This window comes from Candidatus Izemoplasma sp., from assembly GCA_036172455.1.
Taxonomy (GTDB): domain Bacteria; phylum Bacillota_I; class Bacilli_A; order Izemoplasmatales; family Izemoplasmataceae; genus JAIPGF01.
In genome coordinates, this window is the sequence record JAXKVY010000001.1 from 403,699 (window position 1) to 461,369 (window position 57,671).

Genomic DNA, 57,671 nt, shown 5'->3' on the forward strand with positions numbered 1-57,671 from the left:
AGTAAGTCATGGTCATGTTCGCGTTGACAACAAACGCGTTGACATTCCATCTTACCGCGTTGAACCAGGTCAAATTGTAACGTTAAGTGAAAAAGCACGTAAGTTCGAAATTGTTACTGAAAGTTTAGAACATGCTGGAAACCGTTTAGAATTTGTTAGCTTTGATGAAAACAAATTTGAAGCAACTTATGTTCGTTATCCAGAACGTCAAGAGATCTTAACTGACATCAAAGAGAACCTAATTGTTGAATTCTACAACAGATAATATTAAAAAGCATCTTCGGATGCTTTTTTGTTTGTTTTCCGTTGACAAATTATAATAATAACTTATAATAGATATAGCGATGGAGGGTTAGCTCAGCCGGGAGAGCACTTGCTCGACAAGCAAGGGGTCGCTGGTTCAAGTCCAGTACTCTCCACCATCTAAGCCCGTATCCGGAGATAAAAGCAGATTGTCTTACCACTGCGATATTCTCCGGTTTTTTGTTTGCAAAAATGTTCTTTTTTATGTATTTTTTCACTCAAATTTGTACCCTTAAAACATGTTATAATAGGGAAACCCTATTGAGACTGTAAATGAGATTTTATGATCATTTTCGCGTGTGTTATTCACTCAAAATTAGGGGTAGTGGAGGTAGTGGGGGTAGTGGAAATACTAGAACAAATATACAGTTCGTTTAGAATAAACAACAACGAGCCGTATCACAAATAGATGCAACTTATGGTATGCACATCATAACAAAGCCCTTTTGGGCTTTTTCTTTTGGGGTCTTATATGACCTGTTATTTATAATAGGGTGTGATATAATATAAATAAGAAAAACTAAGGGGAAAACTATAAAGTCCTCTTTTGAGGGCAGTTTTTAAGGAGAGAAAGATATGAAAAAATTTGATTTACATATTCATACTGTTAGTGCATTTTATGAAGATGAGTTAATTTTTGATATTAGTATACTTAAGAAATATGTCGAGGAAAACCAGATTGATTGTATTGCTATTACAAATCATAATCTTTTTGACAAAACACAGTTTAACCATATTAAAGATCATTTGAGCATAGATGTTCTTCCGGGGATTGAAATTGATATAGAAAAAGGGCACATATTAGTAATAGATAATAACTCGAATGTGGATGACTTTAGTACGAAATGCCAAGCTATTAGTACTATGATAGTTGATGAGAATGATTCCATCAGCATTTCTGATTTTCACAAAGTATTTAGTAATTATTCTGAACTGTTAATTATTCCTCATTATAAAAAAGATAAATCACTAAGTTTAAGCAAAATCAACGAAATTAATCCTAACATCTCTTGTGGGGAAGTTAGCAGTGCTAACAAATGGGTAGTAACAAGAAATGCTGGCGTTCTTACACCGTTATTATTTAGTGATTCAAGAATGAACTCAGAGTTTAAAGGTTCATTTAAACAGACATTTTTGGATGTAGATTCAATAAATATAAATTCTATGAAAGTTGCAGTTAGTGATAAATCGCGAGTTTGGTTGAATTCTGATAGAGTTATTGAGGCTTTTGTTATTGATGAAGCTGGTATTTCTGTTTCGACTAGGTTAAATGTACTTATGGGAAGAAGATCAAGTGGAAAAACACACTTTTTGAATATGATAAATGATCAAGCTGGTAATAGTGTTAAATATATAAGGCAGTTTGAGTTAACTGAATCGAGTAAAGTTGAAGAATTTCAAAAGAAAATTCAAGGAGAATTTGCGGATAGTACCAATTTGTATTTATCTGAGTTCAGGACTCTTGTAAATAAAATGCTAACTATAGATATTGATTTGGACCTTGACGACATCTCTAAATATGTTAATACCCTAAAAGAAAAAGCCAATACAAAGTATAAAAAAGATATATATTCCAAAGTTGCAATTTACGATCATAATACATTTGATTTATTTGAGATAGATGAGCACAAGAAAATTATAGTTAGTCTAGATTACATACTTCAGAGCAAATTCTATAACGAAGTTCTATTCAAAGAACTTAGTAAGAAAGATTTGCAAAAGGCTATAATTTCGACCATTAAGCAATATAGAGTAAATCGAAAAAACAACTATATTATTAATAAAACTAATGAGTTCATTACATCAACAAAAGGGAAATTGAGAGTATTATCTAGAATTCCACAATTGCCTGAAATAAACTTTAAAAGTATATTGTATAACAAAGTAATGGTGAATAAGTTTAATGCGGTTGTACCAAAATATAAGAAAGATCAAATTGTTTTTGAGAAACCTTTATCTAAGTTTAAGTTGATTACATATAGTAAGTCATTCGATAATGTAACTGAGGCTAGGAAATTTTCAGGAGTTACTGAAGGTTGCAGAGAGATTTTTGAAAATCACTACGATGAACCCTATAATTATATGATAAAATTATCAGAATCTTTAACATCAAATGATCTAATTTATAAGATGTTTTTCGGTGTTTATCATGAAGTGATTAATGAATATAATGTTAAACTATCTGGAGGACAAAGGTCTGAATACAGCCTAATAAAAAAACTAGATGATTGTAGGAAGTATGATTTTGTACTTATAGACGAGCCAGAAGGATCATTCGATAATTTATTTCTAAGGGATGAAATTATTAATCTTATACATGAAATATCGAACGACTCAACTGTGTTCATTGCCACTCATAATAATACAATTGGTGTTAGTTTGATTCCCAATTACATTGTATTTACTGATGTGAAAAAAGAAGGAAATATGAAATTTAATATATATAGCGGTAAGTTTGGGGAAAAGATGCTAAAGGACAAGTATGGGAACGATGTTTTAGAGTATGATGTTTTGATTAACTCAATGGAATCGGGAGAAGAACTATACAATGAAAGGAAAGATAAATATGAAACTATTAAGAATACATAACAAAAAAGGTGAGTATTCAAAAGATGGGATAAATTACGAGCTTATAACAGAAATCGATGGTCAAAACACCTATGATTTATTGGGTCTTATTATAGATAATGAGTGCGAATTTGATGAAAATATTGAGGACATTGTAAATCCAGCAGAGAAGATTATTTATACTGAGATTTTAAGTAAATTGAAGGAAGTATTCGCTGAGAAAGCAGAGATAATTCTACAGGTGGAAAATGAGTATAAAACTGTGGAAGAAAAATATTCAAAAGAGGAATTTGAATAAAGATTTCAAATATTGGTAGAAATGATCCCTGCTACTGTGGATCTGGATTAGAATATAAGAAATGCTGTTTAAAATAAATTAGAACTAAAAATGAAATTGGAAAATTAAAGTATAAATCCATTTAATAAAGAGGGTAATACAATGTTAGATTATGTAGAAGTTACTGATTGGAGTATCTTTAACAAGCATATTGCTGAAAAAGGTTTTGGTATTGTTAGAGAAGTGGTAGAAAGTTTAAAAGTAGTAAAAGAGTCTGATTATATAATTAGTGATGAAGTCATTGGGTTTATTAGGTATGACAAATATTTGAGAGAAAAGCTCTACATGTATCTATCTGTAACTGAGGAATTTCTTCGAAACGAATTATATAAAAATCTAGAGTACAAAGGATCCAAATTGATAATGTATACAAGCGATTATAAATATCAAGATTTTAAATTTATACAGAATCCAGATTATGGATACAGCTTCTTTAAAAGGTCTAAAATGCTATTCTCTGTAATACTTGATTTATTTGAACACTTTGCTCCAAATATATTACCTGAATTTGATTTTACGATAGACGATATTAAAAATGTTGGGAAGCTAAGAAACATAGTGATGCATCACAGCCTACTAATGATTGATCAGAATTCTACAAAAACAACAAAAAAGTCTATTGAAGAAAGAGTTGATTTAATAACTAGGTATCTGACTTCATTGATAAATATAATACCAGTTGAATACAGGAAAGGATTAATAACAGATATAAATAAGGCTAATTTAGACAATGGAATATATGGATCGAAATCCAAGCATATTTATATAGATCATATTCAGGGGGGATATGATAATGGAGTATAAAAAGAAAAAAGACACAAAAGAGTTTCGCTCGTTGTTCTCAGAAGCATTTAAGTATGTTAATTCTGTAATTGATGATTATAGTTTTTACTTTAGACTCATTGGAAGTGCAAAAAGGAACTTAATACTTGATAAACCTAATAAAGGATTTGATTTCGATTATCAAATTATATTCTATCAATCATTATTAGGTGAAGGATCAAATAAGTTAATAGAAATCAAGGATAGATTCAGACATGCGTTCGATGATTTCTTTATAAAAAAAGGATATAAGAATGCTGAGGATTCGAAATCTGCAATTACTATCAAAATGCTTGAGGGAGATAAAATTCATCATTCATATGATGTTACATTGATGACTCCAAACAAAGCAGGAAGGCTTTGCATCTTCAAATATAAAGACAAGGAGAAGACTGAGATGGGATTAAATGAGATGAAGAAGTCCGCTATGTTCAAGGATAAGTATAAAAAGATCAAAGGTGCTAAAAAGTGGAACGAGTTAAGAGATGAATATAAAAAAAGACAAGAAGAATGGAATGGTGAAAAGAAATCATTCTCAATATTGATGGAAGTAGTAAATGATATGAAGTTATAAGTAGGTGTAATGTATGTTATATGACAAAATCGAAATTGGTAAAAGAATTAGAAAACTAAGAGTAGAATCAAATCTGACACAAGATGAAGCTGCAAAATTGATAGGAGTGTCAAATAAAACTTTAAGTGATTGGGAAAAAGGGAAAACTGACTTCACGATTCAGAGATTGAAAGAAATCTCTGATGGTTTCAACATAGGCATTAATTATTTAATTCCTTTTGACTATGAAGATTTTGATGTAGATGATGTCTCATTTAAATCAAATAATTTTGGTTTAAAGAAAGTTGGTTTGTTTATAAGCATAAGTCTATTTTTGACATTCTACTTAAACTTATTTGTGCCATCTTTAGTATTAAACCCTATTATTTTAATTGAGTTTATTCTATTCTTTTGTTATTTGATATTACAAGTAGTATCGAAACTGACAAGCAAAAAAATTACGAAAAAGTATACAAGAAAAAACAAGTTAGTTTATCAATCTGTGTATACAGAGTTGGAATTAAAAAGGCTATATAGAGAGACTGTAGAGCTTCTAATAATATCAATTTTTATAACAATTTTCTCTGCTTTTTGTATTATTGGTTTTTATTTTTCGAGTGTTACTAGTAGCGCTGAAGATATTAGTATAGTTCTTCTTTTTATAATGATATTTATTTGGGGAATTATATTATTAATATTTTTTATTAAGAATAAGCCAATTAAACCCATTTTAGATTATTTCAGAACTAATAAATTAGTAGTGTCTATTATTCTAAACATTTACATTATTTTGATATCTCTATTATTTATGTATGGATTGATACTGAATGTAGATTCTCAGCTTCAAGTTCCAGAATGGTTTATTGTAACCATATTTACATATCTATTATTTGACATACTATTTCTGTTATTGTCAAACTACATGATTCAAAAGTACTTTTATAAACTTGATATAATATCCATAAATCCAATTACAAATCAATTAAAAGTCCTGTATTCGATAGATGAAAAAATTCCGGAAATACCGGAATAGCTAATTATGTGTTGTTATCATCTTCTTAAAGGTGTAGTCTAACCTTGAGGAGGTGATTATATGAAGAAACTGATTCTAGCCTTGTTTGTAGTGACAATAATTATTCTAATGTTAAACTTCATGACAATTAATCAAATCGCAGTAAGTGCATTTACAGTATATTTTTGGATAGTAGAGAAACTACTTATAGTGCTTTTTGAGATTTTCAACTTTGTATTAGGTTGATCATATTTGCATATCAATAGTTGCAATTATTTATGATACGGCTCTGAACTGCACCCAAAAACTTGGACATAGGAAACTATGAAAAAGAAAGGGTGCAGTTTTTATATGGCAAAATATTCAATAGAGTTTAAGAAGGAAGTCGTTGAGAATTACAAGAAAAATGGTGCAGCAGAAACTATTCGTGTTTATAATGTAAGTAAGAGATCCGTGTATTATTGGACCAGTAAATACGAGAGTGGTGATTTGATGCGTAAAAAGAATGAGACATATTCAGGAGAAAAAAACTAGAGATTATCAAGTATTATCAAGAACACGGAGCGTTTGAAACAGAGAGAAAGTATGACCTATCAGCAAGTTCCTTTTACAAATGGGAAAGGACCTTATTGGAATATGGATTTGAAGCATTAAATGAAGATGGTCGTGGAAGACCAAAAGGTCTTAAGAAAGACGTTAACAAGAATAAGGATTTATTAGCTGAGAACCAACGACTAAGACTTGAGAATATGTATTTAAAAAAGCTGAAAGCCTTAGTCGAGAAAAGGGAAGAGCAAGAAAACAAGAACAAGTAAAAGTCATTCTCGATATCAAGGCGAATACAAACTATACACTAAAAGAAATACTCAAAACAGCAGGCATGAAGAAATCAACATTTTATGAAGTAAAGAGTAAACTAAACGATCCAGATAAAGATGAAAAAATAAAAGAGAAAATCATCATCTTAGTCGCAAAACACCACCAAAATTATGGGTATCGAAAGATTACAGGAAGACTACGTAAAGTATACGGATTAATCGTAAACCATAAGAAAGTATATCGAATCATGAAAGAATTAGATCTTTTAGCAGTAGTTAGACGAAAAAAATATAAATCGTATAAAGGAACAGTAGGTAAAGTAGCTAAAAACGTACTGAAAAGAAACTTTACAGCGAAAGCACCAAATCGCAAATGGGTAACAGATATAACGGAATTTAAAGTGTGTGGAAGAAAGGTGTATCTATCACCAATCATGGATCTTTATGATAGAAGCATCATAAGCTTTACTTATGGCTTTTCACCTAAAGTTCAACTAGTAATGGACATGATTGAGAAAGCAACTCCACACAAAAAATATAGACGTCTTATAGTCCACTCAGACCAAGGATTCCAATATCAAAATAAAAGATTTCAAAAACATCTAAACAAAAAAAGAATCAAGCAAAGCATGTCTAGAAAAGGTAATTGTCTAGATAACGCAGTGATTGAATACTTCTTTGGAGTTCTAAAAACAGAATACTTCTACAGACAGAAGTTCAAAACAATAGAGGACTTCATTAAAGGTTTAAAAGAATACATAGAATACTACAACAATGAAAGAGTTATAACAAAACTAAAAGGAATGACTCCTATTGAATTCAGAAATCATTCCCTGTGTTTAAATTAATTATTAGTACCTAGTCCAACTTTAGGGGTTCAGTACATAAAATCGTCTTTTTTATTTCGCTTTTCCTGCTAAACTGCAATCTTCATCACTCAGTTTCTTCCCTTGAATAATCCGTGCTGGCATGCCTACGGCTGTTGAATATGGTGGTACATCTTTCAAAACAACTGAGTTCGCACCAATCTTAGCCCCCATACCCACTCGGATATTGCCAAGAATCTTAGCTCCTGCAGCAATCATAACATCATCACAAATTGATGGATGTCGTTTATGCTCAGAATCATTTCCGGTTCCACCTAAAGTGACTTGATGATAAATAAGAACGTTTGAACCAATCTCGGTAGTTTCACCGATCACCACACCACTACCATGATCAATAATAAAGTTCTTACCAATCTTCGCAGCGGGATGAATCTCTACACCGGTTAAAAAGCGTGCGATATTACTTAGTATTCTTGCGATTAATTTAAGTTTTATGATCCACAGTAAATGTGCAATACGGTAAAACCACACAGCATGAAGTCCCGAATGAGATAATAAAATTTCCAATGTATGTCTTGCGGCTGGATCTTTCCGTTTTAATGTCTTAATATCACTAATCATTCCCATATATATCACCATAATTCATTTTTATTTTCGTTTTATATGCCATTTTAATATATAATAGAAAAACCGTTACAGCAACTGTTATGCTAGTGTAACGGTTTTCACTCTTTATACATCTTCACCAAGTATGACTTCATCATCTTCATACAAGAAAATACCTAAATTTTCGGCAATTTCTACATAAATGTCAATGATATTCACATACTCGTAATCAATTTTGTCAAAAACACTTTGTAGTTTTGAATTTAATAAGTCCTTGATATACAAGAAATCTTTTCTTCGTTCCATAATCATATTTTCAATGGTTGTTTCGACATAATCTAACTCATCCATATTGGGATCATATCCGTGAGATTCGAGATCCTCCTTTAAATCTGCTAGATAGATTAGGTAGTAAACCATTTCTGTGTAGTCATTAAAATCATCACAATTGGATTTAAATAAGGTTTCAAAATAGATTCTAATTACATTAAATCGTCTGTCTAAATAATTGAACCCTATTTCAAAAATGTGTTCTAAATCCTCATCAAGACCTTCTTCTGAGCAAACACTATCATAAATATGATTAATAACAGCATATACTGGTTCAAGGCGTTCATATATTAGGCTATCGTTATCCTTAAACTGTTTCAAGATATCGTGATTCTCTAACTTCCAAGACGCATAATCACGGTAAATTAATTTATTATCCAAAGGCAACATCCAATGTCATCATTACAGCAAATCCGATCATTGCTCCAATGGTGGCTATTTTTGTATTTTTCATCATTTGGCTTTCAGGGATTAATTCTTCAATGACGACATAAATCATTGCCCCTGCAGCAAAACTTAATGAAAAAGGTAATAATGTACGCATTGTGATAGCCAGCAATGCACCTAAAACCCCAGCAATAGGCTCTACCATACCACTAAATTGTCCGATAAAGAATGCCTTGCGTCGAGACATCCCTTCTCGTCTTAATGGAATGCTAACTGCGGCCCCTTCAGGAAAGTTCTGTAAACCAATACCTAATGCTAATGCAATGGCTCCACCGATTGCTACACTTGCGGCAGCACTTCCACCAGCAATTGTAGATGCATAACCAAAGGCAACGCCAACAGCTAACCCTTCAGGTATATTATGTAAGGTAATCGCTAATACAAGCAAAATACTGCGTTGCCATTTTGAAGGTAACCCCTCTTGATGTGACGACATAACGTGCACATGAGGTAAATAACGATCTACCAATAATAGAAATACGCCTCCCGAAAGAAATCCAAAACTTGCTTGAAGCCATGGAATTTGATTTAACTCTTCAGCCAATTGAATCCCTGGATTAAGCAAACTCCAAAAAGATGCGGCAATCATCACACCCGCACTAAATCCTAACATACCGTTAAATACTTTTTGGGAGACATTTTTAAAGGGGAAGACTAATGATGCTCCGAGCGCTGTTACAAAATAAGTAAATAGGGTTCCAAGTAAGGCAGCCCAAACTGGGTTTTGATAGATCCAATCAAACATTTAGGCTTTGTTACTTGACCCAAATAAAGCCATTTTTTCTTTAACCCCTGAAATGATTCTATCATATCCAGGTTTTAATAATTTTCTAGGGTCAAATCCTTTACCTACTTTATCTTTTCCAGCTTCTATATACTTACGTGTTGCTTCAGCAAACACTAACTGTAATTCTGTATTCACATTAATCTTTGATACACCTAATGAAATGGCTTCTTTAATCATGTCATTTGGAATCCCTGATCCGCCATGTAATACAAGCGGCATCTGACCAGTAATATCTTGAATTTCTTTTAATACATCAAAACGTAATCCTTGCCAGTTGTCTGGGTATTTTCCATGAATATTACCAATACCAGCTGCTAACATAGTAACACCTAAATCAGCAATTTGTTTACATTCTTGCGGGTCAGCAACTTCACCACTACCAACGACACCATCTTCTTCTCCACCGATTGCACCAACTTCTGCTTCAACGCTAATACCACGTTCATTCGCGTATTCAACAATCTCTTTTGTTTTGGCTAAATTTTCATCAATTGGATAGTGAGAACCATCAAACATTACACTACTAAATCCAGCTTCAATACACGCTTTAGCACCTTCAAATGATCCATGATCAAGATGTAAAGCAACGGGCACAGTAATGTCAAGATTTTTCAACATACCTTCTACCATACCAACAACAGTATCAAATCCTGTCATATAACGTGCTGCCCCTTCTGAAACACCTAAAATAACTGGTGATTTCGCTTCCTGAGCAGCTGTTAATATTGCTTTTGTCCATTCTAAATTATTAATATTAAACTGGCCAACTGCATAGCCTTCTTTACGTGCTGTTTCTAACATATCTTTTGCAGATACAAGTCGCATAATTCGTTCCTCCTAATATTTTATCTTCGACTAAATTATACCTTATCTACTTAATAATGTAAACTAAGACGGTATTTAAAAGCCACTAATTTTCTTTAAGCACTCTATGTTTATTGTATTTAGAGACCATTGCCCAAAGGCGCAGTATTAGATACCCCAAAAAAATAACAATATAGTAAATCTGTCTATTGTTTTGTATGAGAATGAGATGAAGTCCAAGAAGGCCATAGAATAAATAAGATAATTGGTGCAGTCGTTTCCACTGAACATAGGTCATTTTACGCCTAACAAAATGAAATGATGTGATAAAAAGGGGCACAATAATTACCATCGCTATAAGTCCAAAAATCGGTGATAAGCTGATATTTAATATGCCTATATCGTCAAGAATATACTCGAGGTAGATGAGTGCATGTGGCAGTATAGATAGTGTTCCTAATACGGCGTACTCAGCTCTTACTTGGCGTAATTTCTTGGTAATATATCCTTTTTCTAAGACGCCTGTATACATCACAATGATAAAAAACGATATCCCTGTATACCCAAGTGTCAACACATTCACTTCACTATCAATTAAGATCAAAATAAGCACAGCGGCAATAGAATAAATAATGTAGCGATACCGATGAATTTGTTTAGAAAACAAAGTAGCCAACAATACAAAAACTGTTATATGAAATATAATAAGACTCATTAATCATCATCCTCTTCTTCATCGTCTTCATCATCTGTTGCCCCGGCATAATCATCAATTGTTACATAATATGTGTCATTCGTAGCGCCTGCTAATGTATCTATCGTATCATTAATCGGCTCGTTAGATAATGCCATGATACCCAAAGTTATAAAAAGCAATAACACAATTAGTTTTCTCATTTTAAACCCTTCTTTCATGTTATCTCTATTATATACTATTTTTCGTATGGATACAAAAAAAAAGACTGTTTCAACAGTCTCTTTACGTATTTATTTACCTGATATTTGTAGTGATTTAATTTTAATTGATGGACTTCCGATAAATGAGAAATTCATCTTAGTATCATTACAGACTTGCGTGACATCATTTAGTAAGTCTAGGTAATTCCCCGCAACTGTGATAAGTGCGACAGGTCTGGTTTTTTTACCATTTTCAATTAAATAGCCTGATGCCTGTAAACTAAAGTCACCACTAACGAAGTTACAGCCTGCATGTGTTCCAGCCAACTCTGTGATTAATAATCCTTTTTCTAAAGAAGCGATGGCATCCTCTAAAGATGTATTCCCTGCATCAATATAGAAATTCGTTGGATGTATGCCATTTTTAAAGCCATTTCCAGTAGACTGAACGTCGTCTTTTTTAGCTGTTCTTAAGTCATACAAGTACCCTGTTAAGGTCCCCTTATCAATGACCTTCTTATATGTGGTTGCGACACCTTCATCATCAAAACTACCTGATTTACTTGATTTTTTCATGAATGGATCATCAATGATAGACACAAGCTCATTTGCTATTATTTGATCCTTTTTACCTTTAAGTAATGAAACACCTTTTTGCACATTTTGAGCTGAAAACATTGGAACGTGAGGTGCTAGTAAAGCAGTCGAGGCACTATTTTGTAAAATAACTTCATACGCCCCAGATTCAACTGGTTTTGCCCCTAATAAAGCACAAGCTTTTTTAGCGCCTTCTCGAGCAATTTTCTCTAAATCAAAATCATCATAGATATTGCTTTGTTGGTATTCAATCGCTGTCCGTTGATCATCACCATCACTAGCGATAACGTATGCACCAAATACACCAACATTAACTTTTTTCTCAAGTTTTAATCCCTTTGAGTTTTGAATTAATACGTTTGTTGTGCCATCCCCATAAAAGGCTTGAACCATTGTGACACGCTCATCTTCAGTTTTAACAAGTTCTTCTAACTTCAAGGTATCCTCTATTTTACGTTTAGGATCCACTTCTTCTAAGGCTTTATTGTATAAACCTTCTACTTCTTTATAGTGGTCATCACCTTCATAGATAAATACTTCATCATCGTTATCAATCGCTTTTGCAGAAGCTATGACACTGTCGACAATAAATTCGAATTGATCACTATTAATGATTTCAGTAGTAACTGTCCCCATCTTTTTATCATAGATACCTTTGACAGATAATTTGGCTGTATCTGCGATTGTATATTTTTCTAATGATCCTTTAAATACCTCAATATCAAAACTTGTCCCACCAGAATAATAGACTTGTAAATCTTCAATACCTTTCTCTTTTGCTAAGGCAAATAATGTATCAAAATTCATTAGTTAGCCCCCTTTCGTCCACCGACGGTCATTTCAGAAACACGAATCGTTGGCTGTCCAACATCTGTTGGTATGCTACCAGATGCGCTACCACACATTCCTTGAGCACGTAATAAGTTGTTCCCAACCATATCAATTTTTTGTAGTGCATCTTTTCCTGAACCTACTAGGGTTGCTCCACGTACTGGTTCTTGAATTTCACCGTTACGTACAATATAACCTTCCATTACTGCGAAGTTAAAATCTCCTGTGGCAGGTTGAACACTTCCACCACCCATTTTTTTCGCATACAGTCCATATTCTGTATTCTTTATGATGTCTTCAAACGTTGATTCTCCATTGTCAATATATGTATTTGTCATCCGTGATGTAGGTGCGTATCGATAACTTTCTCTACGCCCGGAATGCGTTCCTGGTTCATCCATACGTTTGGCATTTAAATCATCAATCATGTATGACTTTAACACACCATCTTTAATTAACACACGACGTTTTTGTTTGTTCCCTTCATCATCATATGTGGCGCTTCCCCATCCATTAGGAATGGTTCCATCATCAATCGCTGTCACTAATTCACTAGCAATTTTTTCACCTTTTTTACCCGTAAAAACACTCGCTCCTTTAGCAACAGCGGTTGCTTCTAAACTATGTCCAACTGCTTCATGGAATATGACGCCTCCAAACCCATTATCAATAATAACAGGCATTGAACCACTTGGGCATTCTTCAGCATGTAGATTCTGAATCGCAATCCGCGATGCTTCTTTAGCTGCTTCTTCTACATCAATTAAGTCTTCAAATATCTCAAATCCATAAAATCCGCCGGGACCATTAAACCCTTGTTGCTTTGTTTTTTCATTCGAAGCAACTGATCCTATAGCCAATCGTGTTCTGACACGTTGATCTTTAACATAGGTACCTTTTGAGTTAGCAATCCATACGTTTTGCACATAATCCGCATAACGTACTGAGACTTGTGTGATTTCGTCACTATATGCACGAGCTGCTTTATCTGCCCGTTTCAATATAGCTACTTTGTCTTCAATCGGAACCTCAGAAGGTAATATTTTCACCTTGTGCGCTTGTTCTGATTGTAATTCCCCTAATTCAACTTTGATGCCTCTTGACTCACCTTTAAATGATTGTGCTAAGTCAGTTGCCAGTTGTACTAAGTCGTCTTCTTTTTTACTATTTGTATATCCATAAACAACATGATAATCTCTTGCAACGCGAATACCAATACCGGATATTTTTGCATTATTTACTTTATCAATTTTACTATCTAATAGTGATGCGCTTGTTTGAAATTTGTCTTCAATAAACACTTCAGCAAAATCAGCATTTGTAGATAATGCAGCTTCTAAAACATGTGTGATAACGTGTTTTGATAACATATAAATCCTCCTTACAAGTTCGTTAGGTAAATTATATCATAACTATCCTAAATAGTGAAGTTATAGACACAATACAAAAACGGCTATTTATAGCCGTTTTATCATTTTTTGCATAAGACAATTTTAGGTAATTTGTCATAATTAACTCATTTTCTTATTTTTCCTTATTTTTTTACTGTTTTCTTTCCTTTTTAAACTTGCTTGAATAAATCCTTTAAATAATGGATGCGGTCTTAATGGGCGCGATTTAAACTCGGGATGAAATTGTGATGCGATAAAGAAAGGATGATTGCTAAGTTCTATCATTTCAACAAGACCGGTAGCTGGGTTGGTTCCGCTGAATTTAAGACCACAATCTTCTAATGTTTTCTTATATGTATTGCTAAATTCATAACGATGACGATGACGTTCTTGAATTAAATTAGACTTATAAAGTCTCTCTGCTAGAGTGTTTGATTCAATTGCACACTCGTATAAGCCCAGTCGTAATGTCCCCCCCATATCAATTCCTTCATATTGTTCTGGTAAATAATCTATGACAGGGTGTGGCGTGTCTTTATCAAACTCTGTTGAGTGTGCGCCTTCTAATTTACATACATTTCGAGCAAACTCAATCGTCGCTGCTTGCATACCTAAACATAATCCTAAATAGGGTATATTATTTTCACGCGCATATGTTACAGCATTAATTTTACCTTCAATTGCCCGTTTTCCAAATCCTCCAGGAACTAAAATACCATCAACATCAGCTAAATAACTAGACATATCATTATCTACTAGTTCGCCAGCATTTATCCATTTAATATTTACCTTTGTGTGATATGGATATCCTGCATGTTGTAACGCTTCACTAACACTTAAATAGGCATCTTGTAAAGAAACATACTTTCCAACAAGACCGATAGTAACTTCTTGATCAAGTGTTTTTACAGTGTTTACTAGTGCTTCCCACTCAGTTAAATCAACAGAATTTGTCTCTAAATTAAAATGTTTTAAGACAAGATCATCTAAATCTTGTTCTTCTAACTTTAAGACGACCTCATATAAAACTTCTTGGTCTCTTGCCTCAATGACTGCTTCTTTACGCACATCACAAAAGAGTGCGATTTTTTCACGAATAGAGTTTGTAATAGGACGTTTTGTCCGTAACACAATAATATCTGGGGCAATCCCAAGTTCTCTTAAGTTTTTAACACTGTGTTGGGTTGGCTTAGTTTTCATTTCACCAGCACTTTCTAAGTAAGGCACTAGTGTATTATGGATATAAATTGTATTATTATATCCAAAATCGCGTCGTGCTTGTCTAATAGCTTCTAAAAATGGTAGCGATTCAATATCACCAACCGTACCTCCAATTTCTGTGATGATAACATCCGCATCACTTTCATTAGCGGCTTGAATTAATTTATCTTTTATTTCATTAGTAATATGAGGGATGACTTGTATGGTAGCGCCCAAATATTCTCCCTTACGTTCTTTTTCAATGACATTGGCATAGACTCTACCAGTTGTAATATTACTGGCTTGGGAGAGATTCTCATCAATAAAACGTTCATAGTGTCCTAAGTCTAAATCTGTTTCTGCGCCATCATCGGTCACAAAAACTTCACCATGTTGGTATGGACTCATTGTACCAGGATCAATATTGATGTATGGATCAAATTTTTGCATAAAAACTTTTAATCCTCTGTTCTTTAATAAACGTCCTAGTGACGATGCGGTAATTCCTTTTCCTAAACTGGAAACTACACCTCCAGTTACAAAAATAAACTTTGTTTGCTTCATTAAAATCACTCCTCAGAAAAATTGCTATAAATATAAAAAATAGCCCTCCTAAATTAGGAGAACTATTTAACTAACGCGCCCTTTAAAATTATAGCAAACGATAGTATAAAAATCAATGTTAAATTTAATTAATCATCATACCGGTCTTCATATTTATCCATATACTCGTTATATTTTTCTTCGTCGAAATCGTCATCATAATCTTCTTCAAAGACATCTTCTTCATAATCTTCAACGACGCCTTCATCATCAAGGTTTTCATCAGCAACAACATCAACTTCTGGGACAACTTTATCCTCTTCGTCAATCACTGTTTCAGCTGGTTCAACTTGTTTAGGATCGATAACTTCTTCCTCGACAACTTCTTTTTCAGCCGATTTAGGTTTCGATTTTTTAGCCTCTTTTTTAGGCTTTTCTGCTGTTTCTTTTGGCACTTCAACCTTGGTATATTCTTTATAATGTGATCCATCTTTGTCCCAAAGTTCAATCTTTTGGTTTTCTTTAAGATCCCATTCGTTATCACCAACATAAATAAAGTGCGCTGATGTTACAAGATCAGCATAAAAATTATTGATTGTGTCATCTGTTTCTTGTGCTTTTGCGTCTGCCAGATCAACTGCTTTTTTATATAAGTCATAAACGTTTAATGGTGTTTTTTCCTTTTTTAGGACTTTAATTGCCGCCCCAACTAATGATAATTCGCTTTGCATTGTACTCCTCCTCAAATCTCACGATATTCTATGTTAATCGTCGCATCATTTACAACTGTTTTATCTTGTAATAGTTGATAATGGACAAACAACTTATCTTTCTTTTTTTCAAGCGTTAATGTTTTAATATCAAATAGAAGTTTTTTACCTAAGGTTTGGTAGGACCCTTGCGTAATAATATTTTCTTGAAACTCATATTTCATATCAACACTGCCTTGACGAATATATTTCATTTTATTTTTTTCTAAAATAATAAAATGTTTAATTTGCTCATCATCTTGAAAGGAAAGTCGGTTATTTGTTAAATCACCAGTTGCATTAATAATGATTTCATCATCGCCTGATGTCACTGTGCATTTCACATCGAGTTCTTTCATTATATCACCAAACGTTATTATATCATATTTATGCTTTCAAATAAATCAATGCGTCACTATTATATAGTAAGATATCATTTCATGCAAGTAAAATTGTTTACAATATCATATTATCTTTGAGAGGGAGACGGATAATAAAGGTTGATCCTTTATCAATTTCAGACTCTACTGTAATTGAGCCCCCATGACGTTGAATCACGTTCTTACTAATGCTTAATCCTAATCCACTGCCACCTGTTTTTCGACTACGTGTCTTATCCACACGATAAAAGCGTTTAAAAATTCGTTCAATATTATGCTCTTCAATGCCAATACCTGTATCACTGATCTTAATCACATAGTTCTCATCTTCGACAGAACCTTCGATAAAAATAGATCCTTGGTCTGTATAGTTAATCGCATTATTAATCAGATTGGTTAATACTTGTCTAATTTTGTAAGGATCAATTAACAATGATGCCGGTTGCACTGTAATACTATGAGATAGGTTTTTTTTGTCCATTAAACGGTTAAGACGTGTATAAGTCTCATTTAGGGCCTCGTGTATAGGTGTTTTTATCAGTTCTAATTCATAATCCACACGATCCATCTGAGCGATGGTCATCAAGTCCTTCAATAAGCGTTCCATCCGTAGTGACTCTTCTTGAATAAGCTCTAAAAATTCATTACGTTTGTCAACGTCAATGTCTTGGTCCCGTAATAATATTTCCGAGAATCCTTTAATGGTAGAAAGCGGTGTCTTTAACTCATGTGAGACATCGGCAGTAAATTGTTTTTGATATTTTTCGGCATTTTTTAAAATGGTTATGTCATGAATAATCACAAAACACCCTTTAAATATTTTATTTTCATAAAGGGGGGTTGCAATTAAATCATAATCCGCACCATTATATACAATTTGACGACGCAACTTTGATTCTAATATATATGAATGATGAACAAATTCATGTAGTTTTTCTATTGATTTTAATGCATCATACGACTTGTGATATAAATCGAGTCCAAAATAATCTTTTAAATCCTTATTTGCGAGTTGAATCATCCCTGTTTCATCAACCATTAAAAGACCAAAACTAAACGAATCAGATAATGACAACACTTGTTCTAAAGTTGCCTTTTTCTCTTGAATCGATTTATCTAAACGGTACTGTAAACTACGTACACTTGTATCTAGGTCTTCTTCTAGTGTTCGGTTTAAATTTTGAATTGATATAATATGATAAATCATTAAGCCAATGATAAAAATACCAAGCAAAAAATCGGATGTCAGATACATCGCATGGCCTAATCCAATAGAATAAACAATTATTATTTGAATGACACGTCTTTGCATGGTTGTCACCTCGTTATCAATCAAGTTCTAAGCGTTTAGCATTAACAAGATATACAATATTCTCAGCAATATTGGTTACATGATCTCCTGCTCGTTCAATCTGTTTTAAGACAAGAATGACACGCATTGCCTCCTCGGCTTCTTCATCTGTTTTCGCTTTTGCAACTCTAATAAATTCTTTAACATATTTTTTATATGTAGCATCAATTTCTTCATCTGACTTACTAACTTTTAATGCAGCTTCTACATTGCGTTCTTTAAATGCCTGTACAATCTCTTTCAACATTGGAATAAAGAGATTGGTTAAATTAACAACCCGTTTAACAAACTGATCATTATCATTTTTAGTTTTGACAAGGTATTTAGCAATATTGACGGCGTAATCAGCAATCCGTTCTAAGTCATTAGAAATCTTAACAGCCGAAATAATTTGTCTGAGATCGGACGCTACCGGACATTGTTTGGCAATTAGTAAATAGGCATCCACATTGATTGATTCTTCAAGACCATTGACAATTTTATCATGATCCATAATATGGTGTGCTAAATCAATATCATTGTCTTCACAAGCAATGACAAGGCGTTTATAACTTTCAAGAACTTCTTGACCCATCGCGTCAACGCGATTGTTTAATTCTTCTAGTTCATCATTAAAATGTTTTCGTGTGTTTGTCATAATAATAGTCCCTCCTATCCAAAGCGTCCAGTGATATAGTCTTCTGTTTTTTGATTTTTAGGTTGTGTAAATATTGTATCAGTAGAATCTACTTCAATCAACTCTCCCATTAAAAAGAATGCGGTTTTATCACTTATACGTGCTGCTTGCTGCATCGAGTGTGTCACAATTACAATTGTATAATCTTGTTTAAGGTCATTCATGAGTTCTTCTATTTTCAATGTCGCAATAGGATCAAGTGCACTGGTAGGTTCATCCATTAAGATTACTTCTGGTTCCATGGCTATTGCTCTTGCAATACATAGCCGTTGTTGTTGTCCCCCACTTAAGCCCATCGCACTGTCATTTAGACGATCCTTTACTTCGTCAATTAACGCGGCCTTTTCTAAACTTGTTTGCACGATTTCATCAAGACGCTTTTTATCCTTAATCCCTTGACATCTTGGTCCGTAAGCAATGTTATCATAAATGCTCATTGGAAATGGATTAGGATTTTGAAATACCATCCCTACTTTTGTGCGGAGGCCTATAACATCATAATCTCGGTCATAAATATCATTATCATGATAATCGACATCTCCCATAATTTTACATCCTTCAATTAAATCATTCATCCGATTTAAACATCTTAAAAACGTTGATTTTCCACACCCTGATGGTCCAATTAATGCGGTGACTTGGTTTTTTTCAATTTCCAAAGATATATTTTTTAATGCTTGAAACTTCCCATAGAATAGATCTAAGTTCTCTATTTTAAATACAGTTTTCATATTATCATTCCTTTATTCATAACGTTTTTTAAAACGCATTGAGATTAGTTTAACAGAGATATTTAAGACAAGTACAATCAGTAAAATTACAACAGCAATCGTACTTGCTAATTGAATGTTGGCTGGTTCATCTGACATTAAAGACCAGATATGAACAGCTAAGGTTGTTGATTTTCCAAAGATTGAAATATCATCTTTAACTGCTGTCCCGATTGCAAATATAAGCGCTGCGGACTCTCCAATAATACGTCCAATCGCAAGCAATGTAGCAGTTAAAATCCCAGGCAATGCATTCGGTAAGACGACTTTAAAAGTTGTTTGTGTATGATTCGCACCTAGTGCAAGTGAAGCATTTCGTAATGCATCTGGAACCACTTTTAACGATTCTTCTGTTGATCGAATTATGACTGGTAACAAGATAACACCAAGTGTTAGACTTCCTGAAATTAAGTTTCCACTTGTGGCGCTAGTGTATCGTACGGTTAAGGGAACAAACACTGCGAGACCCATCAATCCAAAGATAATGCTTGGGACACCTGTTAATACTTCAACCATACTTCTTAATGTATTCGTGATTCTATTTTTCGGTGCAAATTCATTGAGGTAAATGGCTGTAAAGATCCCAATTGGTAAACTAAATAGTAAACTCATACCAATCACATATAATGTTGTTATAATTGATCCTCTAATACCGCCCCCTAGAGATGTAAATACAATCTCTCTAAAATTATCTGATGCATTAAGTTCGTTAATCATGTATTCTGCCCCATAGATTGGTAAAGCGGATGCTTTATCTTCAAACTTAATGGCAGTGACAATATTACCTACTTTAATTCCAAAATTTTCTGTTGTGGGGTTGTTTTTATCATTTAAAGATTGCATTGGTGAATCTTTTGCGATATAAACGACGCGTATAACATTTTTCCCTTCGCGGTTTTCCGTATCTTCAAAGGCAATGCCCCATCGATCGGAGTAATACATATTATCTTCAAGTGTATCAGGCGCTTCGGTTGTTGAATACGTTATATCACCTTCAATATCTGCATTATAGTATTTCTCGTGATAGTCATTAACTAGTAATCCAAAGTCAAGTAAATCTGAGCCGTTACGAAACACATAAATAAATATCATTGACAAGGCTATAACAGCAATCGATGAGGCCACGTAAGTTAATGCCTGATATAAAATATCTATTTTTTTACGTCTATTTGACATCGACATTACCTACTTTCCGTTTAACAAAATTCAGTGTAATATTCGTTATTAAGATAACAATCATCAATACAATACCCACACTAAACCGTATATCATAATCAATACCAACTGTTTCTTTTAATCCTTGTAGCATCGTTGATGTCAGTGTGGATGTAATCTGGAAGAACCCAAGAGATGGACCACTTCTTGCATTCCCCGCAACTAGTGAAACCGCAGTGGCTTCTCCTAATGCACGACCAATCCCTAAAATAGCGGCGGTGAAAATACCAGACTTTGCACTGGTTAAAACAACCTTAAAATTCGTTTGCGTCTTGGTTGCCCCGAGGGCTAAAGAGCCATGAATAATATCTTTATTCACACTTCTTATCGCAACCTCACTCAAGGCTGTAATAGTGGGTAAAATCATCAGTGAGAGAACTAACACTGTTGCTAGAACACTGTTTCCTCCTTTAGATTGTACACCAAATATTTTCGCTAAGTTATAGACAAACGTTAAGATTAATCCACTTCCAAATAATCCATATACAATTGATGGGATTGCAGCGAGTAACTCTACAACAGTCCGCATCACTTCAGCCAATTTCTTTGGCGCAATACGCGCAATAAACAAGGCCGTTAACACCCCAATCGGTAATGAAATTAACAGTGATAAGAATGCAATATATAGGGTATTAATAATAATGAACCCGACACCATAGAGGTTAGACACAAATGCTCTTCCTTCAAGCCAGGTTGTCCCAGTTAAGAACCGCCATAAATTGACACGTCCAATACCATCATTATCTGTCACAAAGGGAATTACTCCTTCTGCGGTGACAAATACTATAATAATGATGATAAATGACGCACTAATAATTGTGGCAAGTAAAAAGAATGCCTTGATAATGAAGTCAATCACATCATTTTTAGTGTGTATGTGTAGTTTCGATTGTACTTTTTTTAATATATTAGTCATTGATATGCCTCCTTATATCGCAAGAAAAGCCCTAATAAATAAGGGCTGTTTCTTGATATAATTAAAATAAAAGGTTTGAAAAATTATTATTAGTCTAGGAGTTCTTCCCAAGTTGTTACTTCTCCACTATAAATATTTTTAAGATCCGCGGCTGTGACACTGTTTAATTCATTGTTTAGATTAACAATTACGACAATGGCATCCCATGCTAATTGGCCTTGTGTTCCAGCTTCGCCAGCTTCAGAATCTTTGAATGGACGTGATGCAAATCCAATATGTTTGTAGTTGTCACCATCTTTTTCACTACCTTGTGTCCGTTTGAATCCATCTGATGATCCAGTATGATCATGCTCAGGAACAAAGTTTCCACACTTTGGTGCAAATGCTGATGATAATGCTTCAGCGATTTTTTGAATAGAGTCTGATCCACCAAAGCGAATTACGACATCACTGTTGTCTTGAGCACATACAGGATGTTCTGCTGCAATATCATCCCAAGTTTCCGTGCTTTCTAATGCAACAGCACCTTCATTGGTAATAATATCTGCGCCATCTGTTGTTCCCATGAATGCTACAAATGCTAATACAATATTTTTTTCTGTTTCATTTGCATAATCATCCATCGCCCGTGTCACATAATTAAATGGACGTTTTAAGTCATAGGTGTTATTTACTACATTAGGTACCGAAGGTTCTACTCCGTTAAATGCTAAGCCTTTGACATCATCATTTAATGTTGCTAATGAGATATACCCAATACCATACTCATCGGTTGTGATCGAGTTCAAAATACCTGTATTGTCTTTAATAACAAATCCATCGACTAACACACTGTCATCTTCTTCTGCTTCATCAAATCCAATACCACCCATAAATCCGGCACGTGTACCGCTTGATGTATCTCGTGTATAAACAGTGATGTTGTTTGTTGAATCCCATCCTGCTTCGGTATTACCACATGCACTTAATGTCAGTGCAAATACAAATACTGTTACTAATACTACTAACTTTTTCATTTTTGTTTGTTTCCTCCTTAAATTAACTTACACACTAACTATAGCATGTGACTATTTAATCTCAATTTCGTTTGTGTTAATTTTTTGTTAACAAACATCATAAGCTAGTAAATAAAAAGGACGAGAAATTCTCGTCTTTCTATAATATATATACTATACAATTTTGTATCCAATGCCACGTACTGTTTTTATAAAGTTTGCGTCCGGATCAATTTTTTCTCTCAGTTTAAATATATGGACATCGACAACTCGAGAATCTCCATCATAACTGAATCCCCACAGATTGGTTAGAAGTTGATTTCGTGATAATGCTTTCCCTTTATTCTTTAAAAGATATTGTAATAATTCAAACTCTTTAAGTGTTACTTCAATCTTTTCATCGTTTCGAAATACTTCATAACTGCTGTTAACAATCGTTAAGTCATTGTAGTGTATTACGTCATCATTGTTCATCAATCCTTGACGGCGTAATCCTGCCTTAATTCGGGCTAGAAGTTCTCTTGGTGAAAAAGGTTTTTTTATATAATCATCAGCTCCGACATCAAAACCTTTAATGACATTATACTCATCATCTAATGCAGTAAGCATAATGATATATACTTCATTACCTTCATCGCGAAGCTTTTTACATATCTCCATACCATCCATATTCGGAAGCATTAAATCGAGTAATAAAATGTCAAAATGTTTTGTACTGGCTTTTTTATATCCTTCAAAGCCATCTAATGCTGAATCGACTTCATATCCCATTTGTGAAAGATCGTACTCAATCATCCGTTGAATTGCTTGTTCATCTTCAATGATTAATATCTTTGCCATAGCTAACACCTCATATATTACTATATCACAATTATTATTAAATTATAAAAAACTAACAATTAATTAACAATTCCTAACGCTTTTTAAACTTCGTAATCTAATTCTTCGTTGTAATAGTATTCCTGTGTAACGTTAATAACAATATTGTTGCAGTGATCCCCGATACGTTCAATGTTAGATAAAATATCGACATATAATCCATCCTGTGTTTCTAATGCCAACTTATTATTAATCCGCATAATATGACGTTTTCTGTTTTTGATAACTAAGCGATCAATAACATCTTCACGATCCATTACTTTTTTCGCGCTAATAGCGTCTTGTGTGTCAAATGTCTCAATCGTTAAAGCGAGGGTTTCGCTGACTACATCATATAACGTACGTAATTCATTTAATGCATCTTCGCTTAATATAATCTTGTCTTCGTAGCGGTTCTCAAAGAATTGAAGTAAGTTCGTACAATGGTCGCCAATACGCTCAAAGTCCCTTATGGTATCAACAAATGCAGCTTGATCTGAAGATGCTTGCTTATCTAAATCATTTTGCGCTATTTTAACTAAATAGTCATGCGCTTTTTTATCAATGGTATCTAACATTTCTTCAATCTGCATTCCATTTTCAAATAATTTTTTATCTTCTTTGAAAGAGTATTTCACTGTATATTCAAACATTTGTTCAGTCAAACGCCCCATATTAAGAACAACTTTTTTAGCACTCTCAAGAGCTAATGTTGGTGCTTCATCAATTAGGTCATCATTTAACGCATCAATATCAACATTTAACGCATCAATATCAACATTGATTAATCCATCTTCCCCAGGGATGATGAGCATTGATAACTTAACCAGCTGGTTAATAAACCAAAACATAATAAAGGTATTTATTATATTAAATCCCATATGTGCAAAACTTATCGTCATTGCGGCATCTTCGCCATTTAGAAAAGTATCTTGTAAATATTGAATTATTGCTGTATAAGGTCTCAAAAATGTCATAAATACAAAACTTCCTACAACGTTGAAAATAACATGTACCGCCGCTGTTCTTTTTGCTGCAATACTTCCACCTAAAGACGCTAATACAGCTGTAACAGTCGTTCCAATATTATCTCCAAACGTAATGGCTATAGCCCCAATAAGCGGCACAGCTCCCGTTGTGTACAATTCTTGTAAGATTCCAATAGTTGCACTACTTGATTGGATCGTAGCAGTTGTAGCAGTCCCAACAATAAGGCCTAAAACAGGGTGTGAAGCGACCACTTCTAACGCATTAGTAAACCAAGGTTGATAAGCAAGCTGTTTTAACGCTCCCCCCATCACATCAAGACCAAAGAACAGCATACCAAATCCAAGTAATACACCCCCAAATTGACGGTATCGTTTACGCGAACTAAAGAAGACTAAGAAGCTCCCTGCGGCCATAATTGGTAATGCGTATGCCTTAATCTTAAGGCCTAATAAAAACGATGTTACAGTCGTGCCAATATTCGCCCCTAAAATAATTCCGATTGCCTGAGGCAATGTCATTAACCCCGCACGAACAAGTCCGATCGTTTATGCCGTTGTCCCAGAAGACGATTGTATGAGTCCTGTAATAACAATCCCAACAATAATACCTTTAATAGGTGTGTTAGTTGATTTTTCTATAATTAATTTTAACTTATTCCCAGCAATAGCTTTTAAAGAGTCTCCCATAAGATTAATCCCATAAAGGAAAATCCCTAATCCTCCCAAAATTTGAAAAATGGTGATCTGCCAATCGATAGGCGTCACATCTGCTAGTAAAATCATCAGTTTCCTCCTTAAGTGAATACCATACAAAATATATCATAAAATTAACAATAATGAAACAATTAAATTGTTTTTTAATATTTATTAATATTATCTTAACAAATCACTTAGATTACATAAAAAAAGGACTTACTGTCCTTCTTTGTAAGCTTTAGCAAGTTTATCTGCATCTTCTAATAACAAGTCTGTACGATCCCAAGTTCCTAAACTAGCACCACTTGCCATCGCATGGCCACCACCATCATATTTGGCAGCTAGTTCATTAATTGCAGGCCCTTTTGAACGTAATCGACATCGTACGATTCCTTCTTCATATTCCGCAAAGAGTGCCCAGATTGGACAATCTTTAAATTTGCCTAATTCATTTACTAAACTTGTTGCTTCTTCTAAATCAACATCAAACTCTTCCAAATATTTTGGCAAGATTTTAAAATAAACAACACCGTTCTCAGTTTTTTTATAGTTTTGTAATACAAATCCTTTAAAACGCGTAAAGTTTTCTGTACGGGTATCTAAATAATCATAGACATCTCTAGCATCTAATCCGGCATCATAAAGCAGGGCTACATTCCGGAAAGTATCTCCATCGACACCGCTATATTTAAAGCGGCCTGTATCGGTTAATATACCAAAGAATAAGGCATCTGCGGCTTCTTTACTTAAAACATATTCCTCTTTAAACGCATTGTATAAATCAAGAATGATTAAAGCTGCGGCTGGTCGTGATGTATCAATATATTCCACATCACCATAGGTTTCAACCTGGATGTGATGATCCATCTTAATTGTTTTTTCACACCGTTTAAATCGTTCATCTCCCATACGCTCAATATTTGCCGTATCAACGAGTATTCCTAAGGCATTATCAAATACCGTATCATCTTTTAAAACATCGGGTACACCGATATATGAGGTGAAATCGCTCGTTTCACCAACGACGTAGACTGTTTTATTATCATAACTTGCTTCAATCATATGTTTTAATCCAAATGCTGTCCCAATCGCGTCTCCATCAGGTCTTGCATGAGGAAATACGATAATCGTCTCATACCTTGCAATTAAATCATGGATTGTTTGTAATTTTTCTTTATTCATTATTTTGACTCCTAACTATGTGCTGGTGGAGGTCTTCTAGTAACTTAGAGGCTTCATCTAACGACTTTAAGTTACACCCACACGCTAAAGCATGCCCGCCACCACCGTATTGTTTTGCAACCGCCACAATTGGCGTTGATTTACTTCTTAATTCAACCATAACTTCATCGCCATCTTCTGTGAAATTAGCCCATGCATCAATACCTTTAATACCACTCATTTGATTTACCATTGCTCGAGAAACCGTAAATGTTGAGACGTTAAACATTTCACTAACTTCTTCAGTGTTGGTCATATATGCGATATGGTCTTTAAATATTTTAAAGTTATTAATAAAATACCCTTTAAGTTTCTTAAAATTCAGTTCTTCAGTATAAAGATGCCCATAAATCCATTGTAGTTTCGCCCCTCTACGAAGTAAAAAGGCTGCGATTTCTAATGTGTCAGCTTGTGTACTCGGATATAAAAAGCGGCCACTATCGGTGACAATACCAGCGAGAAACGCTGTACTCGCCTGTTCATCAAATCGCAGTTGATAATCTGTCAAAATATCAACAATCATTTCAGCACAAGCAATTTTACTTGAATCAATATATGAAATACATTCAATATCAGGCGCGTTTAAGTGATGATCAAGTACGAGTACTTGATCAGCTAGAGTATAACGATCATCACTAATGAGTCGTTTTACACAGACATCTAGTATAATTGCTAATGCGCCTTCATAAAAACTATCCTCAATCGTATCCATCTTGCCGAGAAAGTTAAAGACATTTTCATCCCCAACCGCATACACAGATTTCTTAGGATAATTTAATTCAATAACCCTTTTTAACCCCATCTGACTTCCATAAGCATCCCCATCTGGATTGTTATGTCGATGAATGATTATTGTATCATACTCTTCAATTAATTTAATCACTTGTTCTTTCATCATTTCACCTCTAAACTAACAGTCTATTATATCACATTTTAAGTACGTAAGTAAGACATTTTACAGATTAATTGCTAGTCTAGTTCCAACGATTATAGTCGGGTTGATCATTTTCATAATCCCAGTAATAATCAAGCAAATTACCCCATTGTCCGCGTTCATTTAAAATAGCGTCATCTTCAGCAATATGCATCCATTCATTATAAGTATACTCTCCGTAACTCAATGTTTCGCCTGCGCCGAACTCATACTTCACTTGTGCCAGACCTTGTCTAACAAGCATGTAATTTAATAAAAAGTAGTCCTCTTCTCCAGGTAGTTGAATCCAAATCCATCCAAGTAAACGTCCATGCGTATCAAGCAATCCATCTCCAGGATCTGTTTGAATAGCGATTTTCTCTGCACTCTCTAATAAACTACAGGTGTATACACTAGCTGGTTTCCCCCACTCTTCTTCTCCACCAGGATAAGTCTCTTCTGTATCCATATTTAAGAAACGTACACTTTTTGCACTACTATTAATCGCATCATAAATATCTTGTGGGTAATTAAACCGCCCAGTGTCGCCATCAGTGCAAGTTCTTAGTGTCACATCAAACGCACCACCACGGGGGTTCATATAAGATTGATTAAAGAAATCACTATCTAGTAATGGACCGTTATAGTCTAAATCTAAGACACTAAAATATGTATCTGTGACCGGTGGAACATAATCATATACTTCAATACCAATTGCGCTAATGGGATCATACATTTCCCCAGCTTGATAATCTCCAACATATCCGATAACCTCGTTATCTAATGTTTGATCGGTAGTACTAATTTCATGAATAGTAAAGGGTAAATTTAGACCGTTAAATAGGGGCGCTATCTCCTCATAAGTAGCGTTTGTTAAATCAGGTAACTCTACCCAATCATCTGTATATGGTGGGTAAACGATAACCTTCACCGATTCCTCTATATTAACGATATCACCAATAGAATGATCCTCATACATCATAAAAATACCGACTAATTCTTCAACTTGATCATCGGCATAAACAATCTCATAGTTGACATCTAAACGGTCTAACTCTGCTTTTATGTCTGACTCTGTCCAGTCATTTAAATCAGGTAGTGTTACCCACCGATTACTTTGATTCTCTTCAGGGGTCTCACACCCATAAAGTCCTAATGTTCCAATTACCACCAAGAGCATTAATACTACTTTTTTCATACTTTCACATCCAGTCTAACGTATCATTATATCATAAAAGATATCAATTTAAACAAAAAAACACCACTTTTACAAGTGGTGTTTAAATGTGTGAATAAATTAATTTGTCGTGTGGCTTCCAATGTAATCGAATGTATCTTTGGCGTATGATGTCCATTCATTAATATCAAATGTTGTATTTCCCCAAAGAATACTAGGTTTTCTAACTAATGTGACATCTTCAGCAAAACTATCTCCGCCTGCATTAGCTTCTATACCAATTTGATCAATCACAACACCATTATTCAGTAATTGGATTGTATCATCTCCGTTGAAATGAACAACACTTGGGTAAGATAATTGAACATCACAATTAGTCTCTAGATTTGTACCAGCATCAATTTGATCGGTACAAATAACTAACACTTCACCTGATGCCAATGTGCCTGTTAAATTATAAGTATTTGATCCGCTACCATAGTTTTCCACAATACTAAAATTAGTTAGGTCTAATGAAGCACCTGTAGGATTATATAGTTCTAAAGCTTTATTATTGCCTCCACCTTCAATATATTCACTAATAAATAGATCAGGGGCATAAGCTGGCACTGTAACTGTTGATGTTATTGTAGTTGTTTGTCCCCCTACAACAACGGTAGCTGTTAAAGTCACAGTTGCATCTGAAGAGCCAAATGCAGGTCTTGTTACTGTTCCATCTGTTCCAATAACTGTTTCATCACTGCTTGCCCAAGAAATTGTTGCATCAAAATCTTCAAGAGCAGTAGGTAATATCATATCACTATATACTGTTTCACCATCAAAGTTTACTTTGTCTTCAACGACAAGTTGATTTTGTGCAGTAGTGAATTTTGGTGTAATTTCCCCAACTCTTACATCACCATAAACAGATTCTCCAGTCACCGTAAATTCAAATGTTAATACTTCATTCACGTCAAACGCATCAATATATGGAATTAATTCTCTATCAATAACAATTGGTGTCGTTCCATTTCCAGCAAACTCAGCATTTCCATGTGTATCATCTTTGGTAATAAGAGTTAAATCCATTTCAAATGTTTCACCGGAATAGTCTGAAATATTGGTTACTAAATCAGCAGGCGTAACACTTGTTTGAACCGTGATTGTGTTCCCTGTAGATACCGTTGTTTTTAAGGTAGGATTTGTTAAAACAGTTCCTAAGTGTTCAACAGAATCAATTGTTCCAACGACAGTAACTTTGTCACCAATATTGGCATCTAATGTACCATCAATGATTAGTCCTGTACCATCTGTATCTTGAATGATAGTAACTCCCGAGTTTCCAAATGCGCTAACTACACCTTCTACATACACAGTAGTTGGTGAACCATTTGTTGTATAAGCTGTTCTTGCTGCTGCGATTGTTGTTGGCATACTAGGTACATTCACTTCAAATGTACGTGCAGTAGTAGTGTAAGATCCGACAGTAACAGTAATTGTTAATGTAACGTCCGTTGCTGAACCAGTTGCTGGTGTAACAGTTCCGTCCGTTGCGATGACAGTTTCATCTGAACTTGTGAATGTATAAGTTTCATTGTAGTCTCGGTTGTCAAAGTCTAAGTCTGCATCTTCCATAACAGTATCAGGTACCACTAATGCATCTAAGATAGCCTCTGCTTTTTCTTCATCAGTTGGTGCCCAGTTAGCTGCATCTGTCTCTACAACCGTCACTACCGAACTTGATCCGTCTTGTTTGTATAATACGTTACCATCTTGGTATGGAACAACTGTTAATGTGATTACTTGTCCGTCGTATTGTACTAAATTAGATTGGTTTGAATAGTATGTTTCAATAACTGCGCCAGAAACACCATATAGATTAATATAATCTAATTCGTCACCATCGTAAATAGCTTCAACTTCAGCTGTAATTTCAACGGGTTGTCCTTTAGCTACAACGTTATTAGCAATACCTTCAACAGTACCATCTATTGTCGTTGGTAATGCCGCATCGCCAGCCGTAATTTCCCATGATACAGGATTTGCTTGGCTTAATCCGCTATAACTACCATAATATCCAATTAACTCTACAGTATCTCCTTCAGTAAGATCATCTGCGGATAAATCAGTATCACCAAAGGCAAATCCATATCCTGCATAAACAAACATATGGTCTGTTCCGTTCGTTAAGAAGAAACCGTAGAAATCAATGTATGAAACTGTCCCAGTAATTTCAAAGTATTCATCATCACTTAAGTTTAATGCTTCCCCAATAGTTAATGTTGGTGGCACAACTACCTCAACTGTTGCGGTTCCTGTCTCAGTACCTTTAGTAACAGTTGCGGTGAATGTCACGGTTACTTCAGTTGCTTTGTTTGCAACAAAGACACCTGCATCAGTAAATACTGATGTGTCGCTACTTGCCCAGTTTGAATATGTTGTTCCATTATTACCTGTTGTAGGTAAGGTAATGTCAGAAGTTGTTGCTTCTGGGATATTTGGTACATTGTTTGCGTCAGCTGTAACAGCTTCTGCATCAGTTAGAAGTACTTCAATATCATCTGCTGTACCATCGAATAAGACCATAACACCATCATCTGAGTGATCTGTATAATAGGTAACATCTAATATGATTTCTACACCAATTTTAGTTTCTAATATATCCATACTTGATCCTAAGCTTGCATAGTAGAATAATAATCTGTCTCCGTCTTCATCTTCTAAATAAAGATTGTCATATCCATCACTGTCAACGTCTTCAACAACGGTACCAGTAACAGTAAAGCGCATACCATGTACTAAAGGATCGCTTGAGTCAAGATTTAGTATTTCATCAATTGTTTTAACTGTTGCGGTTAAATCGTTTGTTCCATCACCAGCAGTAACAATTGATTCTTCTGAAATGTCACCTACTTGATACAGAGTATTGTATTTAGAATAAAGCCCTTCAACAAATACTTCATCACCAATATTAGGTAGCGGATCCAATTCTGTTCCATAAACAGCAAATGCATTTGTTCCATCAGTTAAGAAATACCCTCTAGAAAATACACTACTTACTGTTCCTTGGAAACTAACTGGATTACCTACTGTTTCTTCAATGATATTAGCAACAACTGTGTAGTGTGCAACAGCCATTTCTTCAGCAACAATAATTTCAAATTCTTTTGTCACTGATTCATCATTTAATGTGATAGTTGCCGTTAATGTAACAGCGGCATTTCCTTCACCTGATTCAGGGCGAGTAACTGTACCATCATTTGCAACAACGGTTGGTGTGTCAGATGCCCATGTAACTGTTGTACCATGTGCACCGGTTGCTGGCAATGTGATATCTGAAGATACAATACCAGTAACAGGTAACAATAAGGCTTCTTTTGCTAACATGACTTTATCTAAGTCAGTCATAGTATCAGAAGCTAATACGGTTACTTCGAATGTCTCGGTTAAGGTTTCTTCCCCTAACGATACATACGCTGTTAGTGTCACTTTTTGGTCCCCTTCATAATACATTGGGACAGTGACTGTACCATCATCAGCAATATAATCTGTATTGCTTGATTCCCACGAAATTTCAACATCGTTGACCTCAGTGGTTGGTAAAATTAAATCGTCGCTAGTTGTTTCTGGAATCGCAAGATTTGTAACTGCTTCGCTGATATCTTCTAAAATTTCTTGCGTTGTAGGCCCATCATCTGTTGGGTTACATGCAGATAATGTGACTGCACCCATAACAACTAACACAAATGTTAATAACTTTTTAAGCATTCGTTGTTTCCTCCTTTTTTTTAATTAAACTGTATGTCTTCTACATTTGTTAACATAATTTGATAATCACTCATATAACGGCTTAACGGTCCTGTGACTGTGATTGAATCTCCGACTGAGAATAAATCTTGTGTAATATCGGTAGGAGCATTTTCTGCCACACGGATATCCACTTTATTGCCATTTATATCTTCTGCGGTAATCGTAAAGGCCCCGTCGTTACCTTCATATATAGTTGTGATTGTTAAATCTTCCACTTGTAACAAACTTCCGATATGGTCATCTGTTATCTCTGGAATTGTCACGAGATTTGGTGATACCGTATTATCTCTACTGATTACTTGTGAGTAAGGATCTCGTGTTTGATAATTGGAAACTTGTACTGCTCCTGTATCTTCATCTGGATAATATGTGACTGTTACACCAGATATGAGAACTTCGTTCCCGACAGATAAGTCCGGTGCCCATGATCGATTATACACATAGACGCCAAAGTCCCCTTGTTGGATAAATGCCGCACCACCTAAGGTTCTTGATACAATTCCTTGAATAGCAACCTTGCGGCCATAATATAATTCTGAATTCGTCACAAGTTCTTCTATGGTAATTTGCACACCTTCTAAGCTGTAGTCATAATTAGGGTCTTCTTCTCCCCACACACGTCTACCACTAAACTGGACTCTTAAATTTACATCGAATATTAATTGGCCATAAAGTGTTTCTAAACTCCCTTTTGCTTTTGAATATGCTAACTCGACAAGTTCTAAATTGAGTAAGCGACCATCATACCATACCCATGACAGGTACCGTTCACCATAACTATCTAAGCGACCTGTATTTGGATCTGCTTGTAAAACAATCGTGTCAGCATTAGTTAATTTATCACATGTAAAATTGCTGGCTGCTTTTCCCCATGGTTCAAATTTTGCCGTTGATTCTGGGGTATCAATACCTAAGAATCGTGCTGAGAATGAGACACCATTTTCTTCAAATATAGCGGTGTCACCATCAACACAACGCACGAGAGATACTTCTCCTACACCATCTGGCAAAAAGTCTGAGTTCTCGTAGGAGAAGTCCATAGTCAGTGCATCTGTTTCATCCGTATTCAGTTCAATAACTTCAGGGACTTCGTCTGCGACCACAGTAAAATCATACGCTTTGGTTATTACAGTATCTCCTTTTTGTAATGTCAATAACAAGGTCACTTGTTGATTGCCTTGGACATATGTAGGGATTGTAACCTGGCCATTTTCATTAAGAAACTGTGGTTTATTGGAGTGCCAAGTTGCTGTCACGCCTTCTTCATCTATAGTAGGTAACGTTATATCTGAATTAATCTCCGTTTCTTCAAAAGTAATTGAAGAGCGTATATCATAAAGGACATCACTATCACTTGGTTGGTCTTGCACACATCCAACTAATGTTATGATTAGTAATAATAAAATATTCCCTAAAGCAATTTTCTTAAACATAAAATCTCACACTTTCTATTAATTAAGCTCCTAATTGACGGACCATATCGTCAATAACTTCTTGAGCACTATATCCACCGAATAATGCCTCCATCGCGACACCTGCTTGGAAACGAGCATCACTTGATGTCACAGCACCAGCAAATGCTGGGTCATACTCAAAGTATTCGTATTGCGCATAGGCTGCTTGTGCAGCTAATGATGAATAATATAAACTATCAGTTGGATCATCAATTTCTAAGAACGCTTGATAATCTGCTGATTGAACACCGCTATGACGAACTGGCAAGTATCCTGTTTCCATCGCCCATGCTGCTGTATTTTCAGCTTTTGTTAAATATTTAATTAATAACCAAGATGCTAGACGTTCAGCATCTGTTGTATTACTCATAATCGCAATATTTGGTCCTTGTTGTACTGCTGATTTATTGTCTAAGTCATATTGAGGGATCGGTAAGACACCAACATCAAATTCTCCACTTGGCGGTATGTTATAGTTAATTCCTGCAGTAGAACCGACACTCATACAGACATCTCCAGCGATAAAGTTATTTGATCCGTAACTTTCATTCCATGCCAATGGTAAGCTGAATGTATTATCTTCAAAACGTGTCTTAACATACTCTAGCATATCAATTGTGTTTGCGTTATCAACTAAGATTTCACCTTCTGAATTTGTATAGCCACCATCCCACATACGAACACTGTTAATAAAGAAGTTACTTGCCGAGTCAAAGTTTAATAAATATTGACACTCATCTGCAACATTAGATCCTGGCACATAATTTTCATTAACTAAAGTATCTGCCCATGTATCTAACATATCCCAAGTAATAATCTCATCTTGTGGTACTGTAATTCCTGCTGCTGCAAACTTATCCTTATTATAAACCATCATTTCTGTTGATTTTGAATAAGGGAATGAATACATATATCCTCCAGCATATTGTTTGTTTTCAGCTAAATATGATTCAATAAAGTCGTCTAAGTTTACACCATAGTTTTCATCATAAATGAAATCATCTAATGGAATAACAGCGTTTCCTTTTAAGTATCCAGCAACGTGATCTGGATATCCAACTACCATCGTAGGCGTATTTCCTGCCGTAATAGCATTTAATGTATTACTACGAATTGTATCATAGTCACCTTGTGAAATTGCTTCGACAGTAACATTTGGATAATCTGCTTCGAACTCATCAATGAATTCATTTAATAATGCTCCTTTACTTTCACCATATACATGCCAGAACGTTATAGTGATTGGCTCATCTGGTAAAGCATCTAAAACATTAATGATACCTGGCGCACCTTCAATTGCACCGCCACCTTCGTCCAAACAACTAACGTGGTTTGGATACTCGGCACAATCTACTTGATAAGGGTCATCTTCGATTTGAACACACCCTGTGAGTCCTAATGCGAAGACAGTAATAAGTAGTAAAGATAAAACTTTCTTCATTATTCTCCTCCTATAATTTTTATATATTTTTATCCTTTGATTCCACTTCGTGAAACACCACGCATAATGTATTTCTTAAGGAATAAGAATACGATTAAGAGTGGTAATGTTACGATAAGAGCTGCTGCCATTTGTTGACTGTAGTTAACTATACCAAAGAAATCTTGATAAGCTTCTCGGAGTCCATTGGTTACTAACGGATACGGTCCAGCAACTAATTTTGGCCAGATATAGGCACTCCATGTCCCCATGGCATTTAAAATAATAATCGTAATGATTGTTGGTGATGCGATTGGCACCATAATTTTCCATAGGTATTTCCAATCACTTGTTCCGTCTACCTTCGCAGCTAAATATAACTCATCTGGAATTTGTTTAAACGCTTGTCTTAAGAAGAACAAGTAAAATACACTTGTCATAAACGGCATTGTTAAGGCTAGCATTGCTTCGAGTTGAGTTTGCCCAACAGATTGATACCATCCTAAATTTGATACCGTAATATAATTGGTAATAACAAACATTTCACCTGGAATCATCATCGTAGAGATTAACGCAAGAAACAAAATGTCACGTCCCTTAAAGTTTAATCTCGCAAATGCAAATGCGGCAAAAATGGTTGTAAAAATTGTTCCAATCGTTGAAATAGCTGCAACCGCAACAGTTCTTAACATATATTCCCAATACGGGGCAGCCAACCAAGCTGAAGTATAGTTTTCAATTATCCGTAATTCTTTAAATCCAATAAATAAACTTGGCGGAACTTCTGTTCTTACTTGTTCAAAACTCTTAAATGAGGTTAATACCATCCAATAAAATGGAATTAAAACAAAGATGGCAAATCCAACTAAAAAGGTGTAAACAAAGACTTTAAAGATAATTGTACGGATACGTGTTCTATTCATTGTATTATTTTCCATATTAAGCGCCTCCTAGAAGTGTACCCGTCGTTTACTAATTTGCATCTGAACTAATGTGAAGATCATCGTGATGCTAAATAAGATGATTGACGCTGCCGCAGCTTCACTCATTTTACCTGTCGCATCCGCATGCGCTAAGGCATCATACACTAGTCCAACAATTGTAATCAACGAATCCTTTGATAACGTTCCTGGTGGCCGTAAAGTTTCACCAAACATACCAACAATAGTGCGATATGCTTTGAATGCGCCAATAAATGACGTTACGGTAATATAGAAAATCATTGGTGATAATAGTGGAATGGTAATTTTCGTTAAGACACGTCGACGTGGTGTTGCATCTACTCGTGCTGCATCATAATATTGTTTATCAATACTTTGTAGTCCACTAAGGAATACCATTATTTTAAAAGCTAGTCCACCCCATACTGTATAAACTAATAAGGCAAACATTGCGTTATTCCATGATGCATTTAGTCCAACCCAGTTAATAGGGTTGATGCCAAACCATCCAAGAATAGTGTTTAATAATCCATAATCCGCATGGAAAATGAATGCAAATGCCATCCCAATCGCAATCGCATTGGTTACATATGGTAAGAAGAATATCGTTTGAAATGCCCCCTGTAACTTTTTAACAGAGTTTAACGCAACACTGATTAAGAGTGCCACCATAACACTAATTGGCACACTGACAAATGTGATAACACTGGTATTTTTCATTGCAATCACAAAATCAGGATCTGTAATAACGTTCTTAAAGTTTCCAAATAGGGTATATCCTCTAGCACTTCTTAATAAAAACTCATAATCTTTTAAGAATGCTAGAAAGAATGCATTAAATAAAGGATAAAAGGTAAATACACTGAGCAACACCATTGCTGGTGCAAGGTAGAATAAGGCTTTTAAATTACTCTGTTTTTCGAGCATTATAGTCGTTCCCCGGTGTTTCTATTAAAAACGAACATCTTTTCTTCATCGATATTAAACTTAACTTTATCGCCAGGTTTAATTCGATGTCTTGCATCAACAATCACACGATAAGATTTGTCTTCATCTTCAAAGTTCTTGATAATTAGTGTTGTATCTCTACCTATTGTTTCTACCATATATACTTCTAACTCAAGTGCGCCTTTTGGATCAATATTAAATCCTTCAGGACGAATACCAACAACAACGTCTTGGTTTTTAGCCACCTTTCCACCAATTTTAGCTCCTTTTACAAAAACTTGATTGTTTTTGATTTGTCCTGGCATAATGTTAATTGGAGGTGTTCCTAAGAATTTTGCAGCAAATAAGTTGTATGGATCATCATAAACATCTTGCGGTTCCCCGACTTGTTGTTTGACACCAAAATCCATTAATACAATCTCATCACTGATACTCATTGCCTCTTCTTGATCATGGGTAACAAAAATGGTTGTAATCCCTGTTTCTCTTTGAATACGTTTAATTTCTTCACGAGTTGCTAGACGTAAGCGTGCATCTAAGTTACTTAATGGTTCATCTAATAGTAAAACACGTGGTTTTTTAACAAGTGCTCGCGCAATCGCAACACGTTGTTGTTGTCCACCTGATAGCTGTTTAGGTTTGCGGTCCATAAGTTCACCAATACCAACTAGATCAGCCATTTCTTGTGCACGTTGTAACGCTTCTTCCTTAGGTACTTTTATATTCTCTAACGGAAACATAATATTTTGGCGTACTGTCATATGCGGATAAAGCGCATAGTTTTGGAAAACAAGTCCAATACCACGGTCTTCTGGAGCCATTTCCGTTACATCTTCATCACCAAAATAAATACGGCCTTCATTCGGTGTTAATAACCCTGCAATCATATAAAGTGTGGTTGATTTACCACAACCACTTGGCCCTAATAACCCGATTAATTTTCCTGATGGAATAGTGATATCAAGTTTGTTAACGGCGACGGTTTCTGACTTATCCTTTGCCTGAAATATTTTCGTAATTTCCTTGAGTGTAATCTCCATTTTATCTCTCCTAAAATTATTTTCATTTTAACATTACATTATACAACAAAATCAGTTGATTTAAAACAGTATTTTCGAAAATAAATTAATATGAAAGTTTGGTTAATTTTTGTTTGGGCTTTATAAAAATGAAAAAGAGACAAATGTCGATTGTCTCTTTTCTTTTATCCTATTATTGAATCTAGAAAACCTTGGTTATACATAACCCATAATCCAAACAGTACAGCTACAACGATAATAAGCTTTGATAATTTTTTAATTAATTCAAAGGTTCCTAAAATAACGATGATTACGAGTGCTAGTGCACCTACAAGCTGTTCAATTGCACTAAGCGCCATAACAAAATCATACCCTTGAGTAATATATCCCTCAATATTTAGCGAATCTAAAATCGGTTGTAAAAAACTTGGAACTTCAATTAATAAGTTCAATTCTATCCACCTCTTCTTTTTCTCTATAAATCCATTATAACAAAAAGAATGTGTATATCTTATGAATTTTGTTATTTTTTTATAATTTTCTTCTTCCTTCGATAGCTTTCATGATGGTAATCTCATCGGCATACTCAATATTTCCCCCTGCAGGTATACCATGTGCAATGCGCGTTACTAGTAAATCTGTATCATCTAATAGCCGCGAAATATAGCGTGCCGTAGTCTCTCCTTCATTATCGAGATTGGTTGCGATAATCAACTCTTTCACGGTACCATCTTTACATCGATTAAGTAATTCTTTTAAATTGATATCTTCTGGGCCTACTCCTTCACTTGGAGAAATGACACCATTTAAAACATGGTATAGCCCCTCATATTGATTGGCTTTTTCCATAGCAATAATATCTTTTGCTTCTTCAACAACAATAATTTGAGTACGATTCCGGCTCTCATCCGTGCAAATTGGGCAAGGATCGACATCGGTGATATTCCCACAAACTGAGCAATGAATTATTTCTTCTTTAATAGCAAGGTATGCCGTAACGATATTATCTATATCCTCATTGGTTAATTGATTAACGGTATGAAGGGCATAGCGTTCAGCCGTTTTTTTTCCTATACCAGGATATTTCCGTAAGTTTTCTATTAATAAATCAATCGCTTTTGGGTACTTCATGATTATTCCCTAAAACATTCCTGGGAGTCCACCACCGGTAAATTCAGACATAACACTTTCTGTCTCATCATCAATTTTTTTCATACAATCATTCACTGCGGCAATAATGGTATCTTGTAATAAGTCTAAGTCTTCTGCATCTTCAATAGCATCAGGTTCAATCGTAATGTTGCGCATTTGTTTGTCACCTGTAAATTCAACAGTTACCATTTTCCCACCGGCAGACCCGTAAAATGTTGATGCCTCTAACTCTTTTTGTGCTTTAACCATATCTTTTTGCATCTTTTGTAATTTTTTAATCATTCCTGGATTCATTGTATTAATCTCCTCTCTTTACTTTAACTTTATCTTTACCATACAACTCACTCGCCTCTTTAACACCCTCATGCATCATCACGTTTTGAGGTTGTTTTCTTGTTGGCATTTCCTTTAGCTTAGGATGTTCTATGGGTGATAGCTTAATATAGTCATCAGGGTTTTGTTTCCACTTTTTAATAAATTCTTGACTCTTTTCTTCCCATACCTTTTTAGGTAACGCAAGGTAATCTAAGTCTTTACTAAAATAATCTGATAACATGTCACTTATTTTTTCTTTAATGTCGGGTTTCATCATCCGATTACACAGTGATGCGTTGGCATACTCTATAATCAATAATTTACCATTTGTCGCTACAATACGGCCGTCTGTAATCCATTTCGCTAGTGACATTGTTTCAGGGGTTGCCGTTCGTTCAATATCAAACCACCGTTTGTTCATGGCAATTTTCTCTTCGCGGTTTCCATTGTTAAGCACTTGTTCAACATAACGGATATCATAAGTTTGATATGGCTCTGAGTTAGTTTCCTCATTATCATCTTCTACAGTATCTTGAGATATCTCTTGCGCTCTTGTGTCTTGTTTGTTATTTGTATCTTTAGATGTCTCATTAAATAATGATGGTAACGATTTCTCTATTTCTTTATCACTTTCATTAAATAATGTGTCTTGAGATTGATTGTCTTTAGTATCTACATCTGTTGCGGTTGTTTCAGTTCTAGATTCAACTGAATCTTCATCCTCTTGAGACTCAATAACAGACTCTAGTGAGACAGAGTCACCTTCTTCAGTGTCTTGTGTCTTAGTTTCAGAAACGACACTCTGAACCTGTTGTATGTTGAGTCGATCTTTTAAATCATTGATTTGTAATGATAATGCATCTAGTTCATCCTGAAAATGAATTTCTTGTTTTTCAATCTTATCAACCATTTTTATGAGTGCAAGTTCCATATATAACCGCGCATTGTTCGACCACTTCATATCATTCTGGGTTTTATTAAGAACTTCAATATAATAAAAAATTAAATTATTACTTAATGCCTTGGTTAAATCAACGAATGTCTCATTACTGAAGATAAGTTGGCTCTCTTGATCTACTTGTGTGTTTTTAAAGATCAACATATCGCGGTAAAACATAATCATATTGTCTACTAAACGTTTTGATTCCTTCCCGTTGTCAATGAGTGCATCCAATATTTTAATTGCCTTAACACTATCGTTCTCATATATAGCTAACGCAATATCTAAAAGTCGTTCATTAGATACAGTTCCTCTAATGGTGTGGACATCTTCAATCGTTACTTTATGATCAGCATAGGACACTACCTGATCAAGTAAACTAATGGCATCTCTCATACCACCTTCAGCACTTTCTGCGATAACTTTAATTGCTTGTTTACTAATATCAACATCTTCTTCTTCAATGATGGTATTTAAGCGCTCAATCATTTCAGGGACACTGACACCTCTAAAATCGAACCGTTGACAACGTGAATGAATTGTCGCAGGTATTTTATGTGGTTCTGTTGTGGCTAAAATGAAGATAACATGTTTTGGGGGTTCCTCTAACGTCTTTAATAGTGCATTAAAGGCTCCTGTACTAAGCATATGTACCTCATCGATGATATAGACTTTATAACGCCCTACACCCGGAAGGTATTTTACTTTATCACGAATTTCACGGATTTCATCGACACCATTATTACTGGCCGCATCGATCTCAATAACATCGTTAATTGTGTTATTGTCAATACCGTTACATATTTCACAGTCATTACATGGATTTTCAACTGGAGCATGTTCACAATTTACTGCCTTAGCAATAATTTTAGCAATTGAGGTTTTCCCCGTTCCTCTAGGTCCACTAAAAAGATACGCGTGAGCGAGTTTATTATTTTTTAATGCGTTTTTAAATGTTCTTGTGATATGTTCTTGCCCAGCGATTTCACTAAAATCTGCAGGACGATAGGTACGATATAGTGCTTTATATGCCATATCTACCACTCCTTTTCCTAATCTCCATTATAAAACAAAAAGACTATATTTAATAGTCTTTTGAAGAAATTACATCATTTTTTTAACTTCACCAATAATGATATCCATAGCCTTTGCTTCGTTTGTATCTTTTCTGAATTTCTTGTCTAAAAAAACAAAGTTTATTTCTTCCGTTTCACCATATTCGACAATATGATACGCATGGTGTAACGCTTTTTGGAATTTTTCATTTTCACGTAAACGACGAAAATCTTCTAATGATAAATCAAGTTCTTCATCTACAGCATCTGTGCATCGTTTCGCAAATGCTTTAAAGGCATCAGCTTGCTTCTTTTCCTTTGGTGGAAAAATCTTATCAAACAGTCGATCAAACACATACATAAATAGGATAAATACAACAGGGATATATGCTGCGCCTAACATTAGTGTCCAATCAATAGCCCCAGCTTGGAATGATAAAAATCCAACATATCCCAAGTAAACTACTAGTGCAATCATGTACATTCTAACATAGTATTTAAAATCTCGTTTCGTTCTCATAAAATCACCCAATCGTATTATACACTAAAATGCTAAATTATGATATAATAAATATGGTGATTTTTATGAATAATGAAACAATAGCTGCGATATCTACTGCGATTGGCGAAAGTGCTATAAGCATTGTCAGATTAAGTGGTGATAATGCCATATCTATCGTAAACAAGGTCTTTAAAGGCGCAGACTTAACCTGTGTAAAAAGCCGTACCATCCATTATGGCCATCTTGTTGATAATGATCAAACCCTTGATGAAGTAATGGTCTCCGTTTTTAGAGGACCTAAATCTTTCACCACAGAAGATGTTGTTGAGATTAACTGTCACGGTGGTATGTTTGTTGCTTCAAAAGTCCTTGAACTAATGTTGAAAAAAGGTGCCCGGCCTGCCACACCCGGTGAGTTTACAATGCGTGCATTTTTACATGGTAGAATCGATTTAACCCAGGCTGAAGCGGTCATGGACGTCATTCATGCAAACTCAAATATGTCACTTACATTGGCGAATAAAGGATTAGATGGTGTTGTCTATAACTTAGTCCAATCATTACGTAAAGACTTACTTCACATTATTGCTCAAATTGAAGTTAATATAGATTATCCCGAATATGATGAGGTTGAACAATTGACGCAAGAAGAAATCAAACCGCGTGTTAATACACTCATTAAACGCTTTACAGATATTTTAGATCGTGCAGAAGTTGGTAAAATAATTCGTGAAGGTATCGATACAGCGATTATAGGAAGGCCCAATGTTGGTAAATCGAGTATTTTAAATGCCTTACTACGTGAAGAAAAAGCAATTGTAACAGAGATTCAAGGGACAACACGTGACATTGTTGAAGGGACCTTAAATATTGGGGGCATTATGCTTAACTTAATTGATACGGCTGGCATTCGTGAATCAAGTGATCGTATTGAAAGTATCGGTATTCAAAAAGCCAAAGAAGTCATTCAAAAAGCACAACTGATTTTATTTGTTTTAGACAATAATCAGCCCCTAACAGAAGATGACAAGCAATTACTCGCTTTAACTGACAACAAGAAACGCATTATCATTATAAATAAAGTTGATTTAGATAAAGCACTGCATCATGAATTTGAGCAAACTGTCGAAATGAGCGCCTTAAACAAACAAGGTCTTGAAGACCTTGAAAATACCATCAAGGATATGTTTGTTCACGGCGCGATTAAACAAGACTATTCTCAAGTGGTATCAAACGCACGTCATATTGCATTGATTAAGTCCGCAAAAAAAGCGCTTCAAGATGCGTCTCAATCAATCGAAGACGGCATGGCTGTAGATATGATTGAAATAGATCTTAAAGACGCTTGGAATATTTTAGGTGAAATAATTGGAGAAACATCCTCAACAGCATTATTAGATGAACTTTTTAGTAATTTTTGTTTAGGTAAATAATTTAGTCTTCCCAATCATCATAATAGCTGTGAACATCTCCATCTTGTTTCCATCGAACAATACTATCAAGATTAACATTTTCCGCCGCTCGGAAAATGTTTTTATCTATATCACTAAATTGCTTTTTAAGTTCTTTAATAAGTTTTTTTGTTGTTGCTCGTTTACTTGTAATATCACATGTAGCTAGTTCACATCCACAGCCCATTGTTTCAATATTATTTGCCTTCATAATACGAACAATATCTTTTTCATGAACTAAATAAAGAGGACGAATTAACTCAATGTCTTCAAAATTTTCACTTTTTACTTTAGGCAACATTGTTTTAAAACTACCTGCATAAAAGATGTTCATCAGCGTTGTCTCAATAACATCATCGAAATGATGCCCTAAAGCTAATTTATTACAGCCCAGTTCTTTCGCAAAATTATATAAAAATCCCCGTCTCATGCGAGCGCACAGATAGCATGGTTTTCCCTTCGCATGTTTTCTTAAAATATCAAATGTATGAGATTCTCTAATATTTATTGGTATATCTAATTTTTCGGCATTTTCTTTTAATAATTCTAAATTAATGTCATTGAATCCTGGATTCATCGTAATAAAAACCAGTTCAAAATCGAGTTCAGGATGTCGTTTTAGTTCTTGGAAAAGTTTAGCCATAATTAAACTGTCTTTTCCTCCCGATATCGTCACGCCAATTTTATCGCCATTACTGACTAAACTATATTTTTTTATCCCTTTGAGAAAAGGGCCCCATAAGTCTTTTTTATAGGTTGTGATAAGGTCTCTTTCAAATGGTGTATGTGGTTTCATATCTATCACCTCAATTAGTACGGTGTTTAGTATACTATACTTAATGATAAATAAAAAATAATTAAAAATAATTTTCTTGAAGTTTTAGGGAACTAGGAGTATAATATGTGTATATCTTATAAAAATATATAGATGGAGGTGTTTTTATGTCATTTGTTTGGGCTTCTAAGAAACCTAAAGATGGTATTGCGACGATTTACGAATCAAATATAACATTAAATAAAGCGGCAAGCTCACATTTTGAACATGCCTATAATGTTTTACTCGGTCTTGATGAAGATAGCAAAAAAGTTGCAATTAAACCTGTCTCAAAAGAAGAGTTTGATATTGGGGCTATTCCTGAAGAAAAAAGACATAAAATAACAGTGAAACCGAGTTATGCTCGTGTTTGTAATAAAAAATTTATCGGTGAACTAGCTGATGTAGCAAAGATTGATCTTGAAAATGGCCATTCCTTTAAGTTTAAAGCCTTTTGGGATAAAAGCCAATCCTTATTAGTCATAGATTTAAATAAACCGGAGGTGTCTTAATCATGGATATGGAGTTAATGATAATTTTATGGTTTGTGGTTATTATAGTTGCTGCCCTTATTGAAATGAATACAATGGATTTAAGTAGTATTTGGTTTAGTGTTGGGGCATTAATCGCATTTATTCTATCACTTGTTGGGTTACAACCCGTCGCACAGATTATTGTTTTTGTCGTTATATCGGTTGTCTTATTGATAAGTTTACGACCAATTGCCAAAAACTATTTTAAAACCAATGTCATCAGTACCAACTCAGACAGGCTAGTTGGAAAAGTGGCAGTATGTACAAAGGAAATTAAAGCAGGAGATCGCGGTGAAGTTAAAATTGACGGTAAGTTTTGGCTTGCTGTTACATCAGGAGATGAAGACATTCAAGTTAATGACAAAGTGCAAGTCCTTGCAATAGAAGGCGTTAAATTGATTGTCGATAAGATTTAATGAAAGTTGGTTTATTTCGTCGTGCCACATCGTTTATTTTTGATGCCCTTCCTATCGTTCTAATCGTATCAATTGCCTATACAACCTTTATTGGGGATATGTTAAAAACCGAGGACTATGATGCATTAATGGAAGAATATAATGCGTATAATGATCAATATTATGAAGCTATAAAACCCTACCAAGAGCAACTTGATAATGGTGAAATCACACAAAATGAGTATTTGGATTTAGTTGAAGATGATTATAATACTTTAATTGATAATACCGTTGAACATCGTGAAGCACTCATTTTTTACATCATTCGCTCATTCGCATTTCATTTCTTTGCGTTCACGGCCTTATATTATGCGTATAGTGTCTTGCTAAAGGGGCGTACATATGGACGTCGTTTACTAAAAATAGAGCTTGGAGGACGGATCAATTGGTGGACATTACTGATTAGAGAAGTCATATACAAAATGTTTTTCTGGTTACTTACATTGTTCGTGTTAGGCATCGGCATCGATATTGCCACAATTGTTTTTGGGCAACGAAAGCGAACCTTACGCGACAGAATTTCACATACATATGTAAAGTTTGAAGGTGTTGATTATCCATTTTAACGGATAAAACAAAAAAAGGAGGAAACATATAATGCCTACTACATTAATTATTTTAGTTATTATCATTGTCTTAGCTTTAGTATTAATTTCACAAGCCTTTGTGATTGTACAGCAATCAAATCGTTATGTTGTAGAACGCTTAGGTGGGTACCACGTATCTCTAGATGTTGGACTACACTTTATTGTGCCGTTTATCGATCGGGTAAAACAAAAAGTATCATTAAAAGAACAAGTTGTTGATTTTCCACCACAACCTGTTATCACCAAAGATAACGTTACGATGCAAATTGATACGGTTGTATTCTATATGGTTACAGACGCTAAATTATTCACATACGGTGTTGATTTTCCATTAAAAGCCATTGAAAACTTAACGGCTACAACACTACGTAACATCATTGGTGAACTTGAGTTAGATGAATCTTTAACGTCTCGTGACTTAATTAACGAAAAGATGCGCGTTATCTTAGATGAAGCAACTGACCCATGGGGAATTAAAATTAACCGTGTCGAAGTTAAAAACATCATTCCGCCTAAAGACATTCGTGAGGCAATGGAAAAACAAATGCGTGCTGAGCGTGAACGTCGTCAAGCAATCTTAATAGCTGAAGGGAATAAACGCTCTGCGATATTAACTGCTGAAGGTGAAAAGGAAGCACAAATCTTACGTGCAGACGCAGAAAAAGAAAAACAAATCCGTGAAGCTGCCGGGAAAGCAAAAGCAATCATTGAAGTACAAACCGCAACAGCAAAAGGTATTGAGATGATTAAAAAAGCTGGTGCTGATGAAGCATTCTTACGCTTAGAAGCTTACAAAGCTATGGTTGATGTTGCCAATGGACAAGCAACTAAACTTGTTATCCCATCAGAACTACAGGGTATGGTTGGTCTCGCATCAACATTATCAGAAGCTGTTAAAAAAGATCCTGAAACATCAAAATAATTTCTCCATAAGAAAACGCCTACTTTCATCAGTAGGCGTTTTTAATTGCTTAAAATAATGAAACAAGAATAAATAAGTAATTGGCCACTATCCCACTAACAAGTCCTCCTATTGTATGAGATAAAATAGCTTTAGTGGTTAAAGCCCTTGAATTTAACGCGTCCATCATCCCTACATGAGTTGATAGATAGCCACTCCATGTTGTCCCAATTGCGGTGAAGACCGCGATATCCTTCACATCAATATAGCCTTGAATAAAGAATTCATCTACAAATCCAATGGCGGCTCCTGCACTTCCTAATGAGGTTAATGGGAAGGCAATTGCTTCCGGTGAATCAAAGCCAAATAATGGTCTAAAAATAAACATTAAGTGTTTCCCTATTGCTGGTAAATACCCAACGCCCTCAAGTGCTGCGCCAGTATATCCTGAAACTGGTGATTGATTTGTGATGATAATAATCAATGTTGATATAATCAGTATCCCTGGAATGATTTGAATACCTATATCAACACCATTTTTACCTCCATCAAGCGCACTTTCTAATAAGCGATTAACAGCATTCCCTTCTCTAACTTCCCGTAACAATCCATCACCTGTTGCTTTTTTAATGGGGTCGTCATCTTTATGTATATGATAATGTTTCATCGCATAATAGGCTAATAACCGAACACTGACAATACTTCCGATAATTGCTGCTATCACACCAACACCAGTTGCTAAGAAGAAATTCCCTTCGTATTTTTGTCCCAAAGACATGAAGGTTATCGCAATAACAAGACCCATACCAAAACTGGTCCCTAAGTTACATAAAACAGGAATTTGATAGTCTTTAAATTGTTTTCTAAACTCGCGTTCTTTATAAAGACTTATAACTGCTGGATTGTCTGAAAGATACGCACTTAATGCCCCTATCCCAGCAACCCCAGGTAAACGATAAATAAACCGAACAATAGGTCTTAACAGTTTATTAAACAAGGCGATAATGCCAAATTCACTAAACACGCCAGCCATTGCACCAGTTAATACAGCAACTCCCATAATCCAAAAAGCTACATTGATAAGTAGGTAGTACCCTGTTTGAATTAACGTGCTTAAAAAATTAGCAACCCCCATCTCCAAAGAAAATACGACAAATACAAGTATAAATATACTCAACACAACATATGTTTCTCGTGTAACACTTTCTTTTTTCATATTCGATCACCTCAAAAAAGTCTTTACTCACAATCTCGATTATAGCTACCTAAAAGGTAAAAATCAATGAAAAAATTAAAATAATTATAGCGCTTACATTTTTGATCAAAAACCCCCTCAACCACGTTATAGTGATTGAGGGGGTTTAACATATTCTTAAAATTCACAATTCCGTGGTGTACGTGGAAATGGAATCACATCTCTAATATTTTCAACACCTGTCATATACATGAGCATACGGTCAAACCCTAGCCCAAAGCCAGCGTGTTTACATCCACCATAACGGCGAAGATCTAAATACCATTCAAGTTCTTCTTTGGGGATATTGAGTTCATCCATACGCGATTCTAACTTGTCTAGCCTTTCTTCACGTTGGCTTCCGCCAATAAGCTCTCCAGCGCCTGGCACGAGTAAATCCATTGCGGCAACTGTTTCATTATCATCATTCATTCTCATATAGAAAGCTTTGATATCTTTAGGCCAATCAGTGACAAAGACTGGTCCATCGAAGTGTTTAACGAGATACTTCTCGTGTTCAGTAGCCAAATCTGCGCCATATTCTGATTGATTTTCGAATGATACCTTTGCTTTTTTAAGGATATCAATTGCCTCTTTATGGGTTACACGATCAAACGTTGAATTTAATAGCTTATCAAGTTTCTTTAATAAGCCTTTTTGAACGAATTTATCAAAAAATGCCATTTCTTCGGGTGCTTTATCTAATACATATTGGATGATGTATTTAACAAACTCCTCTGCAAGTAACATATCATCTTCTAAATCCGCAAAGGCAATCTCAGGTTCAATCATCCAAAATTCACTAGCGTGTGTTGTTGTGTTGGATTTTTCAGCTCTAAAGGTTGGTCCAAACGTATATACATTACGGAAAGCTAAGGCAAAGGCTTCTGCCTCTAATTGGCCTGATACTGTAAGATTAGTCTTCTTTTGGAAGAAGTCTTGGCCATGATCAACTAGGCCATCAGTGGCTTTTGGTGAGTTATTTAAATCAAACGTTGTGACTGTAAAGGTTTCTCCGGCACCTTCGGCATCACTCGCAGTAATAATAGGTGCAGCGAGATAAATAAAATCACGTTCTTGATAAAACGAATGGACAGCATGTGATAGTAAACTCCGGACTCTAAAGACTGCAGTAAACAGGTTTGTTCTTGGTCTTAAATGTGCATTCTCTCGTAAGAACTCTCGTGTATGGCGTTTGGGTTGTATTGGATAATCTTCTTGTGAATCACCTAATAATTCAACATCTCTTGCCTTAATTTCAAACGGTTGTTTACGGTTTGGTGTCAGCACAATGATTCCTTTTGCACGTATTGCGCTTCCCACACGATATTTTTGAACCTCTTTAAAGTTATCTAAAAAGGCATTTTCATAAACGACTTGAATAGTGACAAAAAACGTCCCATCATTTACGTTTAAAAATCCAAACTCTTTTTGTGCACGATTATTTCGTACCCACCCATAGAGTTCTATTTCTTTGTTTTCTAACGATTGATATTGTTTAAATAATTGACGTACAGTGTATATCATTGTGTTTCCTCCTTTTCATATAAAAACGTCCTTAAACAACTGTCTAAGGACGAAATAATTTCCGCGGTACCACCTTAATTCTACTATAAGCACTCACACTCTTTAACGCAGAGGTACGGATAGGTCTACTTATTTCTTCTATCACTCACGGTGTTATTCTATTATACGCTATGATCTAGCTTGCACCATCCTAGACTCGCTCAACACGCTTGTATAATATACTTCTCCGATCAACGTTTATAGTTTAATACTAACAAACTTTTTATATTTGTCAATCATTGTCACTATCTATTTTTTGATTGGTCTCTATATTGACATTGGATATGGCACTAAATTTCTTACCAATTTTATTCGATGTGATATGAATATTTTTCACATCTTTGTTTACGGTATCAATTGTTCTCGATAGTTTATCCCATCGCTCTTGGTAGCGTTTAAACTCATCGCCTAATTTAATCAACTCTTCTTGGATAACTTTAGCGTGTTTATCCCGTTCAGCGTTTCTCAACATCATTTGAACGGTCGTAAGCAAACTCATCAAGGTTGTTGGAGACGCAATCCATACACGTTTACGTTGGGCATAGTCGACTAAATCTTGGTGATAGGCATTAATTTCAGCAAAGATTGCTTCAGCGGGAACGAACAAAATCGCTTGTTCACTTGTTTCTGTTGGGATAATATATTTTGTAGCTATATCATCAATATGTTTCTTAACATCTTTTTTAAAGCCCCTTGTAGCCAATTCTTTAGCTCGATTACTAGCATCTTTATCTACCATACGTTGATAATTTTCAAGTGGAAACTTAGAATCAATCGCTAAATTCCCCATTTGTTCTGGTAAATGGATTAACGCATCCACTTTTTTTCCATTAGATAATGTGACTTGCGTATCAAATACTTTTGTATTCTTTTCACCAAAGATTGATTCTAAAATATGATTCAACTGTACCTCACCAAACGTTCCCCGTGTTTTTTTATCTGTTAGGATATTTTGTAAAGAAACCACTTCAGTAGAAAGTTTATCAATATTTTTTTGCGCTTCATCTATTTTACTTAGACGCTCTACGATATTGGTAAATGTTTTGTTGGTTTTTTCAAACCCTTCACTTAACCGTATTTCCACTTTTTTATTAATGTTATCCATCTTATTTTCTATTTGATCATTTAGACGGTTAAAGCGTTTGGTAATGTCTTCCGTTAGCCCTTCTTTAAATGTATTTAAGTCTTTGATATTTTCTTTAGAACTCTTGCCAATCGAATTAGCGAGTTCGACCTTTATCTCACCGTTCTCACGAATAATCTTATTTAATAATATGTTGTTTTGATCTTTAATTGTACTCGTCACATCTTGTTGTGTGTTTTTCGTTATCATTAAAATAGCGAGTGCTAATAAAATAATGGTAATTATCAATAATCCTAGTATTATATAGTCCACATTCCTCACCTCCTGTTTATTATACCATACTCAAAAAAAAATAGTAGAACAATGTCTACTATTCTTCATCGACTGTAATATATTTTTCATACTCGAATAAACTACTTAATGGTTTATTATGAATAATATTTAATACTCCTTGTGCAAACATATCTCCTACCGATAATTGTACAATTTTATCCACTTTTTTATGAGGTTCTAATTTAATTGTGTTTGTACATACAACTTCTTTCAAACCAGAGTTTTGAATACGTTCAATTGCTGGTCCACTTAATAATGGGTGTGTGCAAGCAGCATAAACTTCTTTTGCGCCTAACTCAAGAATTGCATCTGCGGCACCTGAAATCGTCCCTGCGGTATCAATAATGTCATCGATAATAATTGCAACCTTATCTTTAACGTCTCCAACAACACCCATAACTTCACTGACATTTGGTGCTGGACGTCTTTTATCAATGATTGCGACACCGGTATTCATAATATCGGCCATTTTTCGCGCACGTACTGCGCCTCCATGATCTGGTGCGACAATTACAATGTCATCCTTGAACTCTTTTTTCAAGAAATAATCGACGATAATTGGCATTGCTCTAAAGTTATCAATGGGGATATCAAAGAATCCCTGAATTTGTCCTGCGTGTAAATCCATTGCCAGAACACGTGTTGCCCCAGCCGTTTCTAATAAGTTAGCAACAAGTTTTGCTGAGATGGGTTGACGCGATTTTGATTTTCTATCTTGACGTGAGTATCCATAATAAGGTGTGATAACGTTAATATTCTTGGCACTTGCACGCTTCATCGCATCAATGGTAATCAGTAACTCCATAATGTTTTCGTTAACTGGATAGTGTGTAGGTTGCACTAAGAAGACATGGTGCCCTCTTACTGTTTCCTCTAAGTTTACGCCAATTTCTCCGTCAGCAAAACGGTCTAATTGTATCTTACTAAGAGGGATATGAGTCTTTTTAGAAATTTCTTCTGCTAATTCACGATTAGCACTTAAACTAAATAATTTTACTTTGTGGCCATCAATCGTTGCCATTCAAGAACCTCCATTATATTTATTCCATTTTTACTATAACAAAAAATCAGCCAAAAATAAAATGTAACTTTAAAAAAAGTTACATTTAATTCTTGTTTCAATTACGCTTCTTCATCATCAATTTGATTATAGGCATCAATTACAACAGCTTCGATTCGATTGCGCGTTTCCTGGTTGATAGGATGCGCGACATCCTTGAACTCTCCGTTCGGCATTTTTCGGCTTGGCATTGCTACAAAAAGGCCAGCTTTCCCATCGATTATGCGTAATTCATGAACTACAAAACAATCATCAAATGTTATGGCCGCAATCGCTTTTAAACGACTTTGTCCGTTGAACTTTTTGACTCTAACATCTGTAATTTCCATTTCTCCACCTCACACTTGTCTTTTGTCTACATCCTAGTATAATTATATCACATGTCATAAGGCGTTGCAATTTATTTTTAGCGGTATAGCGCGCCGCTATTTGATTTTAGTTATAATTGTCTGATATTTATCTCTATATACTTTCTCAATATCTGTTAGTTTGTGATAATCTTTTGTCAAAATGTAAATCGTTGATCCTGATCCACTCATTAACACACCTTCAACTTTCCACTTCTCAATTTGTGTCTTTAAATCCTTTAGTTTAGGGACTAAATCAAACGCAGAAATTTCTAGTGCATTGTACAGTTCTTGCGTTAATAGATCAAAATTTCTATTGTATACTGCTTCAGTCATTCGGGTCATCTTCTTCGTTGGCAATTCCTCTATCTTTACGTTAGCATAAACCTCTTTTGTGCTCATGTGTATATTAGGATAGATAAGCAATATCTTATAATTGAGTTTATTATTTAAAAATACGAGTTCATCACCAACACCTCTTGCGATACAAATTTTATTATATATGCAATAAGGAATATCCGCACCAAATGATTTACCTAATTGTGCTAATTCATCTAGGGAGAGGTTCAGTTTCCAAAGCTTATTTAACCCTCTCAATGTTGCGGCAGCATCAGCACTCCCGCCACCAAGGCCTGCGCCTATCGGGATATTTTTTTCTAACTCAATAGAGACACCTTCTTTTATAAGATATTGCTCTTGTAAATACTTCGCAATACGGTAGACAAGATTATCTTTAATATTACCTGTAATAGTTTTTGATGTGGTGAGTTCTATTAAGTCATCTTTACGTTTTTTAAATGTAAGTGTATCGTGCAATGCTAAAGGGGCTATTACCATTTCTAAATTGTGATAACCGTTTTCTAGTTTACCTAAAACATCTAAATATAAATTAACTTTTGCATAGGCTTTTTCTTTAATTGTTCTCACCTCGTATACTAATCTTTTATTAATTTATGTGTTAACTCAATAAAATCATGGACATCTAATGCTTCAGCACGCACTGTCGGTGATAACTCTAATGCGTCTATAGCTTCTTTAATGGTTTCATTGTTAATATCATCAAACCCTTTTAAGTTGTTATATAAGGTTTTTCGGCGTTGTTTAAAACTCGTTTTGATTAATCTAAAGAAAAAGGGTTCGAGATTCTTTGGCAACGCTCTTTCTTGTTTCATTTTAAGGGATATAATAGCACTATCTACATTCGGTTTGGGAATAAAGACTGTGCGTGGGACTTTAAACAAATATTCAGTTTCTGCTCGATATTGGATAGCTATCGACAAAGAATTATAATCTTTTGTTTTGGGATTTGATGTCATTCTTAAAGCCACTTCATGCTGCGTCATAACAATGAGCCTTTCAATCCTTGTTGTTTGTTCAAGCACTTTCATAACAACGGGGGTTGTGATGTAATAAGGTAAGTTGGCCACTAAAACAACCTGATCAAATGTGGAATCTAACTGTTCAATATCGTCGTCAATTTCCCGGTTTAACACGTCTTCATGAACCACAGTAAGGTTATCCGTTTCAAAGGTATCTGTTAAAAACTCAACGAGATCCTCATCTATTTCATACGCTAATACATGTTTAGACCGTTCAATAAGGTGTTCAGTTAAACTACCAAATCCTGGCCCTACTTCAACAACTAATGTTTCGTCTGTTATATTTGCCGCATCCACAATCTTTTCCAAAATATTTTGATCTACTAAGAAGTTTTGTCCATACTTCTTCTTAATGTAAAAAGATTTTTGTTTTATGATATCCGAAATTCGACTTGCTCGTCCTATTTTGCTCATTATTTCACCTCTAAAGCTTGTGTTATATCCTCTAATGTAATATGAAACATATTGAGTTTTTTACAAAATGTCTTTGCATTAGCTGGGCCTATATGGAAGTGTTCTGCTAGCATTTGGCGCTTTCTCTTGGCATCTTTACTCCCCATAAGTCCAAGTCGAGTTAAATCCTTTAATGTAATGGTCTTCTGCTTTTGTTTGTGACTTTTACGAATATGATTCATAGCCTCGATGATGTCTTCATCAGATGCATGCTCTATCCCTACTTTTTTCTTATTTTTACTGATACAGTTTACTTTTGGAATAAACGCATGGCGTGTTTCGCCAACATAGTCATTGATTACTCTTCGAATTCTTTCTCCTTGCATGTCTGGATCTAATAGTAATATTAATCCGCGATCATCGTTAAGTTGTTTGAGTTCATCTAGCGTTGTTTGGCTAATCTCACTCCCATTTGTAATGACAACATCACAGTCAGGAAAAATATGCTTAATACGCGCAAGGTCGTGATAGCCTTCAACCACCACAACCTCGTTAATCGTTTTAGTTTTTAAGTCCATTATCTTCTGCATAACGTTCAAAACGTCTTAATTCTGTTGGTATTTCGATGTTTTGTGGACACTTAGGTAAACATTCATTACATTCAATGCATGCATCCGCAAAGGCATCTTTATCCTGTAAATTTCCTATTTGCCATGAGCTATGTTTATCGTTATGATACATTGCATGACCATTAAAAATGCGGAAATTACCTGGTATATTGACACCATGTGGACACGGCATACAATAATTACAGGAAGTGCAATCGACTTCTGAATAAGACAATATTTTTTTACGAATATCACTTATTGCACTCACTTCATTATCTGTAAGAGATTCAAAAGGAGAAAAGGTATCAATATTGTCTTTTACATGATCCATTGTAGACATACCGCTTAGTATCACTTTAACATTTGGTAAGCTTCCAACCCATCGAAATGCCCACGATACAATTGATTTATTCGGATCAAGCGCTTCAAATTCTTGTTTGATTTCATCATTAAAGTTAACGAGATTTCCACCTTTAACAGGTTCCATAATAATAACGGGGATATTTTTTTCTGTGAGTAGCTTATACCCTGTCATCCCTTGTTGATGGTGAACATCCATATAATTTAATTGTATTTGGCAAAAGTCCCAATCATATAAATCTACCCATTGTCTAAATGTTTTCAAATCATCATGAAAACTAAATCCGATATTACGAATTTTACCTTCCTCACGATATTTTTCTAAATGTTTGATGACATTAAGTTTCTTTGCTTTTGCTAGACGGTCTTTATTTACGGCATGAATTAAATAAAAATCAAAGTACTCCACACCACATTTTTCTAATTGCTCGTGGAAAATTTTATCAACATCTTCTTCTGTTTCACATTCCCATAGTGGTAACTTATCAGCTAGATAAAACGATTCACGATCATAATCTTTGATAACTTCTTTCACAAACAATTCACTCTTACCGCCGTGGTAAGGGTATGCGGTATCAATATAGTTAACACCGTGTTCAACTGCATAGTCCATCATTTTTTTCGCTTCAACTTTATCGATTTCTCCATCTTTTAAGGGAAACCTCATACATCCAAAGCCTAATAATGATACCTCTTTTTCGTTGTTTCCTACTGAAATTTTGCGATATTCCATCATCATTGCTCCTTAAAATATCTATTTTGTATGCTTTCATCAACAAATAATTCAATTTGTTGTTTTTTAACTTCTAAACTTAAATTACCTGAATTGGCTTCTTCTCCATCCATATTCCATTTATGAGGATGATCGGTGTAGATTTTTGCCTTTGAGGTCCTAATCCGCTTCACTCCTGGTAAAAATTTAGGTCCTATGACAAATGATATAAAATATATCAAGTTGTTTAATAATGGTACATAGCGATATAAAACAATATCCAATTTCCCATCATCTAAAATAGGTTTTTTTACGATGTTAAAGCCTGCGACACGTTTTGAATTAACAACGAGTATTAATGAAAAATACCCTCTTAAAAATCCATGATCATGTTCGATTTTAGCCTTAATCATTGGAATTGTAAAAAATTCTTTGATTCCTGTAATGATATACGCAAAGTATCCTAGGTATTTCTTTAATTTAGAGTCTGTCACATAAGATATATCCACATATGTACCGATTGCAGATACATAAATGAAAGATCCTTTGTTACTTTTCGCATAATCCATTTTTACGCTATTTCCTCTAAAAATAATATCTAGCGCTTTTTTCACATCTTTTGGTATGCGTAGTGTACTGGCAACATCGCATGCTGTTCCCGCTGGAATGTACCCTATTTTTGGGTGATACTCACACTGATCTATTCCGTTTAAACATTCGTGGAATGTCCCATCTCCACCCGAAATAACCATTAAATCATCTCTGCGTTTACATGATTCTTTGGCTAGTTGTATAGCATGTTTCTGACGTGTTGTCTTTTCAATTAGTACCGTATATCCCTGTTTTTGTATTTGTGACTTTACATAATCCAGTTCTTGTTCAAATTGTTTTTTACCGCTCACTGGATTATAAATCACAGTACATTTTTTCATGTAATCACCTTGCTTCCATATTTTATTATACCACACCTATTCAATAAGCAAAACACCCATGTTTCATTAAAAAAGCACCTAGTTAAAGGTGCTTTAAAACTTATTTGTTAAGTGTTTGCGCTGCGGTAATAATCGCTGTGTTATAAGCGTCTTCAGCATCACATCCACGGCTCAAATCATTTACAGGTTGATTTAATCCTGCCAATATTGGTCCCATCGCTTCAAAATTACCTAAACGTTGTGCAATTTTATACCCAATATTCCCACTATTTAAATCTGGAAATACAAACGTGTTTGCTTGTCCAGCCACAGATGAATCAGGATATTTTTTCTCTCCAACACGAGGCACGAATGCTGCATCAAACTGCATCTCTCCATCTATCATATAACCCGAATCCATCTTCTGTGCTAACTCAACTGCCTTTTTAACTTTTTGGCTTTCTTCTGTATCAGCACTACCATTAGTTGAAAATGATAATAACGCAACCCTTGGTGTAATACCGAACATCTCTGCTGCTTTTGCTGATTCTACAGCAAATTCAGCCAGATTTTCAGATGTCGGATTTGGATTAATAGCACAATCTCCAAAGATATATTTCTCATCATCGCGGACCATTAAGAAATATCCAAATGTTCTTGAAACGCCTGGTTTGGTCTTAATTATTTGTAATGCAGGCAATACTGTTTCACCCGTTGAATGGGCTGCACCACTAACTAATCCGGCTGCTTTATTCATATAAACAAGCATGGTTCCAAAATAGTTTTCAACTTTTAATAATTTTAACGCTTCTTCTTTGGTGTTTTTTCC

General features: G+C 34.9%; 59 protein-coding genes, 1 tRNA gene, 2 pseudogenes and 1 other annotated feature (2 of these 63 only partly in view). Of the genes and pseudogenes, 16 read left to right on the top strand and 46 right to left on the bottom strand.

Annotated elements, in window-relative coordinates:
- The 11 genes and pseudogenes from rpsD to UMR38_01920 form a co-directional block, all read left to right on the top strand.
- Positions 1 to 265, top strand: the 3' end of a protein-coding gene (gene rpsD, locus UMR38_01870; GenBank protein MEC9484608.1) for a 30S ribosomal protein S4. 335 nt of this gene lie to the left of the window's left edge; 265 of the gene's 600 nt are visible here — the last part of the coding sequence; its start codon lies beyond the left edge, outside the window; the stop codon is at positions 263 to 265.
- A gap of 81 nt (positions 266 to 346) precedes the next feature.
- Positions 347 to 422: transfer RNA gene (locus UMR38_01875), tRNA-Val, on the top strand.
- 457 nt (positions 423 to 879) lie between these two features.
- Positions 880 to 2,892 (top strand): hypothetical protein, encoded by a 2,013-nt coding sequence (locus UMR38_01880; protein MEC9484609.1) that lies wholly within the window; start codon positions 880 to 882, stop codon positions 2,890 to 2,892.
- Complete coding sequence (locus UMR38_01885) at positions 2,870 to 3,169, top strand: hypothetical protein (protein MEC9484610.1); 300 nt, start codon at positions 2,870 to 2,872, stop codon at positions 3,167 to 3,169. The genes UMR38_01880 and UMR38_01885 overlap by 23 nt, the downstream gene beginning before the upstream one ends.
- Before the next feature lie 141 nt (positions 3,170 to 3,310).
- Positions 3,311 to 4,012, top strand: a complete 702-nt coding sequence (locus UMR38_01890; GenBank protein ID MEC9484611.1) for a hypothetical protein — start codon at positions 3,311 to 3,313, stop codon at positions 4,010 to 4,012.
- Complete coding sequence (locus tag UMR38_01895; GenBank protein MEC9484612.1) at positions 4,002 to 4,604, top strand: hypothetical protein; 603 nt, start codon at positions 4,002 to 4,004, stop codon at positions 4,602 to 4,604. The genes UMR38_01890 and UMR38_01895 overlap by 11 nt, the downstream gene beginning before the upstream one ends.
- Before the next feature lie 13 nt (positions 4,605 to 4,617).
- The gene (locus UMR38_01900; protein ID MEC9484613.1) at positions 4,618 to 5,616 is read left to right on the top strand and encodes a helix-turn-helix transcriptional regulator; all 999 of its coding nucleotides are present in this window, start codon (positions 4,618 to 4,620) and stop codon (positions 5,614 to 5,616) included.
- Positions 5,617 to 5,676: 60 nt separating this feature from the next.
- Positions 5,677 to 5,841: a hypothetical protein gene (locus UMR38_01905; GenBank protein MEC9484614.1), complete on the top strand. Its 165-nt coding sequence runs from the start codon at positions 5,677 to 5,679 to the stop codon at positions 5,839 to 5,841.
- A 105-nt stretch (positions 5,842 to 5,946) separates the two neighbouring features.
- Positions 5,947 to 6,129: a helix-turn-helix domain-containing protein gene (locus tag UMR38_01910; protein MEC9484615.1), complete on the top strand. Its 183-nt coding sequence runs from the start codon at positions 5,947 to 5,949 to the stop codon at positions 6,127 to 6,129.
- A gap of 95 nt (positions 6,130 to 6,224) precedes the next feature.
- Positions 6,225 to 6,410, top strand: coding sequence for a hypothetical protein (locus UMR38_01915; protein MEC9484616.1), 186 nt, complete (start codon positions 6,225 to 6,227; stop codon positions 6,408 to 6,410).
- A pseudogene (locus UMR38_01920) lies at positions 6,410 to 7,261 on the top strand (IS3 family transposase). The gene UMR38_01915 and the pseudogene UMR38_01920 overlap by 1 nt, the downstream one beginning before the upstream one ends.
- 51 nt (positions 7,262 to 7,312) lie before the next feature.
- Here the strand turns inward: UMR38_01920 and cysE are convergent.
- The 34 genes and pseudogenes from cysE to UMR38_02090 form a co-directional block, all read right to left on the bottom strand.
- The gene (gene cysE / locus UMR38_01925; GenBank protein MEC9484617.1) at positions 7,313 to 7,867 is read right to left on the bottom strand and encodes a serine O-acetyltransferase; all 555 of its coding nucleotides are present in this window, start codon (positions 7,865 to 7,867) and stop codon (positions 7,313 to 7,315) included.
- Positions 7,868 to 7,972: 105 nt separating this feature from the next.
- Positions 7,973 to 8,557: a hypothetical protein gene (locus UMR38_01930; protein MEC9484618.1), complete on the bottom strand. Its 585-nt coding sequence runs from the start codon at positions 8,555 to 8,557 to the stop codon at positions 7,973 to 7,975.
- Positions 8,550 to 9,368 carry a ZIP family metal transporter gene (locus UMR38_01935; protein MEC9484619.1) on the bottom strand — a complete coding sequence of 273 codons (819 nt, stop codon included), beginning with the start codon at positions 9,366 to 9,368 and terminating at the stop codon, positions 8,550 to 8,552. The genes UMR38_01930 and UMR38_01935 overlap by 8 nt, the downstream gene beginning before the upstream one ends.
- Positions 9,369 to 10,235: a class II fructose-1,6-bisphosphate aldolase gene (gene fba, locus UMR38_01940; protein ID MEC9484620.1), complete on the bottom strand. Its 867-nt coding sequence runs from the start codon at positions 10,233 to 10,235 to the stop codon at positions 9,369 to 9,371. It lies immediately after the preceding gene.
- 85 nt (positions 10,236 to 10,320) lie between these two features.
- The gene (locus tag UMR38_01945; GenBank protein ID MEC9484621.1) at positions 10,321 to 10,929 is read right to left on the bottom strand and encodes a ferric reductase-like transmembrane domain-containing protein; all 609 of its coding nucleotides are present in this window, start codon (positions 10,927 to 10,929) and stop codon (positions 10,321 to 10,323) included.
- Positions 10,929 to 11,111 carry a hypothetical protein gene (locus UMR38_01950; GenBank protein MEC9484622.1) on the bottom strand — a complete coding sequence of 61 codons (183 nt, stop codon included), beginning with the start codon at positions 11,109 to 11,111 and terminating at the stop codon, positions 10,929 to 10,931. Before UMR38_01950 ends, UMR38_01945 begins: the two co-directional genes overlap by 1 nt.
- A 90-nt stretch (positions 11,112 to 11,201) precedes the next feature.
- Positions 11,202 to 12,515 (bottom strand): TldD/PmbA family protein, encoded by a 1,314-nt coding sequence (locus UMR38_01955; GenBank protein MEC9484623.1) that lies wholly within the window; start codon positions 12,513 to 12,515, stop codon positions 11,202 to 11,204.
- Positions 12,515 to 13,909 (bottom strand): TldD/PmbA family protein, encoded by a 1,395-nt coding sequence (locus UMR38_01960; protein ID MEC9484624.1) that lies wholly within the window; start codon positions 13,907 to 13,909, stop codon positions 12,515 to 12,517. The genes UMR38_01955 and UMR38_01960 overlap by 1 nt, the downstream gene beginning before the upstream one ends.
- 141 nt (positions 13,910 to 14,050) lie before the next feature.
- Positions 14,051 to 15,694, bottom strand: a complete 1,644-nt coding sequence (locus UMR38_01965) for a CTP synthase (GenBank protein ID MEC9484625.1) — start codon at positions 15,692 to 15,694, stop codon at positions 14,051 to 14,053.
- A gap of 128 nt (positions 15,695 to 15,822) precedes the next feature.
- A complete protein-coding gene (rpoE, locus tag UMR38_01970; GenBank protein MEC9484626.1) occupies positions 15,823 to 16,404 on the bottom strand; it encodes a DNA-directed RNA polymerase subunit delta in 582 nt (193 codons plus the stop codon).
- An 11-nt stretch (positions 16,405 to 16,415) separates the two neighbouring features.
- On the bottom strand, positions 16,416 to 16,781 hold the full coding sequence (locus UMR38_01975) for a DUF1934 family protein (protein ID MEC9484627.1): 366 nt from the start codon (positions 16,779 to 16,781) through the stop codon (positions 16,416 to 16,418).
- A gap of 97 nt (positions 16,782 to 16,878) precedes the next feature.
- Positions 16,879 to 18,114 carry a HAMP domain-containing sensor histidine kinase gene (locus UMR38_01980; GenBank protein MEC9484628.1) on the bottom strand — a complete coding sequence of 412 codons (1,236 nt, stop codon included), beginning with the start codon at positions 18,112 to 18,114 and terminating at the stop codon, positions 16,879 to 16,881.
- A 16-nt stretch (positions 18,115 to 18,130) separates the two neighbouring features.
- The gene (gene phoU / locus UMR38_01985) at positions 18,131 to 18,790 is read right to left on the bottom strand and encodes a phosphate signaling complex protein PhoU (GenBank protein ID MEC9484629.1); all 660 of its coding nucleotides are present in this window, start codon (positions 18,788 to 18,790) and stop codon (positions 18,131 to 18,133) included.
- A gap of 14 nt (positions 18,791 to 18,804) precedes the next feature.
- Positions 18,805 to 19,560: a phosphate ABC transporter ATP-binding protein PstB gene (gene pstB, locus UMR38_01990; protein MEC9484630.1), complete on the bottom strand. Its 756-nt coding sequence runs from the start codon at positions 19,558 to 19,560 to the stop codon at positions 18,805 to 18,807.
- A gap of 12 nt (positions 19,561 to 19,572) precedes the next feature.
- Positions 19,573 to 20,775 carry a phosphate ABC transporter permease PstA gene (gene pstA, locus UMR38_01995; protein MEC9484631.1) on the bottom strand — a complete coding sequence of 401 codons (1,203 nt, stop codon included), beginning with the start codon at positions 20,773 to 20,775 and terminating at the stop codon, positions 19,573 to 19,575.
- On the bottom strand, positions 20,765 to 21,730 hold the full coding sequence (pstC, locus tag UMR38_02000) for a phosphate ABC transporter permease subunit PstC (GenBank protein ID MEC9484632.1): 966 nt from the start codon (positions 21,728 to 21,730) through the stop codon (positions 20,765 to 20,767). Before pstC ends, pstA begins: the two co-directional genes overlap by 11 nt.
- 89 nt (positions 21,731 to 21,819) lie before the next feature.
- A complete protein-coding gene (locus UMR38_02005; GenBank protein MEC9484633.1) occupies positions 21,820 to 22,746 on the bottom strand; it encodes a substrate-binding domain-containing protein in 927 nt (308 codons plus the stop codon).
- 153 nt (positions 22,747 to 22,899) lie between these two features.
- The gene (locus UMR38_02010; protein ID MEC9484634.1) at positions 22,900 to 23,565 is read right to left on the bottom strand and encodes a response regulator transcription factor; all 666 of its coding nucleotides are present in this window, start codon (positions 23,563 to 23,565) and stop codon (positions 22,900 to 22,902) included.
- Between the two features lie 83 nt (positions 23,566 to 23,648).
- Positions 23,649 to 24,434 carry a PhoU domain-containing protein gene (locus UMR38_02015; protein ID MEC9484635.1) on the bottom strand — a complete coding sequence of 262 codons (786 nt, stop codon included), beginning with the start codon at positions 24,432 to 24,434 and terminating at the stop codon, positions 23,649 to 23,651.
- Positions 24,417 to 25,355 (bottom strand): annotated as a pseudogene (locus tag UMR38_02020) (Na/Pi cotransporter family protein). The gene UMR38_02015 and the pseudogene UMR38_02020 overlap by 18 nt, the downstream one beginning before the upstream one ends.
- A 129-nt stretch (positions 25,356 to 25,484) precedes the next feature.
- A complete protein-coding gene (locus UMR38_02025) occupies positions 25,485 to 26,450 on the bottom strand; it encodes a bifunctional oligoribonuclease/PAP phosphatase NrnA (GenBank protein ID MEC9484636.1) in 966 nt (321 codons plus the stop codon).
- A complete protein-coding gene (locus UMR38_02030) occupies positions 26,443 to 27,387 on the bottom strand; it encodes a bifunctional oligoribonuclease/PAP phosphatase NrnA (GenBank protein ID MEC9484637.1) in 945 nt (314 codons plus the stop codon). The genes UMR38_02025 and UMR38_02030 overlap by 8 nt, the downstream gene beginning before the upstream one ends.
- A gap of 76 nt (positions 27,388 to 27,463) precedes the next feature.
- Positions 27,464 to 28,600, bottom strand: coding sequence for a thermonuclease family protein (locus tag UMR38_02035; protein ID MEC9484638.1), 1,137 nt, complete (start codon positions 28,598 to 28,600; stop codon positions 27,464 to 27,466).
- A gap of 99 nt (positions 28,601 to 28,699) precedes the next feature.
- Positions 28,700 to 32,326, bottom strand: a complete 3,627-nt coding sequence (locus UMR38_02040) for a lamin tail domain-containing protein (GenBank protein MEC9484639.1) — start codon at positions 32,324 to 32,326, stop codon at positions 28,700 to 28,702.
- Between the two features lie 20 nt (positions 32,327 to 32,346).
- The gene (locus UMR38_02045) at positions 32,347 to 33,801 is read right to left on the bottom strand and encodes an immunoglobulin-like domain-containing protein (GenBank protein MEC9484640.1); all 1,455 of its coding nucleotides are present in this window, start codon (positions 33,799 to 33,801) and stop codon (positions 32,347 to 32,349) included.
- Positions 33,802 to 33,823: 22 nt separating this feature from the next.
- On the bottom strand, positions 33,824 to 35,263 hold the full coding sequence (locus UMR38_02050) for an extracellular solute-binding protein (GenBank protein ID MEC9484641.1): 1,440 nt from the start codon (positions 35,261 to 35,263) through the stop codon (positions 33,824 to 33,826).
- 29 nt (positions 35,264 to 35,292) lie between these two features.
- A complete protein-coding gene (locus tag UMR38_02055) occupies positions 35,293 to 36,180 on the bottom strand; it encodes a carbohydrate ABC transporter permease (protein ID MEC9484642.1) in 888 nt (295 codons plus the stop codon).
- A gap of 12 nt (positions 36,181 to 36,192) precedes the next feature.
- A complete protein-coding gene (locus tag UMR38_02060; protein MEC9484643.1) occupies positions 36,193 to 37,110 on the bottom strand; it encodes a sugar ABC transporter permease in 918 nt (305 codons plus the stop codon).
- Positions 37,110 to 38,171, bottom strand: coding sequence for an ABC transporter ATP-binding protein (locus UMR38_02065; protein MEC9484644.1), 1,062 nt, complete (start codon positions 38,169 to 38,171; stop codon positions 37,110 to 37,112). The genes UMR38_02060 and UMR38_02065 overlap by 1 nt, the downstream gene beginning before the upstream one ends.
- A 164-nt stretch (positions 38,172 to 38,335) precedes the next feature.
- Complete coding sequence (locus UMR38_02070) at positions 38,336 to 38,602, bottom strand: hypothetical protein (protein ID MEC9484645.1); 267 nt, start codon at positions 38,600 to 38,602, stop codon at positions 38,336 to 38,338.
- Positions 38,603 to 38,681: 79 nt separating this feature from the next.
- The gene (gene recR / locus UMR38_02075) at positions 38,682 to 39,281 is read right to left on the bottom strand and encodes a recombination mediator RecR (GenBank protein MEC9484646.1); all 600 of its coding nucleotides are present in this window, start codon (positions 39,279 to 39,281) and stop codon (positions 38,682 to 38,684) included.
- A 9-nt stretch (positions 39,282 to 39,290) separates the two neighbouring features.
- Positions 39,291 to 39,596: a YbaB/EbfC family nucleoid-associated protein gene (locus tag UMR38_02080; GenBank protein ID MEC9484647.1), complete on the bottom strand. Its 306-nt coding sequence runs from the start codon at positions 39,594 to 39,596 to the stop codon at positions 39,291 to 39,293.
- Positions 39,597 to 39,600: 4 nt separating this feature from the next.
- Complete coding sequence (dnaX, locus tag UMR38_02085; GenBank protein MEC9484648.1) at positions 39,601 to 41,592, bottom strand: DNA polymerase III subunit gamma/tau; 1,992 nt, start codon at positions 41,590 to 41,592, stop codon at positions 39,601 to 39,603.
- A 69-nt stretch (positions 41,593 to 41,661) separates the two neighbouring features.
- Complete coding sequence (locus tag UMR38_02090) at positions 41,662 to 42,132, bottom strand: hypothetical protein (GenBank protein ID MEC9484649.1); 471 nt, start codon at positions 42,130 to 42,132, stop codon at positions 41,662 to 41,664.
- A 65-nt stretch (positions 42,133 to 42,197) separates the two neighbouring features.
- Between UMR38_02090 and mnmE the strand changes: the two genes are divergently transcribed.
- Entirely contained in the window at positions 42,198 to 43,547 is a 1,350-nt protein-coding gene (gene mnmE, locus UMR38_02095) for a tRNA uridine-5-carboxymethylaminomethyl(34) synthesis GTPase MnmE (protein ID MEC9484650.1), read from the top strand.
- Between the two features lies 1 nt (position 43,548).
- On the opposite strand, the gene UMR38_02100 is transcribed toward mnmE, so the two are convergent.
- On the bottom strand, positions 43,549 to 44,361 hold the full coding sequence (locus tag UMR38_02100; GenBank protein MEC9484651.1) for an ATP-binding protein: 813 nt from the start codon (positions 44,359 to 44,361) through the stop codon (positions 43,549 to 43,551).
- 146 nt (positions 44,362 to 44,507) lie between these two features.
- On the opposite strand from UMR38_02100, the gene UMR38_02105 reads away from it, so the two are divergent.
- Genes UMR38_02105 through UMR38_02120 form a run of 4 tightly spaced genes read left to right on the top strand, consistent with a single transcriptional unit; the run spans position 44,508 to position 46,876 of the window.
- On the top strand, positions 44,508 to 44,891 hold the full coding sequence (locus UMR38_02105; GenBank protein MEC9484652.1) for a hypothetical protein: 384 nt from the start codon (positions 44,508 to 44,510) through the stop codon (positions 44,889 to 44,891).
- Between the two features lie 2 nt (positions 44,892 to 44,893).
- Positions 44,894 to 45,328: an NfeD family protein gene (locus UMR38_02110; GenBank protein MEC9484653.1), complete on the top strand. Its 435-nt coding sequence runs from the start codon at positions 44,894 to 44,896 to the stop codon at positions 45,326 to 45,328.
- On the top strand, positions 45,328 to 45,933 hold the full coding sequence (locus tag UMR38_02115) for an RDD family protein (GenBank protein ID MEC9484654.1): 606 nt from the start codon (positions 45,328 to 45,330) through the stop codon (positions 45,931 to 45,933). Before UMR38_02110 ends, UMR38_02115 begins: the two co-directional genes overlap by 1 nt.
- Positions 45,934 to 45,964: 31 nt before the next feature.
- The gene (locus UMR38_02120) at positions 45,965 to 46,876 is read left to right on the top strand and encodes an SPFH domain-containing protein (protein MEC9484655.1); all 912 of its coding nucleotides are present in this window, start codon (positions 45,965 to 45,967) and stop codon (positions 46,874 to 46,876) included.
- A 49-nt stretch (positions 46,877 to 46,925) separates the two neighbouring features.
- Here UMR38_02120 and UMR38_02125 read toward each other — a convergent pair whose 3' ends face one another.
- The 11 genes from UMR38_02125 to pta all read right to left on the bottom strand — a co-directional run.
- Positions 46,926 to 48,071: a hypothetical protein gene (locus UMR38_02125; protein ID MEC9484656.1), complete on the bottom strand. Its 1,146-nt coding sequence runs from the start codon at positions 48,069 to 48,071 to the stop codon at positions 46,926 to 46,928.
- 156 nt (positions 48,072 to 48,227) lie between these two features.
- Positions 48,228 to 49,616, bottom strand: coding sequence for an asparagine--tRNA ligase (gene asnS, locus UMR38_02130; GenBank protein MEC9484657.1), 1,389 nt, complete (start codon positions 49,614 to 49,616; stop codon positions 48,228 to 48,230).
- A gap of 42 nt (positions 49,617 to 49,658) precedes the next feature.
- Positions 49,659 to 49,859 (bottom strand) — a binding site (T-box leader).
- A 28-nt stretch (positions 49,860 to 49,887) separates the two neighbouring features.
- The gene (locus tag UMR38_02135; protein ID MEC9484658.1) at positions 49,888 to 51,051 is read right to left on the bottom strand and encodes a DNA recombination protein RmuC; all 1,164 of its coding nucleotides are present in this window, start codon (positions 51,049 to 51,051) and stop codon (positions 49,888 to 49,890) included.
- Positions 51,052 to 51,109: 58 nt separating this feature from the next.
- Positions 51,110 to 52,093, bottom strand: a complete 984-nt coding sequence (locus UMR38_02140) for a ribose-phosphate pyrophosphokinase (protein ID MEC9484659.1) — start codon at positions 52,091 to 52,093, stop codon at positions 51,110 to 51,112.
- Between the two features lie 101 nt (positions 52,094 to 52,194).
- Positions 52,195 to 52,461: a septation regulator SpoVG gene (gene spoVG, locus UMR38_02145; GenBank protein MEC9484660.1), complete on the bottom strand. Its 267-nt coding sequence runs from the start codon at positions 52,459 to 52,461 to the stop codon at positions 52,195 to 52,197.
- Between the two features lie 96 nt (positions 52,462 to 52,557).
- Entirely contained in the window at positions 52,558 to 53,406 is an 849-nt protein-coding gene (gene ispE, locus UMR38_02150) for a 4-(cytidine 5'-diphospho)-2-C-methyl-D-erythritol kinase (protein MEC9484661.1), read from the bottom strand.
- Between the two features lie 8 nt (positions 53,407 to 53,414).
- Entirely contained in the window at positions 53,415 to 54,272 is an 858-nt protein-coding gene (gene rsmA, locus UMR38_02155) for a 16S rRNA (adenine(1518)-N(6)/adenine(1519)-N(6))-dimethyltransferase RsmA (GenBank protein MEC9484662.1), read from the bottom strand.
- Positions 54,272 to 54,829 (bottom strand): ribonuclease M5, encoded by a 558-nt coding sequence (gene rnmV, locus UMR38_02160; GenBank protein MEC9484663.1) that lies wholly within the window; start codon positions 54,827 to 54,829, stop codon positions 54,272 to 54,274. Before rnmV ends, rsmA begins: the two co-directional genes overlap by 1 nt.
- Entirely contained in the window at positions 54,813 to 55,952 is a 1,140-nt protein-coding gene (locus UMR38_02165; GenBank protein MEC9484664.1) for an aldo/keto reductase, read from the bottom strand. The genes rnmV and UMR38_02165 overlap by 17 nt, the downstream gene beginning before the upstream one ends.
- A 2-nt stretch (positions 55,953 to 55,954) precedes the next feature.
- Positions 55,955 to 56,863, bottom strand: a complete 909-nt coding sequence (locus UMR38_02170) for a YegS/Rv2252/BmrU family lipid kinase (GenBank protein MEC9484665.1) — start codon at positions 56,861 to 56,863, stop codon at positions 55,955 to 55,957.
- 100 nt (positions 56,864 to 56,963) lie between these two features.
- Positions 56,964 to 57,671 carry the 3' portion of a phosphate acetyltransferase gene (gene pta / locus UMR38_02175; protein ID MEC9484666.1) on the bottom strand. It continues 255 nt past the right edge of the window, so only the last 708 of its 963 coding nucleotides appear in the window; its start codon lies beyond the right edge, outside the window; it ends in the stop codon at positions 56,964 to 56,966.

Excerpts from the sequence above, each read along its gene's own strand:
- UMR38_01880 (MEC9484609.1), top strand. The coding sequence starts at position 880 with ATGAAAAAATTTGATTTACATATTCATACTGTTAGTGCATTTTATGAA.
- UMR38_01885 (MEC9484610.1), top strand. The coding sequence starts at position 2,870 with ATGAAACTATTAAGAATACATAACAAAAAAGGTGAGTATTCAAAAGAT.
- UMR38_01890 (MEC9484611.1), top strand. The coding sequence starts at position 3,311 with ATGTTAGATTATGTAGAAGTTACTGATTGGAGTATCTTTAACAAGCAT.
- UMR38_01895 (MEC9484612.1), top strand. The coding sequence starts at position 4,002 with ATGGAGTATAAAAAGAAAAAAGACACAAAAGAGTTTCGCTCGTTGTTC.
- UMR38_01900 (MEC9484613.1), top strand. The coding sequence starts at position 4,618 with ATGTTATATGACAAAATCGAAATTGGTAAAAGAATTAGAAAACTAAGA.
- UMR38_01905 (MEC9484614.1), top strand. The coding sequence starts at position 5,677 with ATGAAGAAACTGATTCTAGCCTTGTTTGTAGTGACAATAATTATTCTA.
- UMR38_01910 (MEC9484615.1), top strand. The coding sequence starts at position 5,947 with ATGGCAAAATATTCAATAGAGTTTAAGAAGGAAGTCGTTGAGAATTAC.
- cysE (MEC9484617.1), bottom strand. The coding sequence starts at position 7,867 with ATGGGAATGATTAGTGATATTAAGACATTAAAACGGAAAGATCCAGCC.
- UMR38_01935 (MEC9484619.1), bottom strand. The coding sequence starts at position 9,368 with ATGTTTGATTGGATCTATCAAAACCCAGTTTGGGCTGCCTTACTTGGA.
- fba (MEC9484620.1), bottom strand. The coding sequence starts at position 10,235 with ATGCGACTTGTATCTGCAAAAGATATGTTAGAAACAGCACGTAAAGAA.
- UMR38_01945 (MEC9484621.1), bottom strand. The coding sequence starts at position 10,929 with ATGAGTCTTATTATATTTCATATAACAGTTTTTGTATTGTTGGCTACT.
- UMR38_01950 (MEC9484622.1), bottom strand. The coding sequence starts at position 11,111 with ATGAGAAAACTAATTGTGTTATTGCTTTTTATAACTTTGGGTATCATG.
- UMR38_01955 (MEC9484623.1), bottom strand. The coding sequence starts at position 12,515 with ATGAATTTTGATACATTATTTGCCTTAGCAAAAGAGAAAGGTATTGAA.
- UMR38_01960 (MEC9484624.1), bottom strand. The coding sequence starts at position 13,909 with ATGTTATCAAAACACGTTATCACACATGTTTTAGAAGCTGCATTATCT.
- UMR38_01965 (MEC9484625.1), bottom strand. The coding sequence starts at position 15,694 with ATGAAGCAAACAAAGTTTATTTTTGTAACTGGAGGTGTAGTTTCCAGT.
- rpoE (MEC9484626.1), bottom strand. The coding sequence starts at position 16,404 with ATGCAAAGCGAATTATCATTAGTTGGGGCGGCAATTAAAGTCCTAAAA.
- UMR38_01975 (MEC9484627.1), bottom strand. The coding sequence starts at position 16,781 with ATGAAAGAACTCGATGTGAAATGCACAGTGACATCAGGCGATGATGAA.
- UMR38_01980 (MEC9484628.1), bottom strand. The coding sequence starts at position 18,114 with ATGCAAAGACGTGTCATTCAAATAATAATTGTTTATTCTATTGGATTA.
- phoU (MEC9484629.1), bottom strand. The coding sequence starts at position 18,790 with ATGACAAACACACGAAAACATTTTAATGATGAACTAGAAGAATTAAAC.
- pstB (MEC9484630.1), bottom strand. The coding sequence starts at position 19,560 with ATGAAAACTGTATTTAAAATAGAGAACTTAGATCTATTCTATGGGAAG.
- pstA (MEC9484631.1), bottom strand. The coding sequence starts at position 20,775 with ATGTCAAATAGACGTAAAAAAATAGATATTTTATATCAGGCATTAACT.
- pstC (MEC9484632.1), bottom strand. The coding sequence starts at position 21,730 with ATGACTAATATATTAAAAAAAGTACAATCGAAACTACACATACACACT.
- UMR38_02005 (MEC9484633.1), bottom strand. The coding sequence starts at position 22,746 with ATGAAAAAGTTAGTAGTATTAGTAACAGTATTTGTATTTGCACTGACA.
- UMR38_02010 (MEC9484634.1), bottom strand. The coding sequence starts at position 23,565 with ATGGCAAAGATATTAATCATTGAAGATGAACAAGCAATTCAACGGATG.
- UMR38_02015 (MEC9484635.1), bottom strand. The coding sequence starts at position 24,434 with ATGTTTTGGTTTATTAACCAGCTGGTTAAGTTATCAATGCTCATCATC.
- UMR38_02025 (MEC9484636.1), bottom strand. The coding sequence starts at position 26,450 with ATGAATAAAGAAAAATTACAAACAATCCATGATTTAATTGCAAGGTAT.
- UMR38_02030 (MEC9484637.1), bottom strand. The coding sequence starts at position 27,387 with ATGATGAAAGAACAAGTGATTAAATTAATTGAAGAGTATGATACAATA.
- UMR38_02035 (MEC9484638.1), bottom strand. The coding sequence starts at position 28,600 with ATGAAAAAAGTAGTATTAATGCTCTTGGTGGTAATTGGAACATTAGGA.
- UMR38_02040 (MEC9484639.1), bottom strand. The coding sequence starts at position 32,326 with ATGCTTAAAAAGTTATTAACATTTGTGTTAGTTGTTATGGGTGCAGTC.
- UMR38_02045 (MEC9484640.1), bottom strand. The coding sequence starts at position 33,801 with ATGTTTAAGAAAATTGCTTTAGGGAATATTTTATTATTACTAATCATA.
- UMR38_02050 (MEC9484641.1), bottom strand. The coding sequence starts at position 35,263 with ATGAAGAAAGTTTTATCTTTACTACTTATTACTGTCTTCGCATTAGGA.
- UMR38_02055 (MEC9484642.1), bottom strand. The coding sequence starts at position 36,180 with ATGGAAAATAATACAATGAATAGAACACGTATCCGTACAATTATCTTT.
- UMR38_02060 (MEC9484643.1), bottom strand. The coding sequence starts at position 37,110 with ATGCTCGAAAAACAGAGTAATTTAAAAGCCTTATTCTACCTTGCACCA.
- UMR38_02065 (MEC9484644.1), bottom strand. The coding sequence starts at position 38,171 with ATGGAGATTACACTCAAGGAAATTACGAAAATATTTCAGGCAAAGGAT.
- recR (MEC9484646.1), bottom strand. The coding sequence starts at position 39,281 with ATGAAGTACCCAAAAGCGATTGATTTATTAATAGAAAACTTACGGAAA.
- UMR38_02080 (MEC9484647.1), bottom strand. The coding sequence starts at position 39,596 with ATGAATCCAGGAATGATTAAAAAATTACAAAAGATGCAAAAAGATATG.
- dnaX (MEC9484648.1), bottom strand. The coding sequence starts at position 41,592 with ATGGCATATAAAGCACTATATCGTACCTATCGTCCTGCAGATTTTAGT.
- UMR38_02090 (MEC9484649.1), bottom strand. The coding sequence starts at position 42,132 with ATGAGAACGAAACGAGATTTTAAATACTATGTTAGAATGTACATGATT.
- mnmE (MEC9484650.1), top strand. The coding sequence starts at position 42,198 with ATGAATAATGAAACAATAGCTGCGATATCTACTGCGATTGGCGAAAGT.
- UMR38_02100 (MEC9484651.1), bottom strand. The coding sequence starts at position 44,361 with ATGAAACCACATACACCATTTGAAAGAGACCTTATCACAACCTATAAA.
- UMR38_02105 (MEC9484652.1), top strand. The coding sequence starts at position 44,508 with ATGTCATTTGTTTGGGCTTCTAAGAAACCTAAAGATGGTATTGCGACG.
- UMR38_02110 (MEC9484653.1), top strand. The coding sequence starts at position 44,894 with ATGGATATGGAGTTAATGATAATTTTATGGTTTGTGGTTATTATAGTT.
- UMR38_02115 (MEC9484654.1), top strand. The coding sequence starts at position 45,328 with ATGAAAGTTGGTTTATTTCGTCGTGCCACATCGTTTATTTTTGATGCC.
- UMR38_02120 (MEC9484655.1), top strand. The coding sequence starts at position 45,965 with ATGCCTACTACATTAATTATTTTAGTTATTATCATTGTCTTAGCTTTA.
- UMR38_02125 (MEC9484656.1), bottom strand. The coding sequence starts at position 48,071 with ATGAAAAAAGAAAGTGTTACACGAGAAACATATGTTGTGTTGAGTATA.
- asnS (MEC9484657.1), bottom strand. The coding sequence starts at position 49,616 with ATGATATACACTGTACGTCAATTATTTAAACAATATCAATCGTTAGAA.
- UMR38_02140 (MEC9484659.1), bottom strand. The coding sequence starts at position 52,093 with ATGGCAACGATTGATGGCCACAAAGTAAAATTATTTAGTTTAAGTGCT.
- spoVG (MEC9484660.1), bottom strand. The coding sequence starts at position 52,461 with ATGGAAATTACAGATGTTAGAGTCAAAAAGTTCAACGGACAAAGTCGT.
- rsmA (MEC9484662.1), bottom strand. The coding sequence starts at position 54,272 with ATGAGCAAAATAGGACGAGCAAGTCGAATTTCGGATATCATAAAACAA.
- rnmV (MEC9484663.1), bottom strand. The coding sequence starts at position 54,829 with ATGGACTTAAAAACTAAAACGATTAACGAGGTTGTGGTGGTTGAAGGC.
- UMR38_02165 (MEC9484664.1), bottom strand. The coding sequence starts at position 55,952 with ATGGAATATCGCAAAATTTCAGTAGGAAACAACGAAAAAGAGGTATCA.
- UMR38_02170 (MEC9484665.1), bottom strand. The coding sequence starts at position 56,863 with ATGAAAAAATGTACTGTGATTTATAATCCAGTGAGCGGTAAAAAACAA.